Below are 53,050 nucleotides of genomic sequence, written 5' to 3'. Positions count from 1 at the left end.
ATCTCCTGGACGTTGCGCAGGGGTTGGCCTTCCGCGTCGGTCGCGTGCCGGGTCCACTCGCCGTCCGGGCCCAGGTGCCAGGAGGAGGTGGTGTCCGACATGCCGGTCTCCAGGAGCCGGCTGATCGTGGCGCGGTGGGCCGGATCGGTGACCCTGACGAGGGCCTCGATCCGACGGTCGAGGTTGCGGTGCATCATGTCGGCGCTGCCGATCCACACCTCGGGCTCGCCTCCGTTGCCGAAGCCGAAGACGCGGGAGTGTTCGAGGAAGCGGCCGAGGATGGACCGTACACGGATGTTCTCGGACAGGCCGGGGACACCGGGCCGTACCGCGCAGATGCCGCGCACCCACACGTCGACCGGGACGCCCGCCTGGGACGCGCGGTAGAGCGAGTCGATGATCGCCTCGTCCACCATCGAGTTGACCTTGATGCGGATGAACGCGGGACGCCCGGCGCGGTGGTGCTGGACCTCCTTGTTGATCCGGGCGATCAGGCCGTCGCGCAGCGACTTGGGGGCGACCAGCAGCCGGCGGTAGGTCTCGCGGCGCGAGTATCCGGACAGCCGGTTGAAGAGGTCCGAGAGGTCGGCGCCGACCTGCGGGTCCGCCGTGAGCAGGCCGAGGTCCTCGTAGAGGCGGGCCGTCTTCGGGTGGTAGTTGCCGGTGCCGACATGGCTGTAGCGGCGCAGCAGGTCGCCTTCCTGGCGGACCACGAGCGACAGCTTGCAGTGGGTCTTGAGACCGACCAGGCCGTAGACGACATGGCAGCCGGCCTCCTCCAGCTTGCGCGCCCACTTGATGTTGGCGTGCTCGTCGAAGCGGGCCTTGATCTCGACCAGGACGAGGACCTGCTTGCCGGCCTCGGCCGCCTCTATCAGCGCGTCCACGATCGGGGAGTCGCCCGAGGTGCGGTACAGGGTCTGCTTGATCGCGAGGACGTCGTCGTCGTTGGCCGCCTGCTCCAGGAACCGCTGCACGGACGTGGAGAACGAGTCGTACGGGTGGTGCAGCAGCACGTCCCGGTTGCGCAGGGCGGCGAAGATGTCGGGCGCGGACGCGGTCTCGACCTCGGCGAGGTCGCGCTGGGTGCCCGCGATGAACTTGGGGTACTTCAGCTCGGGCCGGTCCAGGCCGCCGATCCGGAACAGGCCGGTGAGGTCGAGCGGACCCGGCAGCGGGTACACCTCGGCCTCGCTGATCTTCAGCTCGCGCACCAGCAGGTCCAGCACCTCGCGGTCGATGGACTCCTCGACCTCCAGCCGCACCGGCGGCCCGAAGCGGCGCCGCATGAGCTCCTTCTCCAGCGCCTGGAGCAGGTTCTCGGCGTCGTCCTCCTCGACTTCGAGGTCCTCGTTGCGGGTCAGCCGGAACGCGTGGTGCTCCAGGATCTCCATGCCCGGGAAGAGTTCCTCCAGGTGGGCGGCGATGACGTCCTCCAGGGGGACGTACCGGCCCGGCGAGGACTCCAGGAAGCGGGAGAGCAGCGGCGGCACCTTGACGCGCGCGAAGTGGCGGTGGCCGGTGACCGGGTTGCGGACGACGACCGCGAGGTTCAGCGAGAGACCCGAGATGTACGGGAAGGGGTGCGCGGGGTCGACGGCCAGCGGGGTCAGCACGGGGAAGATCTGGTGCCGGAAGAGCGTGAAGAGGCGGGCCTGCTCCTTCTCGGTCAGCTCGTTCCAGCGGACCAGGTGGATGCCCTCCTCCGCCAGCGCGGGGGCGATGTCCTCGTGATAGCAGGCGGCGTGCCGGGCCATGAGCTCGCGCGAGCGGGCCCAGATCATCTCCAGCACCTCGCGCGGCTGCAGGCCGGACGCGGAGCGGGTGGCGACCCCGGTGGCGATACGGCGCTTGAGGCCTGCCACCCGGACCATGAAGAACTCGTCCAGGTTGCTGGCGAAGATCGCGAGGAAGTTCGCCCGCTCCAGGAGGGGCGTGTTCGGGTCCTCGGCCAGCTCCAGGACTCTCTCGTTGAACGCGAGCCAGCTCCGCTCCCGGTCCAGGAAGCGGCCCTGCGGGAGCTGCGGCCCGTCGTACGGCGACTCCTCGTACTCGTCGAGGTCGGCGTCGATGTCGGGTTCCAGATCGGAGACCGCCGCCGACACGGTGTGCGGGCGGTGGGCGGCTATGGAGCCCACGGAGGGCTGCGCGTGCTGGACCTGTGCCTGGGCGTTGGGCTGGCTGCTCATGTGCCCATTGTTCCGCGCCACCACCGATACGGGCGCGTCGGAGAGCGCCGGAAGGAGCGGGCGGACGGCCCCGTTGCTCCCGTTCACCTCGGGAGGCGGCGAAGGCTCTGGCACGGCGGGCTTCATTCGCCGAGCGTCGCAAGCCCGTCTGAACCGTTGGTTACGGCGACATGGCGTGCGGGATATCGGGGGGCGGCTCCCGGACGTCTACGGCACGGAAACGAACGTAACGGATGCCTGGAAGCCGCGGGGAGGCGGGATCCGGTCAGCCGGTGCGGCGGCGCAGCAGGGTGAAGGCGACGGTGAGGACCAGTGCGGCGACGGCCACCACGATGCCGGTCTCCACGAGCTGGAGGGGCCAGAAGTGCGAGGTGGGGTGGTAGTCGACGTAATAGCCGGTGATGTCGACGGCCTTGAGGCACTTGGTGTCGGCGAAACAGTTGTCGGTGACATGGGCGCCCGTGGCGGTGACGGCGCCCTGGTCGACGTTGAGGACGTTCGGTGGAGCGTCGTAGCCGATGCCCACGCTGGTGACGCGGGTCACCGTCGGCCACAGGTACGGGCGGGCGAAGCCGAGGGTGGTGACGGCGAGGCCCATGGAGGCGATCGCGAGACCGGCCGCGGTCAGGACGTGGCGCTGGAGGAAGCCCGCGAGGGTGCCGACGGCGAGGCCGAGGAGGGGGTAGACGATCGCGAGGGTGCCGTTGGCGGTGAAGGTCTCGTCGTTCCACCGGTTCCAGCTCAGCGGCACCTGGTGGGCGTCGAACAGCAGCCGGTGCAGCAGGACCAGCACCGTGCTGCCGGCGGTGAGCAGCGCGGCGAGCACGGCGAGGCTGGCGGCGAGCCAGCGCGTCGGGGAGACGCCCTGGGTCCAGGCGAGGCGGGTGGTGCCGCGCTCCAGTTCGCGGGCGACGAAGGTGCCCGCCCAGACGGCGGCGAGATAGGGGACCCAGCCGATCAGCAACTCGGCGACGGTGTACGCCGCGTGGTAGAGGGTGATCGCAGTGCTCCAGGAGCACGCGTCCCCGGTGCACCGGCGCTGCCAGTCGGCCCGGGCCGCGTTGCCCCCGGGGCCGTAGGCCCACAGCAGACCCCCGGAGACGGCGGCGACGAGCACCGCCCAGCCGATCAGGGCCGCCCGGTGCAGGAGCACCACGGCCCGCCACGCGCGGGCCGGTCTCGGCCGGACCGTCGTGTCCACGGCGAGGGCGGTCATACGGCGGCTCCCTTGAGGTTCGTACGGCGGCTGGGCGTCGGACCGGTCCGGCGCCCGAGGACTCGGAACGTGGCCACGGTGAGGGCGGCGGTGACGGCGAGGACGATCGCGGTCGCGGTCAACTGGAGGGGCCAGTAGTGGGATTGGGGGTGGTAGTCGCTGTAGTAGCCGACGGCGTCGAGCTTGGCGTAGGCGGTCTCGCAGGGCTGGTAGGTGGTGCTGCCGCACAGGTGGCCGGAGATGTGCCGGCCCGTGGCGGTGACCAGACCCTGGTCGACGACGATGCCGGAGCCGGCCGGGACGTTGTTCTTGAGGCTGCTGAGCCGGGTGACCGTGGGCCACAGGTGCGGGGTCGCGAGGGCCATGACGCCCCACAGGAACGCCGTGGCGCACAGTGAACCCACCAGTGAGACAAGGGAGTTGCGCCCGAGCAGCCCGAACAGGGCGCCGAGCACCAGGCCCGCCAGAGCCAGGGCGACGGTGGCCGGGCCGTTGGCGGCGTAGGTCCCGGCGTCGAACCAGTCCTTGGCCGTGTCGATGCCGGCCTGCCCCGCCGACCAGGCCCAGTGGTGCAGCGCGACCAGCAGCCCGGAGCCGACGGTGACCAGGACGGCCGGGAGGGCGAGCGTCGCGGCGAGCCAGCGGGCCGGGGAGACCGACTGGGTCCACGCCAACTGCGCGGTCCCGTGCTCCAGTTCGCGGCTGGTCAGCGTGGCGCCGGACCAGGCGGCGACCAGCGCGGGGGCGGCGAGGACGGCGTAGGTCGTGTAGGCGTACCAGTTCTTGTACCGGACGACCGCGCTCGGGTCGTACGCGCAGCCGCCCGACTCACAGGCGTGGTAGTGCTTCCAGCCCTCGACCGCCGCGTCGGTGAGCGGTCCGCCCACCCACAGCAGCAGACCGCCGAGGACGAGCACGAAGGCCGGCCAGGCCAGCAGGGCGGGCCGGTGCAGCCGGACCAGCCAGCGCAGCAGACGCGGCGACGAGCCGCCCCGGCGCAGGGCGACCGGCGATGTGGCGAGGGCGGTCATGCGGCGGTCTCCGGGGTGGTGGGGATGGGTACCTGCTGGAGGCTGGGGGTGAATCTAACCGCTGTCCTGGTGTGTGACTGGTTAGAAGAGACCCCAGCCTCCAGAGGGTGCAGGGTCGGGAGGGCGGTCACGCGAGGAGATCCGTGGTCTCGGAGGCGGCGGGTGCCTCGGGATTGCGCAGGTAGGAGAGGACCAGCTCCTCCAACGACGGCCTGCTGGTGCGCCAGTCCGTGTCGACCGGTGTCGACGGGCGGAGCAGGGCGGTGAGTTGGCGGCCGGTGGTGCGGGACTCGACGACCGTGTGCGGGGCGAGGGGCGTCTGCGCGGGTGCGGAGACGCGGACGTGTGCGGTGAGCAGGTCGTCGATCTCGCCGGCGAGGCGGACCCGGCCGTCGCCGATCAGCAGCAGGTGGTCGCAGGAGTCCTCCAGCTCGGCCACCACGTGCGAGGACATCACGATCGTGGTGCCGGACTCGGCGGCCCGCGCCATGAGGAGGCCCATCATCTGGTGCCGGGCCAGCGGGTCCAGATCGGCCATCGGCTCGTCCAGGAGCAGCAGTTCGGGCTGCTTGGCCAGCGCGAGGGCGAGCGCGACGCGGGTGCGCTGGCCGCCGGAGAGCGCGCGGACCCGGGACTTGGGGTTCAGGTCGCCGTCGGCCACGATCCGTTCGGCGACGGAGGCGTCCCAGCGGTCGGTGTTGAGGTCGGCGCCCATGCGCAGCGTCTCGGCGACCGTGAGCTGCGGGTAGAGGGGCTTGTCCTGCGCGACGTAGGCGATCCGCTCGCGGGCCGCGCCCGGCGCCGTGCCGAGGACGGATATCGCGCCCTCGGTGGGGGCGAGCAGTCCGGCGGCCAGCGCGAGGAGCGTGGACTTGCCCGCGCCGTTGGGCCCCACGACCGCGCAGACGCGCCCGGCGGGCAGCCGGAAGCCGCAGTCCCGCAGCGCCCACCCGCCCTGCCTGCCGAACCGCTTGCCGAGCGCGTCGGCCTCCATCGCGGCGGTGCCTGTCATGAGGGTTCTCCTTGGAAGTGCTTTTCGAGTACGGCGGTGAAGAGCGCGGCGATGTCGTCCCGGTCCAGTCCGGCGTCCCGGGCCCGCTCGGCCCAGTCGTCGAGCTCCAGCCGCAGCGGCGAGTCGGCGGGCGTGATGCTCAGCCCCTTGCGGACGAAGGTGCCGAGGCCGCGCCGGGCCTCGACCAGCCCCTCGCGCTCCAGCTCGCGGTAGGCCTTGAGGACGGTGTTCGGGTTGATGGCGGTGGCCTCCACGACCTCGCGAGCCGTCGGCAGTCTGTCGCCGGGCTCCAGCATTCCCAGGCGCAGCGCCTGCTTGGTCTGCTGGACGATCTGGACATAGGTGGCCACGCCGCTGTGCCGGTCGATGCGGTACTCGACCACTGGGGTTCCACCACCCTTTCACTAATTGAGTAGTGAAAGGGTGGTGCAGAAGGGCTGAGAAAGTCAAGAGAGAGAAGTCAGGAGAGAAAAGTCAGGAGAGATCTGTGCGCCGGTCCGTGAACCGATCGGCGGGGCTCGTGCGATGAGGAGACGTGAGCGATACGGGAAGCGACGGGGAGCTGCTGCGGGCCATCGCGGCGGACGGCGACCGGCGCGCGTTCGAGGAGCTGTACCGGCGGTACGCGCCGTGGCTGACCGCGCGGCTGCGCGGTCGGTGCGCCGACGCCGGGGTGGTCGACGACGTCGTACAGGAGACGTTTCTCGCGGTGTGGCGGGGCAGTGCGCGCTACCGCGAGGACGGTGCCTCGGCCGACGCTGCCGGGTGGCTGTGGCGGATCGGGTCGCGGCGGCTGATCGACGTGCTGCGCGGCGACGGGGCGCGCGGCCGGATGCGGCAGGCGCTGGCGCGGCTGCGGCACCGGGACGAGGCGTCGGCGGAGGAGCGCGTGCTCGCGGGGGTGGAGCACGGGGACCTCGCCGGCGCGCTGGTCCGGCTGTCGCCGGAGCTGCGGGCGGTGCTCCAGGCCACCGTGATCGACGGGCTGACCACCCGGGAGGCGGCCGTCCTGCTGGGCATCCCGGCCGGCACGGTCAAGACACGGGCCATGCGGGCCCGTAAGCAACTGCGGGAGGAGCTGGCATGACCTGGCATGTGGCCGAAGACGACGTACGCGCCTATGCGCGGGGCGAGTTGGCACCGCCCATGCTCTGGTCCGCCGACACGCACATCGCGCGGTGCGCCGAGTGCCGCGCGCTGCTCGCGACGGTCACCGACCCGGTGGCGCTGGACGCGGGCTGGGAGCGCCTGGACGCCGAACTCGACGCCCCCAAAAGGGGGTTGCTGGAGTCCCTGCTCGTCCGGATCGGCGTCGCCGACCACACGGCACGGCTGCTCGCGGCGACGCCGGTGCTGCGCCGCTCGTGGATCGGCGCGGTGGTCGCGCTGCTGGTGATGACGGTGCTCGTGACCAACTCCCTGAAGCACTCCGCCTCCCCGAGCCTCTTCGTCGGCCTCGCCCCCCTGCTCCCGCTCGCGGGCGTGGCCCTGTCCTACGGCCCGAGGTTCGACCCGACGTACGAGATGGCGGTCGTGGCCCCGCTGCACGGCTTCCGTCTCCTGATGATCCGCACGGTCGCCGTGCTGGTCGCCGTCCTCGGCCTCAACGGCCTGGCGTCGCTGGCCCTGCCCGAGTACGGCCTGGCCGCCCTCGGCTGGCTGCTGCCCGCACTCGCCCTGACGACGACGGGTCTGGCCCTGACCCCACGCCTGGGCCCGGTGCTGGCGCCGTCCCTGGTGGGCGGCGGCTGGGTGGTCTTCCTACTGGTCGCGAACCAGATCGACGGCGGCACACTCGCCCCCTTCACCCCGGCCGGACAGGGGGTGGCCGCGGCGGTGGCCGCACTCGCCGCCGGCCTCCTGTACGTCCTGCGGGACCGCTTCGACACCCGCCCGACCACCTTCGGCGACTTCGCGTGAGTTCCGCCCGCGCCGCCTCCTCTTCCTGAACTGCCAAGAAAACGACTGGAGTTCCGTACATGACCACCACCGTCTCCGCGGCCGGGCTCAGCCTGCGCTACGGCTCGACGCACGCCCTCGACGACGTGTCGCTGCGGCTCGGCGAGGGCGTCACCGGACTGCTCGGCCCCAACGGGGCCGGAAAGACCACCCTGTTGAGGGTTCTGGCGACGGCCCAGCCCGCCGACTCGGGCAGTTTCACCGTGCTCGGCCACGACCCGAGCACCACGGCCGGCCGGCAGGAGGTGCGGCGGGTGCTCGGCTATCTGCCGCAGACCCCCGGCTTCCACCCGGACTTCACCGCCTTCGAGTTCGTCGACTACGTCGCGATCCTCAAGGAACTCACCGACCGCACCGCACGCCACCAGGAGGTGCGGCGGGTGCTGGAGGAGGTCGACCTGTCGGACGTGCGCGGCAGGCGCATCAAGAAACTGTCGGGCGGCATGCGGCAGCGCGTGGCACTCGCGGCGGCCCTCGTGGGCGACCCGGGCTTCCTGGTCCTGGACGAGCCGACGGTCGGCCTCGACCCCGAACAGCGCATGCGCTTCCGGGAGTTGATCGCCAGGGCGGGCGAGGGCCGGACGGTCCTGCTCTCCACCCACCAGACCGAGGACGTGGCGATGCTCTGCAACCGGGTCGTCGTCATGGCCGGCGGCACCGTCCGCTTCGACGGCACCCCGGCCGAACTCACCGCACGGGCCGCCGGCCGGGTGTGGAGCGGTACGGAACGCGACCCGGCCGCGATGGCGGGCTGGCGCACCGGCCTGGGCGTCTTCCGCAACGTGGGCGACCCGCCCCCCGGCGCGGAACTCGTCGAACCAACCCTGGAGGACGGCTACTTGATCGCCCTCGACGGTGTGGTCGCGGAGGTGGCGGCATGAGCGCCGTACTGGACAAGGCACCCGCGGCCGAACGCACCGAGGACCAACGCCGTTCCTGGGCGGCGGTGTTGCAGCTGGCCCGCTTCGAGGCCCGCGAACTCCTGCTCCGGCTCCCGGTGTTGGCGATGTTCGCTCTCTGCGCCGCCTGGATCTGCTGGGACATGCGCGACGCCTGGACGAGTTACCCGACCCTCCAGGACATCGACCGCGCCACCCAGACCGGCCCGCTGCTGCCCGCCCTGGCGGTCCTGCTCTGCGCCAACCAGGCGGTCCTGCGCTCCCAACGCCAGGACACGGACCGCCACTTCGGGGTCCTGGTCCTGGAACCCTGGCGCCGCACGGCAGCACACGCACTCTCCGTCATCCCGACGGTCCTGCTCACCGCACTCCTGGTGGCACTCCAGTTCACCTGGGCGGTACTGGCCCCCGGCTCGGTGGGCCACGGCTCGGTCAACGAACTGCTGGTAGGACCCCTGACGGTCCTGCTGGCCGGAACCGCGGGCGTGTTGCTGGCCCGGGTCGTACGATCCGCCTTCGCCGCCCCGATGCTCCTGGTCCTGGCGTTCTTCTCGACCCTCGGGGCGGTCCCGGGCGACTCCGACGGCAGCGCGACCCGCTGGCTGGTGCCGGTCGTCGGCGACATGAGCAGCAAGCCCCTCCCCTCCGAACTGCTGGGCCGCCCGGCCGCGTGGCACGCCCTGTACCTGGTCGGACTGGCGCTGACCCTGGCGCTGGCGGCGGTCCTGGTCAACGGCGGCCGTACGAAGACGGTGGCGGCGGCGCTCGTGGTGGCGGTGGGCCTCGGCACGTGGGGCGCGGTGGGCCAGGCGGGCAAGGTGTCGGACGCGACCACCCAGGCCCGCGTGCTGGCCACGCTGAACCCGGCGAAGGTCCAGTCCTGCGTACGCCAAGGCCACTCCACGTACTGCGCGTTCCCCGAGTGGACGCCGCGCATCGGCACCTGGGCGAAGATCACGGACGGCGTCCAGTCCCTGGCCGGCGGCACCGCGGCCCAGGAGAAGGTGCTCGTACGGCAACGCGTCGAGGCCCGCTACGGCATGGACGCCGACGGCTCGATCGTCGAACCGTCCACCGTGCCGTACCAGGTCACCGTCGGCACGCGCTGGGGCGGCCCGCGGGTACCGGAGTTCGCCGCGGCGGTCTCCTCCGTCCTGGTCATGGGCAGCGAGAAGTCGGTCGGCTCGCTCTGCGACGGCCGCATGGTCACCATCATGTGGATGGCCCTCGGCCGACTGCCCGACCCGGTCACCCAGCTCCGCGCGGTCCGCCTCGACGACAGCGCGACCGGCTCCGCGATCGTCGTCTCCCCGACCAACCCGATGTCCATGACCGCCGAACAGACCACGGTGGTACGCGAGTTGTTCACAGCCGGCACGACGACGATCGCCCCGAAGGTGAAGGCCCACTGGGCGGAACTGACGGCACCCAAGGTGACCACGGCGAAGGTGGCGGAACTGCTGGGCGTGAAGGCACCGGCGGGGGCGGACAAGTGCGAGTGAGGGAAAGGGAGTTGGCCCCGGCGACGGCTCGGGGCTCGGCGGGGTCGTTGAATCGGCTGGGCCAGTTGGGCCAGTTGGTGCGGCCGGTCGCCCGGGCTCTGCCCTGGCGGGCGGTGGGCGGGGGCGCCGCCGCCGGACTCCTCCTGGCCGCACTCCCACGCCTGACGTCCTCCGACCCCGACCCGTGGATGACCCTGCTCCTGCTGCGCGGCGCGGCGCTGGCCTTCGCCCTGGGCCTGACCTTCCTCCTGGACGACCCGGCCCGCCACGTCACCGCCACGGTCCCGACCCGCCGCATGGTCAGGACCGCCCTGCGCACCGCACTGGTCGCCCCGCCGGCCGCCCTGTGGTGGACGGCGGCCGTGCTGCTGATCCCGGCCGAGGTACGCCCCCCGGTAGGCGACATCACCCTGGAGGCGGCCGCCGCGACAGTCGTGGCCCTGGCGGCATCGGCCCTCGCGACCCGCCTGACACCCGAACCGGAACCGGGCCAGCGCGTAGCCATCGCCCTCCTCGCCACGTCCATGGCGGCGACCCTCTTCATCCCCCAGAGTTGGGGCCTGCTCACCACACCGAAGGACAAGAACTGGGCGCCGGGCCACGACCGTTGGACCCTGATCCTGCTGAGCGCGACGCTGCTGTGGGCGGTGTGCGGCCCGGAACCGCTCAAGCGGCACAGGGGGTTGCTGCGGATACGGCGCGCACGACCCGAGCCGACCGGCGGCTGATGCCGACGTGGCCGTCCCGCACAGGCCCGCACAATCAGCCCGTCCGGCGTTTGAGGACGAGGCCCCCTCAGGGCCGATGGGGGTCTGGGGGCGCAGCCCCCAGGGACGGTCACCCCGACCAAGCGAGCCCTACGACTCCGAGCGGTACATCAGGTCCGTCTCGTACGTCGTGAATCCCAACCGCTCATACACCGACACCGCCGCCTTGTTGTCGGCATCGACGTACAACATCGCCGTAGGCAACCCCCGCGAGGCAAGGTGCCGCAGACCGACCGTCGTCAGCGCCTTGCCGAGCCCCCCACCCTGCACACCCGGCAACACCCCCACCACATACACCTCGCCCAACCCCTCCTCCGCATGGACCTTCGTCCAGTGGAAACCGACGAGTTCACCACCCCGCTCGGCCAGGAAGAACCCCTCGGGATCGAACCAGGCCTCGGCCTTACGGTCGTCGAGGTCCCGCTGCGTCAGAGACCCCTGCTCGGGATGGTGCGCGAACGCCGCCGCGTTCACGGCAAGCCACGCCGAGTCGTCGGCACCGGGCACGAAGGTCCGCACGGAAACCCCCTCCGCCAGCACCGGTTCCGGCAGCGCGAGATCCGTCAACGACCGCCGCAACTGCCGGAGTTCACGGAACATCGTGAGCCCGAGAACCTGCGCGAGATGCCGCGCGGCGGCATGCCCACCGTGCGCCCACACCCGCAACCGCTTCCCCGACGCGGCCAGCAGCGCCGCACCCAACGCCCGCCCGTGCCCGTGCCCCCGATGCGAGGGATGAACGACGAGTTCCGCGGCCGGCGCCTCCACCGGATCCGTGTCCTCCAACTGCGCGTACCCCACGAGCGCGTCGCCCAGGGTCAGCAGCAGATGCGAGACCCCGTCCCGCTCACCCATGGGGGTCCCCCCGGTCGAGCGAAGCCGAGAGTGGGGGAGGATCCGCAACCGCCCCTGCTCGGACACCGCCTGCTGCCCGTCGGTCCTGGCGGCCTCGGCGATGAGCGCGAGAACGGCCTCGCCCTGGTCCGGGGTGAGCGCGGAGTAGGTCTCGATGGATCGGGATGCGGGCGCGGGCCGTGCGGTGTCGTCGCTGGTCATGGGCATCAGGGTAAGCGGACATACCAGCAAAGTGGCGGCAAAGAAGAAACCAGGATGTAACCAAGAACCCCCTGTCACGCTACGCGCGTTGACCCTAGGCTGCGCCGGAACGTGGTGACTTCTCAGCCGACTCACAGTGCCGACACACAGGGGGGCTCATGCCAGCCACTTCCCAGCCGTACCGCCCGCGCAGACGCCGTACCGCAGGCCTGCTCGCCGCCGCCGCGAGCCTGGCCACGGTCGGTGCGCTGGCCGCCGCGCTGCCCGCCGACGCCCACGGCAACCCCAGCGGTCACGGGCACAAGCCCAGCCGCTACCAGGACGTCCAACTCCTCTCCTTCAACGACCTGCACGGCAACCTGGAGCCCCCGTCCGGTTCCTCCGGCCGGGTCACCGAGCTCCAGGCCGACGGCACGACGAAGACGATCGACGCGGGCGGTGTCGAGTACCTCGCCACGCACCTGCGCGAGGCCCGCAAGGGCAACCCGTACTCGATCACCGCGGCCGGCGGCGACATGGTCGGCGCCTCCCCGCTGATCTCGGGCCTGTTCCACGACGAGCCGACCATCGAGGCCCTCAACAAGCTCGACCTGGACGTCACTTCGGTCGGCAACCACGAATTCGACGAGGGCGCCAAGGAGTTGGCCCGCCTCCAGAACGGCGGCTGCCACCCCACCGACGGCTGCTACACGGACAAGAAGTTCAAGGGCGCCGACTTCCCCTACCTCGCGGCCAACGTCCTCGACGAGAAGACGAAGAAGCCGATCCTCAAGCCGTACTGGGTGTGGAAGAAGAACGGCGTCAAGGTCGGCTTCATCGGCGTCACGCTGGAGGGCACCCCCGGCATCGTCTCCGCCGACGGCGTCAAGGGCCTCCAGTTCAAGGACGAGGTCGAGACGATCAACAAGTACGCCAAGGAGCTCCAGAAGCAGGGCGTCAAGTCGATCGTCGCGCTGATCCACGAGGGCGGCTTCCCGGCCTCCGCCTCCTACAACTACGACTGCGACGCGTCCGGCGGCGGCTCCGGCATCTCCGGCCCGATCGTCGACATCGCGAAGAACGTCACCCCGGCGGTCGACGCCCTCGTCACGGGCCACACCCACAACGCGTACGTCTGCACGATCAACGACCCAAGTGGCAAGCCCCGTATGGTCACTTCGGCCGCCTCCTTCGGCCGTCTCTACACGGACACCACGCTGACGTACGACCGCAAGACGGGCGACATCGCCCGTACGGCGGTCAAGTCGGCGAACCACGTGGTCACCCGGACCGTGCCCAAGGCCGCCGACCTGACCTCGCTGATCGGCAAGTGGAACGCCCTGGCCGCCCCCATCGGCAACCGCGCGATCGGCTACATCTCCGGCGACGTGGGCAACGTCGGCACCGAGTCCCCGATGGGCGACCTCATCGCGGACGCCCAACTCGCGTACGGCAAGGAGCTGGACCCGGAGACCGACCTCGCGCTGATGAACCCGGGCGGGGTGCGCGCGGGCCTGACGTACAAGACCACCGGCGCGGAGGGCGACGGCGTGGTGACCTACGCCGAGGGCTTCACGGTGCAGCCGTTCGCCAACACGGTGAACCTCCAGGACTTCACCGGCGCCCAGGTGATCCAGACGCTCAAGGAACAGGTGAGCGGCACGAACGCGGCGGCGCCGAAGATCCTCCAGCCGTCGTCCGGGCTGACTTACACGCTGGACCTGACGAAGACCGGCGCGGACCGCGTGGTCACCGACTCCATCCGCCTCAACGGCGCGGCGATCGACCCGGCCGCCACCTACCGCGTCGCGACGAACAGCTTCCTCGCGGGCGGCGGCGACGGCTTCACCACGCTGGGCCAGGGCACGGGTGACGTGGTCGGCACGGACGACCTCGCCGCACTCGCGCAGTACCTGACGGCCCACTCGTCGGCGGCGGGCCCGCTCACGCCCCCGGCGGCGAACCGGATCACGATCGTGCAGTAGCAGTCAGCAGCAGTCAGCAGTCCGTCCCTGCTCAGGGGCCCGGCGCCGCAGTGCGGCGCCGGGCCCCTTTGTATTTTCCCGTTCTAAATTCTGTGTAAGCACGGGTTCAGTTCCGCGAATTCCATAAGAATCATCCATGGCAATCGCACAGGAAGGTCTAAGCGAAAATCGCTTTTCCTGCGTCAGAAGTCCAGTAGTGTTTTCCATGTCGAAAGCGAACAGCGCAAACGACAGAGGCAACACAAGACAAAGGAGAGCACGATGAGCTTCCACAAGATCGCCCCGGTCAAGAAGCACCACAAGCCCGCCCCGGCCCCCAAGAAGGCCTCGAAGAAGCCCGCTCCGAAGCGCCGCCCGATCGACCACAAGGGCTGACAAAGAATTTACAGGCGTAATTCAAATTAACTCAAAGGCAGTTGCAGCAGATCGGTAGAGGAACTGTTGCAGAACCGCAGCAGACACCGCGACAGCCGTACCAGAGAGGGAACCCGTCATGAGCTTCCACAAGATCGTCCCGGTCAAGAAGCACCGCAAGCCCGCCCCGGCCCCGAAGAAGCCCGCGCCGAAGAAGCCGGCGCCGAAGCGCCCGGTCGGGCACAAGTAAGCAGTCCCGCGAGCCGCAGAAGACCCGGAGCACCCCACACCCGGCCGCAGTGCCGGACTCCCAGGGAGGGAACCCACCATGAGCTTCCACAAGATCGTCCCCGTCAAGAAGACCCGCAAGCCGGCCCCGGCCCCCAAGAAGCCCGCGCCGAAGAAGCACACCCCGAAGCGCCCGATCGCCCACAAGGGCTGAGCCGGCACCACGTGAGGCGGGGCCACCGGTTAGTGAGCACGCTCGCGCCGGTGGCCCCGCCTCGGCCACGTCCAGGCCAACTATCAGATCCTTGAAGGGAGTTGTTGACCATGAGGGAAGCCCGTGAGGCCTTCCGCCGTTTCTGGCCGCTGACCCGCGGTGACCGCAAGTGGCTCGCGGTGATCATCACCTGCGTCATCGTGTCGGCGCTCGCCGAGACCGCCGCGATCCTGCTCTTCGCGGAACTCACCGACAACGCCCTCAAGGCCGGTTCGCTGTCCGAGTTCTGGGGCCCGGCCGCGGCCTGGCTCGGCGTCGCCGTACTCGGCGCGCTCGTCGGCTACTTCGGCAACTCCCTCGCCACCTGGACCGCCGAACGCTTCGTCCTGCGCCTGCGCGCGAACGTCTTCCGCCACGTCCAGGACCTACCGCCGCACTTCTTCCAGAAGCACCGCCAGGGCGACCTGGTCGAACGCCTCACCGGAGACGTGGAGGCCATCGAGCAGATGGTCGTGTCAGGCGTGGTCGGCACCATCTCGGCCGCGTTCTCGGCGGTCTTCTACGCCTGCGCGGCCCTGTACCTCCGCTGGGACCTGGCCCTGGCCACCTTCGTCCTCGCCCCTCTCTTCCTCCTCGCCGCCCGCCGCTTCTCGGGCCGCATCAAGCAGGCCTCGCAGGACGAGCGGGTGGCGGACGGCGCGATCACGTCGGTGGTCTCCGAGTCCCTCGGCAACGTGGTCCTCACCCAGGCGTACAACCGCCGCCGCGACGAGGAGAAGCGCCTCGACGTCGAGGCCCGCGCATGGATGAAGGCCTCGGTCCGGGGCGCCCGGCTCAGCGAGATGTACGAGCAGTTCGTGGAGGTGGTCGAGACCCTCTGCGTCCTCGCGGTCATCGGCCTCGGCGTCTGGGAGATCTCCGCCGACCGCATGACCCTCGGCGCACTCCTCGCCTTCGCCGCCTTCATCGGCTACCTCTACCCCCCGGTCCGCAACCTCGGCCAACTCGGCCTCACCCTCACCGCCGCCACCGCCGGCGCGGCCCGCATCAACGAGATCCTGGACGCCACCCCGTCCGTCGGCGACCCCCACGAACCCGTCCCCGCCTGGCCCGTCCACGGCTGGGTCAGCTTCCACGGCGTGACGTTCCGCTACCCCGGCGCGGCCCGCGACTCGGTGAACGACGTCACGTTCAGGGCCGGCCCGGGCGAACTGGTGATCGTCACGGGGGAGAGCGGAGCGGGCAAGTCCACGCTCTCCAAACTCCTCACCCGCTTCTACGACCCCTCCGGCGGCGTGATCTGCCTGGACGGCGTCCCCCTCCGTGACGTACCCCTCGAATTCCTGCGGGAGAACGTCGCGTTGCTGCCCCAGCAGACCCTGATCCTCAACGGCACGATCCGCGAGAACATCGAGTGCGGACGCCCCGGCGCGAGCGACGAGGAGATCGAGCGGGCGGCAAGGGCAGCGGCGGCCCACGACTTCATCACGGCCCTTCCCCAGTCCTACGACACGGAGATCGCCCCCGGCACGGCGGCACTCTCCGGCGGCCAGCTCCAACGGATCGCGATCGCACGGGCGATGCTCCGCGAGGCACCGGTCCTGGTCCTGGACGAACCGACGGCCGGCCTCGACTCGGTGGCCGCCCGCCAGGTGATCGGGCCGCTGCGCCGCCTGATGTCCGGCCGTACGACCATCATGATCACCCACGACCTGAGCCTCGCCCCGGACGCGGACCGCATCCTGGTGCTGGACGGCGGACGCCTGGTGGAGACGGGAACCCACGCGGAGCTGGTGTCAAGGGGCGGCGCCTACGCGCGACTTGCGGGCCCGCTCCCCGAAATGGCGATCACGGGAACGGGAACGGGACGGCACCGCGCGGAGGACACGATGACCCTGCGCCAAGTCCCGGACGAGACAATGATCTTGAGGCTCCCGAAGCCGAAGAGGTAGATCAGCCGAGGGGAGTCGAGCGGAGGCTGTACCCGAGCCCCCGCACGGTGTGGATGAGCCGCGGTTCGCCGCGGCTCTCCAGTTTCCGGCGCAGGTACATGACGTAGACGTCGAGGGTGTTGGACGCGGGCTCGAAGTCGAACCCCCAGACGTGCCGGTGTATTTGGGACCGGGTGAGGGCGGTGCCCGGATGGTGGAGCAGGTACTCCAGCAACAGGAACTCGGTCCGCGTGAGCTCGACGGACCGCCCGCCGCGCGTGACGACACGAGTGGTCAGATCCATGACGAGATCACCGAAGCCAAGCCGCTCCAGCCCGTCCGGCGGACCGGGCCGGGTCTCCTGCCGACTGCTGCGCCGTAGCAACGCCCGTACCCGCGCGAGGAGTTCCTCGATGGCGAACGGCTTGCTGAGGTAGTCGTCGGCACCGTTGTCGAGGGCGACGATCCGATCGCCCACGGCATCCCGCCCGGTGATCATCAGGATCGGCACGGTGCACCCGGAGGCCCGGATCCGCCGCGTCGCGGCGAGCCCGTCCAACTCCGGCATGGTGACGTCCATCAGCACGAGATCGGGCGAGACGCCCAGCAGCGCAAGGGCGGTACGCCCGTCCCCCGCGAGGACGGTCTCGTACCCCTCGAACCTGAGCAGCCGCCCGAGCCCTTCCCGTACGTCCACGTCGTCGTCGGCCAGCAGAATCTTCCGCGCCATTCGAACACGGTGGGGCGGGGGGCTGTGGCGGGGCTGGCAGCGGCTTATGAGTGGGCTGGGGCTCGGGGGGCGCGCAGGCGGAAGAGCGTGACGAGGAGGGTATAGGTGGCGAGCGGAGCGCAGAGGAGCAGCAGGAAGGGGTGGGGTTCGTCGCCGACGCTCACCTCCCACACCAGATACCCGACGGCGGCGAAGAAGACGAGCAGGGTCCAGATGGCCGCTCGCTCCTGAGCCTTGCGATGCCCCGCCCGCAGCCGGATCCGCGCCTCGACCTCGGGCCGCGACTCCCAGGCCATGCCGCGGTGTTGTGCGGCGACGGTACGCAGATCGTCGATCTCTGCCCGGAGAGCGGGGAGTTGCCAGTCGTCGACGTTGCGGAGGAGAAACCTGCGGCCGTCGTTGTCGTAGAGCCAGGTCAACAGGCGGGCGTCGGCGTTTTTGCTGTTATGGCGTTCGACGCGCAGATCGTAGATGTCGTGCCAGGCCCGCCTGCGCCCGCGGAAGGCTCCGCGGGTGGTTACGCCGCCGGCCCCCACGGTGGTGCGCCCCCGTCGCACGGTGAGAATCGCCCAGCCAACCAGCATCGCCATGAGCGCCACCGCGAGCAGCTTGTACCGGCCGGGGATGCTGTCGGGCCGCGCCATCTGAAGGGCGAAGTTCCCTTCGACGATGCACAGGCCGACGAACCTTCCCCGGGACGTCTTTCTGTGCCTGCCGTACTCCCGCTCGATCCCACGCCCGTCGTCGCCGTCCATCGCCCCTCCGTCACCGTTCACCGGCGCTACGCCAGGAACATGAACGCGAAGAACCCGGCCACGGCGGCCGTGAGGACCCCCGCCACCCAGATCTTGCGGTGCCGCGCCCGGACCCGTATCCGGTCCTCCACCTCGGGCCGCAACTCCCACTCCACGCCCCGGTGTTGTGCGGACACGGCACGCAGGTCGGCGAGTTCGGCATGGAAGTCGGGACGCTGCCAGTCGTCGAAGTAGGGCAACCGCGTCCGGCGCCCGTCACCGTCGTAGACATAGGTGGTCCACTCGGCGTTCGCGACCCCGCGGTCGTTCAACTCGGCCCGGATGTCGTAGATGTCGTGCCAGGTCCGGGTGACCGTCCGCACGGATTCGTGGGCGGTGATCCCGCGCGCGCTCACGACCGTGCGCCCCCGCCACCGGTAGAGCAGCGCCGAGACGCCCCTGACCGATATGAGCACCAGTATCGCGATGTTGAACCAACGCCCGGCCGGAAACGGCGGATCCACCGTCGCCGTCTGCACGGCGATGGCGCCGTAGACGAGCATGTCGATGCCGAGATGCCACCAGACGACCGACAACTGTCTTCGCCGCCGGTATTCCCGCTCGATTCCGTCCCCGCCCATCGACCCTCCCCAGAGCCCGTGTTGGGGATGATCGTAAGGTCGGAGTCTGTGTTTCGGGGGAAACGTCCGGTCACCGGATGATGTCCGTCTGCCCCACCCCGTCCAGGTGGCCGGGGGTCGCGCAGGCACATGCGAAGGGGAACCACTTCTCCGGAGGCGGGGTCACCGTTCGCGCTCCGGGATGCGTTCGCCCCGGCTGATGGCGATGCGGAGGACGTCGCCAAGGGATTCGGACGCCCTGGTGAGCGCGAAACGTACGGCGCGTTCGCCGGCCCTCGGGTCCGCGAGGACGGCCTTCGCTCCGGCCAACACCTGTTCCCCGGAGTCGAGTTGGGCTGCCGCCACATCGTCGGCGAGCCGGGAGAGGTGGCTGTCGTCGTGGTCGGCGCTGAGGTAGCAGGGCTTGCCGTCGGGGGTGGCCCAGGGCAGCAACCGCAGTTCGCCGCGCGTGGTGTTGGGAATGCCGTGCGCGAGTGTCATGAGGAGTAACTCCCGAAGTCCTGACGAGCGGTGATTACCGTTCGTGCCGTCATCGTCACGGCTCCGGCGTACGCTGCGGAAGGGGGTCCCCGTTGTCTGCGGACCCAGGCAACGGGGAGGGGTGACGTGACCGAACAGGTTGACGCCGAGGGCGAGTCGGGGCGCGTGGTGCTGGGGCGGACGCTCCGGTATCTGCGGGAGAAGGCGGGCAAGTCACTCGGGCAGCTGGCCGAGGAGACCGGCTACGACAAGAGCTACCTGAGCCGACTGGAGTCCGGGGAGCGGCTGTCCAAGGTGACGGTCATGGAAGACCTGGATGTGTATTACGAGGCCGGCGAGTTGCTGGTCAGTCACTGGAAGGCGGCGCGGCTCGACGCGTTCAAGGACCAGTACAAGCGGTTCATGGGGCTGGAGGCGACGGCACGGGTCATGTGGAAGTTCGCGCTGGGTGTACCTGGACTGGTGCAGACCGAGGATTTCGCTCGGGAGGTGTTGTCCGGGGCCCAGACAACACCTGATCGCGCAGAACTGGTCGAGGAACAGGTCGCGGTGCGGCTCGGTAGGCAGTACCTGTTGCAGCAGAAGCCGGAGCCCAACGTCCGCATCATCATGGACGAGTTCGCGTTCCGGCGCCCTGCCGCGAGTGGGAAGACCTGGGCCGATCAGTTGCTGCGCCTTGAGGCTGTTGCGATGTGGCCCAACGTGGCGCTTCAGGTCCTCCCGTTCGCTGCCGGGGTCCATCACCACATGAACGGCACCGTGACGCTGTTGTGGCAGCAGGACGGAAGTGCCGTTGCCTACACAGAGGGCAACAGCCGAGGCGAACTGATCGACGAACCGGACGATGTTCTGCGACACCGACTGTCCTACGATCGGCTCAGGGATCTTGCGCTGCCCCCGTCGGACTCGCTCGCGTTCATCAGGGACGTACTGGAGGAACACAGATCATGAAGTCCACCCCTGACCTCAGCACCGCCGCCTGGCGCAAGTCGAGCTACAGCGACGGGGGAGACAACAACTGCGTCGAGGTCGCCGACGGCTACACCGACCTGGTCCCCGTCCGCGACAGCAAGGCTCCGACCGCCCGCCCGTTGATTCTCGCGGCCGTGTCCTGGTCCGCGTTCGTGGACGGAGTCAAGGCCGAGGTGGGCGTGCACACGTTCGGGTGACGTGGGTCGGAAGGCCTGACGTTTGTCGCCGCGCCCCCCTCATGGTTGATCTTCCGGTCGAATGGACGGCCGGGTCACGATCGACTGATGGGAAAGGTATGAGCCGGTTATGGTCGTAGACACGACGCGTCGAAGGAGGACACCGGTCATGGCTGCTCACGCTGCGGAACCCGAGCCGGTCGTCCCTCCGATGCCTGAGCGGACCCCGAGGGCGCTGCGCAGGGCCATCGCGCAGAACACTCCCGCACTTCTCCCGGATTTCGACGCCCACTGGAAGTGGGCGATCGCCGATGCGTACGACGTGGGCCCCGTGCCCGCGTTCATGGCCCGCTGGTGGGGTGAGTACGCCCTCGCCCGCGATCCCAGGCTGGACGCGCACGTCCGCGACCTCGAACACCGAGCCGCGTACGAGTGCACGGACATCGCCGAAGCCAAAGCCCTCCTTGAGGAGGCGGCGACGATTCACTACCGGGTCCGCGACCTGGAGCCCGGCGAGTGACCGATGGGTTCATGGGGCCGCCCTGGCAGGCGGACTGGCGAACCGATGCCCTCGCCACCTTCGAGGCACTGCCTGACCACGCTCGTGAGATCGTCCTCGCGGCGCGAGCCGAACTGGTCACCGCGAAGGATCCGTACTTCCGTGGCATCAATGCCGACGCCGGATTACCGGAGGGCATGAGCGTCACGCCGGGCCGGTCCACCGAACCGAAGGGCCGACACCTCTGCTTCTTCGACCGTGGGAACGGCTGGCTGAAGTACACCTTCGTCCGCCGAACCGAAGATCCCCAGATCGTGGTTGAAGAGGTCTTCTGGCAAGAACCTGAGCCTGTCGCACCAAGTCCGGCGGAGGAGTAGCGATGACAGAGACCGCGACCATCCGGGTGTCCCGGCAGGCCCGGGATCATCTCGCCCAGGTCGCCAGGGATCGCGGTCTCACCTTGAGGCAGCTCGTCGAGCAACTGGCCGCCGCACGCGAGATGCTCTCGGCTAGCATTCCAACGGACAGGCCCCCCTCGCCCCAGCCGTGACCGGCGGATCCGTTCCAGCCGACGCGCCCCCGAACAGGTGTGACGCCGACCCCCGTTGGAACAGACCCGCCGATCAACTCCACTGTTCTCCTACGGCCGGTTCAGCAGCCCATCGTCCAAGTGTGGGACGCCCCCTTGTCGTTGGCGTTCGCGCTGTAGCCGACCTCCTGGCCAGGGGCCAGGCAGATGGTGACGGAGCCCAGCAACTCGCGGGCCGAGTACACCTTGACGTGGTCCTTCACGCCGGGGCCGGAGATGCCGTGGTTCGCCCAGGACGAGTCGTGCCAGGCCATGTCGCCCTCCCACCAGTGGTCGTCGCCGCTGTGCTCGATCTTCAGGCCGGTGAAGTTCGCGTCCGTCCAGACGCAGAAGTTGCCGCTGCCGCACTGCACGGCCTGCGCGGACGCCGAGGTCGTGAGGACGACGCCGGCCGCGAGGAGGGACGCGGCGAGGAGCGAGGTCACGCGCCTCGCGATGGTGCGCTTCATGGGGTGGGGGTTCCTTTCGAGGGGGAGTGGTCGTGGTCCTTGGCGAGGAGGTTCAGGGAGACCGTCAGCGCGTGGGTGCGCATCCTGCGCCAGTCCGCGAGTTCGGCGTGGTGGCGGGCCCGGATCTCGGCGAGCGGGAGGCGGGCGTGCGCGGCCTCCGGCCTGAGGTTGTTGACGATCACCGACGTACGGAACCAGCGCGCCCCGTCGCCGTAGAGCCGCTGGTTCGCGGCGGCCAGACAGCCGTCCGTGTGGGTGCGGACGACGTAACCGGTCGGGAGTCGAACGGCGAGTTGGGCCCGGCCGGTGCCGAACAGGGCGTCGGAGACGCGGAGTTGCTGGGGCTGTGGCAGTGAACTCCGGCCGGGGCGCGGTGGGGTGAGGTGCTGCCTGGTGAGGCAGTCGTCGGTGAGGAGTTGGGTCGCCGCCTTGATGACGTCGTCAGGAGCGGGACGGGGAGCGGGAGTTGGAGCGGGCGGGGCCGCGCAGGCTGTGAGGGCGAGGAGCAGTCCGCCGGTCAGAAGCGCGGCCGTACGCAGGGTGGGCATCGGTGGATCAACCGGCCTCGCAGCCCATCCTCGTGTCGCTGACCCCGTCGAACTTGCCGCCCCACTCCGCCCAGTTGTCGGAGTAGTCGTCCGGCCTGATCTCCCGGTACAGACAGCCGCCGCCACCTTGGTAACTGATCGCGTAGACGCTGACCGAGGCATGCGAGTCGAAGGAGTACGCGTGCCGCTTCACCCGGGTGTCCGCCTCGCGATATCCGGGCGGCGAGTACGCCCAGGCACCGCCCGCGCCCATCTGCCCGGCCTCCGGCCAGAAGTACACCTGCCCCGGCGGTACGGCGGCCGGGGCGGAGGCATGTGCTGGTGCGGAAACGGGTGCGGCGGCGGGCAGGATCGCGGCGAACGCGGCTGCGGCGATGGCGAGTTGACGCATGTGGTGGGTTCCCGAGGATGGTGATCGAGTGGGCGACCGAGTGGGCGACCGAGTGATCGATCGCGGGCCAGGGACACCATCCCCACGGGATGCGGAGGTATGCCCCGTTTCACCCGTACGGCGGCATTGGGGGCGAACGGGTTGGTGTGCGGGGCCGACGGAACCGGGTACCGTCTTTGTCATGACCGTGAGCAAGAACATCAACAACCCCGTGGGCATGGGCGGCGGCCAGCGCAAGAAGCTGTCCCGCGCCGAACGGCAGAACCACGGTCCGCACCGCAACCTCGACCGCCAAGGCGCGGCCGACCTGAAGGCGGAGCTGGTCCGCAAGATGCGGGAGAAGGCCGCCGCCGCAGAAGCCGCCGAGGCTCCCGAGCAGGCGGGCGACGACACCGCGCAGAGCTGACGCGCAGCCGTACGACAGACAGGGCAGGGCCCGGACCGTGAAACGCGGTCCGGGCCCTGGCCGTATTGAGGGGCGGTCCTGCTGTCGTAGCGGGTGCGACCGTCCCGCTCGGCTCGCGGCCGACCGCCCGGGGCAGCCGGGGCGGCCGGGGCGACTCAAGGACGGCGGCGGTCACCCGTCACACGTGCCTCGTGAGGGCTTCGACGTGGTCGAGCATCGTGTCCAGCGCCACCTCCAACGGCCTTACCCGGCGCTGGAGTTGGGTGAGCAACAGGCCGCCCTGGAGCGCGGCGAGCGTGGCGAGGGCGAGGTCGTCGGGGTCGGCGTCGAGTTCACCGCGGTCGTGCATCGCCTGGAGGCCGCCACGGATCGCCGACTCCCAGCGCAGGAAGCCGCTGGCCGCGGCGAGCCGCGCCTCGGGGTTGGTTTCCGCGATCTCGCTGCCGAGGGAGCCGATCGGGCAGCCGCCGCGGCACTGCATCCGGAGCTGGTACTCCACCAGCGCGTCCCGCCACTGCCGTAGGCCCGCCATGGTGTCGAGTCCGGCGAAGAGCGGCTTCTGCATGTCCAGCACCGCCTCGGTCTGGAACTCGATCACGGCCAGCAGCAGTTCCTGCTTGTCCGCGAAGTAGTGGTAGATCTGCGAGCCGCTCACCCCGGCGGCCGCCCGCACATCCTCGAGCGTCGCCTCGGTCACGCCCCGCTCGTACATGAGCTGCGCGGCGGCGGCCACGATCCGGCGCCGGGTCTCCTGCCCCTTGCGGGTCAGCTTCTTCCCGGTCGACGGGCGTACCTCGGTACTCATACCCACGACGCTACCAGATTTTGGATTAGACAACCCATTTTTTCCGCAGCATTGTGGGTCACCTAATCCATTCCGGCCGCCGCACACGGGGCCGGACTTCCGGAAGGACCCGGCATGGAACTCTCCGACAAGGTCGCCCTCGTCACCGGCTCGACGGGCGGCATCGGCGCCGAAACGGCCCGCTTGCTGGCCGCGGCCGGCGCCGAGGTCGTCGTCTCCGGCCGCCACGCCGAGCGCGGGGCCGCGACCGTACGGTCGATCACGGACACCGGCGGCCGGGCGCGCTTCGTCGCCGCCGACCTCACCGACCCGGCCGCGCTGCGCCACCTCGCCGAGCAGGCCGGCCCCGTCGACATCCTGGTCAACAACGCCGCGATCTTCCCCGGTTCACCGACCGTGGACCAGGACCCCGCCACGCTCGACGAGACCCTCGCGGCCAACGTCCGCGCCCCGTACCTCCTCACCGCGGCCCTGGTTCCCGCGATGATTGCGAAGGGCTCCGGCAGCATCGTCAACGTCAGCAGCATGGCCGCCCGGATCGGCATGCCCGGACTGTCCGTCTACGGCGCCACCAAGGCCGCGCTGGAGTCGCTGACGCGGACCTGGGCGGCCGAGTTCAGTCCGGCCGGCGTGCGGGTGAACGCCGTCGCGCCCGGTCCCACGCGGACCGACATGGTCCTGGCCACCATGGGTGAGGAGGGCGCCGAACAGGTCGCGAAGACCACCGTGCTCGGCCGGCTCGCGAGCCCGCGCGAGATCGCCGAGGTGATCCTCTTCCTCGCCTCGGACCGCGCGAGCTACCTCACCGGCACCACCCTCGCGGCCGACGGCGGACGCACCGCCGTCTGATGCCGTGACCGCGGTGTCCCCGCGAGCGGCCCGAACGGCTGCGCCCCCTACGATCCGTACGGTCCCTACGATCCCTACGGCGTCTCCGGCGGAGCCGTGGGCGCCCCCGGCATCCGTACCGTAGCCACCGTCCCGCCGCCCGGCGCGTGCGCCAGGGTCACCTCGCCGCCGGCCTGCTGGACCGTGCGGGCGACGATGGACAGGCCCAGGCCGGAGCCGGGGAGTGCGCGCGCCGAGGGGGAACGCCAGAAGCGGTCGAAGACGTGCGGGAGTTCGTCGGCGGGGATGCCGGGGCCGTGGTCGCGGACGGTGAGGACACCGCGCGTGAGCTGGACCTCGATCGTGCCGCCCTCGGGGCTGAACTTCACCGCGTTGTCCAGGATGTTGACCACCGCGCGCTCCAGCGCGGAGGGCTCCGACTGGACGTACCACGGCTGTACGTCCGCCGTGATCGTCAACTCCGGTCCGCGCAGGCGGGCTCGGCGCAGCGCGGACTCCACGGTGTCCTGCAACGACACCACCTGGACGCGCTCACCCCGCTGGCCCTCCGAGCGGGACAGTTCCTGCAAGTCGCCGATCAGGGACGCCAGTTCGGTCATCTGCGCCTTCACCGAGGCGAGCAGGGCCTTGCGGTCGGCCGGGGGGATCGGGCGGCCGGTCTCCTCGCTGCGGGTGAGGAGTTCGACGTTCGTACGGAGGGAGGTGAGGGGGGTGCGGAGTTCGTGACCGGCGTCCGCGATGAGTTGCTGTTGCAGCTCACGGGAGTTGGCGAGGGAGGTCGTCATCGAGTTGAAGGAGCGGGAGAGGCGGGCGATCTCGTCGTCGCTGTCGTCCTCGACGGGGATGCGGATGCCCAAGTCCTCGGTACGGGCTACGTGTTCGACGGCCTCGGTGAGTTTGTCGACCGGGCGGAGCCCCGCGCGGGCGACCGCCAGACCCGCGGCCCCGGCGCCGATCACTCCGATGCCGGAGACGACGAGGAGAACGAGGGCGAGTTCGTTCAGGGTGTTCTGGGTGCTCTTGAGAGGGACCGCGACGACGAGTGCGGTGTCGGGGTACAGCTGAGGGGGCGTCGGGCCCTGCCTGACGAGCAGAGGCGTGGTCAGCACGCGTACGGCATTGCCCTTCGAGTCGACGCCGTTGCGGAACACCCCCTTGAGGGTGGACGGAAGCGACGTGAGGGCACTCGCGTCCTTGATCACGCCCTTGTCGGCACCGGTGACCTTGACGACGCCCGCCGAACCGGCGGAAACACAGAACTTCCCGCTGGACTTGACCAGTTGGAGATAGGTGGTCTGTGTCCGGATCCCGTTGAAGCCGCTGGGGTCGGTGGTGTCGCTCTGCGTGCTGTCGACGGTCTGCGGGCAGGTCTGGAGGAACCCCACAACATCACCGGGCCGCTGCGGCTGCGCCATCTGCCTCAGATCAGCATCGACCTGCTCGTACAGCTTCCCCTGCACGATGAACCAACAGGTGACCGAAACCGCCGCCACCCCGAACGCCACCGCCGCCGCGACCAGCATCGCCAGCCGTGACCGGATCGGCAGTGTCCGGAACCGGTGTCCGAGCTTGCTCACTCCGCCCCACCTTGTCGCAACACGTACCCCACACCACGAACCGTGTGCACCAGCCGAGGCTCGCCCCCCGCCTCCGTCTTCCGGCGCAGGTACATCACATACACATCAAGGGAGTTGGAGGACGGCTCGAAGTCGAAGCCCCACACCGCCTTGAGGATCTGCTCGCGGGTGAGGACCTGGCGGGGATGCGCCAGGAACATCTCCAGCAGCGTGAACTCGGTGCGGGTCAGCTCGACCTGTCGCCCGTTCCGGGTCACCTCGCGGGTCGCGAGGTCCATGCGGAGGTCGGCGAAGGTGAGGGAGTCGTCCTCGGGGGCCGCCCCGGCCGCGGCTGCCGCCGCGTACGAGCTGCGGCGCAGCAACGCCCGTACCCGCGCGAAGAGTTCGTCGAGTTCGAAGGGCTTGACGAGGTAGTCGTCGGCGCCCGCGTCGAGCCCGGTCACGCGGTCGCCGACCGTGTCGCGGGCCGTCAGCATCAGGATCGGGGTCGTCGTCCCGGCACCCCGCATCCGGCGCGCGGCCGTGAGGCCGTCCATGCGCGGCATCTGGATGTCGAGGACGACCAGGTCGGGCTGGTACGCGGTCGCCTTCTCCAGCGCGTCCGCGCCGTCGACGGCGACCTCGGTGTCGTACCCCTCGAACGCGAGGCTGCGCTGGAGTGCTTCGCGTACCGCCGGCTCGTCGTCGACGATCAGGATGCGCTGGGTGTCACGGTCGCCTTCGGCGGGGCTCATGGCTGGATTCCTCGGGTGCGGTGGGACGGGGAGACAACGCTCGGCTGGTCGCAATCAGCCTCGCATGTTTCCCGGCTGGCGCGTGAAGAGGGGAGGAAGTGAGAAAAAGGGTGAGATCGGCCACCTGGATCGGATCGGCCACCCGGTTCGGCTTCCCGTGCCCCGTGCTCAGCCGCGCATCGTCTGGAGGCGCTTCAACGGCACCTTCCGGTGGTGCGGGCGGGCCGCGCTGGTCCGGAGCCCCATGAGTTCCGGGGCCACCTCCGGCGCCCGGGTCAGCGGCGCGTGCAGTTCGTACGCCACCCCGAGGGCCAGGCCGAGACCGGCCGCTCCGGTGTCGGTCACCGTGTGCGAAACCTGCTTGATCATGACGTACTCCCTACTGGTTGCTGATGGGGCACTGACCTAGCTGTCGGAGCCGCCGGCTCGCAGCGAGGCGAGGTCCGCCTTGACGGTGTTGATCGGGATGGCGAAGCCGATGCCGATGCTTCCGGCCTCGGAGGACGAGGACGAGGAGTCCGAACTGGACGAGTACATCGCGGAGTTGATGCCGATGATGTTGCCGTTCGCGTCGATCAGCGCGCCGCCGGAGTTGCCGGGGTTGAGGGACGCGTCGGTCTGGATGGCCTTGTACGTCGTCGTCGAGGAGCCGGTGTCGCCGTTGAACTGCTGGCCGCCGAACTGGAAGGGCCACTGGCCGTCGCTGCCGCCGGAACCCTGGCTCTGGCTCTCGTCGGTCGAGACGGTCACGTCACGGTTCAGGGCGGAGACGATGCCGCTGGTGACCGTGCCGGTCAGGCCCTCGGGGGAGCCGATCGCGACGACCGTGTCGCCGATCTGGACGCCGGCGGAGTTGCCGAGGGTGGCCGCCTTCAGGCCGGAGGCGTTCGACAGCTTGAGGAGCGCGAGGTCCTTCTTGCTGTCGGTGCCGACGACCGTCGCGGTGTACGACTTGCCGTCGCTCGTCTTGACCTTGACCGAGGTGGCGCCGGAGATCACGTGGTTGTTGGTGACGACCTCGCCGCCCGTGGTGATGATCACGCCGGCGCCGGTCGAAGTGCCGTTGCTGAGCGTGGCGTTGACCTCGACGACGCTCGGGCTGACGGTCGCGGCGATGGTGGCGACGTCGCCCTTCTTGCTGGAGGGCACGACGGCCGTGGTGGTGCTGGTGGTGGCGACGGTGTCCTTGCCGGTCAGCTCCTGGAAGGCGTACGCCGTGCCGCCGCCGACGGCCGCGGCGACGATCGCCACGGCGGCGAGCAGCGCGAGCGGACCCCGGTTGCGCTTCTTCGGCTTGGGCGCCTCGGCCTGGACGTGGGTGAGGAGAGCCGTGTCGCCGCCGCTGCCGTCACCGCCGGCGTACGCGGTACCGCCGTTGCCGTGCGCTCCGCCGTCACCGCCGTACGCTCCGCCGTCGGCGCCGAAGGCGGCCTGCGGGGCGGGCGAGGGGACGGGCGCCTGAGCCGGCCACACGGGCTCGGCCTGCTGCACCGGCTGGGCCTGCTGCACCGGCTGGGCGGGCTGCGGCTGGTAGGCCGGCGGGGGCGGCCACTCCGGGTTCACGGGAGAAGAAGCGTGCTGCTGCTGGGGGTACGCCTGCGGCTGGTCGCCCTGGGGGGTCTCGTACTCGCCGCTGCGGCGGAAGCTCTCGGTCATGGAAAAGAGACTGTCGCGTGATCATGAGAGGTACCTGAGCGCCCGCTGAGAAGCCCGACAGAACCTCGTATGCCCGATATAAAGACGCCGGGGCCCCGGAAACTCGGGGATTCCAGCGAACCCGGTGACCCCCGGGCCGGATGGGACGGGGGTGAGTCAGGGGTGGGGCACAGGCGGGACGGAGCCGGAGGCTAGCCCTCGCACCCGCACGACTGTCGGATGACCAGGCGGGACGGGAACACCTTCAGCCGCTCGCGTCGCGACCCCGCCACCCGCAGCCCGTCGTCGAGGACGAGGTCCACCGCCGCGCGGGCCATCGCCGGGCGGTCCGAGGCGATCGTCGTCAGCTTCGGGTCGGCCATGGTCGCTTCTTTGATGTCGTCGAAGCCGATCACGCCCAGCTCGCGCGGTACGTCTATACGCAGCTCGCGCGCCGCCCGCAGCAGGCCGATCGCCTGGTCGTCGGTGGAGCAGAAGATCGCGGGGGGACGGCGGGGCCCGGCGAGGATGCCGAGGGCGACCTGGTAGGCGTCGTAGCGGTTGTACGGGGCCTCGAAGAGGCGTCCCTCGGTCGGCAGGCCGGCCTCGGTCATCGCGCGCCGCCAGCCCTCGACGTGGTCGGAGACCGGGTCGCCGACGGCCGGGGTGTCCGCCGTACCGCCCATACAGGCGACGTATTCGTAGCCGTGCTCCAGGAGGTGGCGGACGGCCAGTTGGGCGCCGCCGAGGTCGTCCGTGACGACGGCCACGTCGTCGATGGCCTCGGGGCGTTCGTGGAGGAGGACGACCCGGGCGTCCCAGGCCTCGATCTCCGCCGCGGCGTTGTCGTTCAGCGCGTGGCTGACGAGGATCAGGCCGGAGACCCGCATCCCGAGGAACGCGCGCAGGTAATGGACCTCACGCTCGCCCACATAGTCGGAGTTGCCGACGAGCACCATTTTGCCGCGCTCGGACGCGGCCTGTTCGACCGCGTGCGCCATCTCCCCGAAGAAGGGCTGGCGCGCGTCCGGCACGATCAGGCCTATGAGGTCCGTGCGCCGCGAGGCCATGGCCTGGGCCACCCGGTCGGGCCGGTACCCCAGTTCCTTGATCGCGGCGAGGACACGCTCGCGCGTGGCCGGGGCAACCGGCCGGGGTCCATTGTTGATGACATAGCTGACTACAGCGGTCGAGGTACCCGCCAGCCGCGCCACATCATCCCGAGTCACCTTGGCCACGCGCGGAGTCTACGCGGATGGACCCGCCCTGGGCAGGGCGTATCGAAGCTTCTCTTCGCTTCCGCGCACAGTCTCCGCGCGGAAACGACATCGAAAGCCACGCCCTGCCCGATTACGGCCTCGGAAGGGTCCCGATTGCGGCCCCGGAGGGTTACGCCTCGGCCCGGATCTCGGCCGGAATCTCGGCGGCGTCCAGGGCGACCGAATCGGCCGCACCGTCCGCATCCTCCGGCTTTGCCGCGGCGAGCGCCGCGCTCGCCTTGAGCTTGGCCTCCTCGCCGCCGCGGTCGCCCCGCTCGCCCTTCTCCGGCGTGACGAATCGATAACCGACGTTCCGGACGGTCCCGATCAGCGACTCGTGCTCGACCCCGAGCTTCGCGCGCAGCCGTCGTACGTGGACGTCGACCGTCCGCGTACCGCCGAAGTAGTCGTAGCCCCAGACCTCCTGGAGCAACTGTGCGCGCGTGAAGACGCGGCCCGGGTGCTGCGCGAGGTACTTGAGGAGCTCGAACTCCTTGAAGGTCAGGTCGAGGACCCGGCCCTTGAGCTTGGCGGAGTACGTCGCCTCGTCCACGGAGAGATCGCCGTTGCGGATCTCCATGGGGGAGTCGTCGTTGACGATCTGCTGGCGGCCCATGGCGAGCCGCAGCCGCGCCTCGACCTCGGCCGGACCGGCCGTGTCGAGCAGCACGTCGTCGATTCCCCAGTCGGCGGTGACGGCCGCGAGGCCGCCCTCGGTGACGACGAGGATGAGCGGACAGCCGGGTCCGGTGGAGCGCAGGAGCTGACACAGGCTGCGGACCTGAGGCAGGTCACGGCGGCCGTCGATCAGGATGACGTCGGCACCGGGGGTGTCGACGAGGGCGGGGCCTTCCGCCGGTGCCACGCGCACGTTGTGCAGCAGCAGGCCAAGGGCCGGAAGCACCTCCGTCGACGGCTGGAGGGCATTGGTCAGGAGCAGCAGAGAACTCATATATCTGGTTCCTCCTCGGTCCCTGCGAGGACGTGTGTGGTGCGGCACAGCGTTTGTGTTCCCGAGGGCCCTGTATAACCGGCGGCCACCTGTGGTTTCCCGTGGTGTACCGCTTCGTATACAACGCTCCCGGAAGCACAAAAGGACCCGGGGGCTTCGCTGCCCGAGTCCTCTGTCCAGCAGAATAGCCCACATGAGCGCTGGTACGGCAGGTCATGTGGCACGATCCACCGTTCGTCCGAACTCTGAGACGATCAGACGCACACCATTGCGGACGTTTCTGCACACCGACGACGGGGTGACGATCGATTCCGTATACGAACCGGGGGCGGCCGTATACGACGCCTCCCGGTCACCTTCCGGTGATCCGGTGTTCGTCGTCGCGCACGGTTTCACGGGCGACGTGGACAAGCCGCACATCCGCCGGGTGGCCGAGGCGTTCGCCCAGTACGGGGCCGTGGTCACCTTCTCCTTCCGGGGCCACGGAGCCTCCGGCGGACGGTCCACCGTCGGCGACCGCGAGGTCCTCGATCTGGCCGCGGTGGTCGCCTGGGCGCGGGAGCGGGGGCACGCGCGCGTGGTCACTGTCGGTTTCTCGATGGGCGGTTCGGTGGTGCTGCGGCACGCGGCGCTCTACGGCGTGCAGGCGCACGCCGACGGTCAGGGGCGCGAGGGGCGCACAGAAGCGCACACGGACGCCGTGGTTTCCGTGAGTGCGCCGGCCCGTTGGTACTACCGAGGCACGGCACCCATGCGCAAACTCCACTGGCTGGTGACCCGCCCCGAGGGCCGGCTCGTCGGCCGCTACGGCCTCAAGACCCGTATCCAGCACAGGGGTTGGGACCCGGTCCCGCTCTCCCCGGTCGAGGCGGTCCCGCACATCGCGCCCACTCCGCTCCTGATCGTGCACGGCGACCGCGACGGCTACTTCCCCCTCGACCACCCCCGCATGCTGGCCGAAGCCGCAGGTGACCACGCCGAACTCTGGGTGGAGCCCGGCATGGGCCACGCGGAACACGCCTCCGCCGACGACCTGCTGGCCCGTATCGGTCGCTGGGGCAGTTCACAGGACAGCTAGCCTGGCGCTGTCGACACCCGATCCGTCGACACCCGATCTGTTGACACCGATCCGTTGACGCCGATCCACCGAGGAAGCAAGCACATGCCAAAGGTCACGGTGCGCTACTGGGCCGCCGCGAAGGCCGCGGCCGGCATCGCCGAGGAGCCGTACGACGCGGTCACCCTCGCCGACGCCCTCGCCGAGGTCCGCGAGCGACACCCCGGGGAACTCGCCCGCGTACTGCTGCGATGCTCGTTCCTCGTCGACGGTGACCCCGTGGGCACCCGCGGACATGAGACGGTACGGCTGGCCGAGGGCGGCACGGTCGAGGTGCTCCCGCCGTTCGCAGGAGGATGAGCGAAGCGATGAGCAACCAACCGTACGAGGGCTACGGCGAGGGCTACGACCCCTACGCCCAGCAGCAGCAACAACCGCAGCAGCAGGCGCAGGCCTGGCCCGGCCAGCAGCAGGCGTACGACGACCCGCAGGCCGCGCAGCAGTACACCCAGCAGTGGCAGGGCCAGACCTGGGACACCCAGGTCCAGCAGTCGAGACCCTCCGCGTCCGACCTGGCGTACTTCCCGCCGCAGAACTACCAAGCGCCGACGCCGAGTTACGACGCCCAGGCACCCGTGACCGCGCCCCCGGCCCCCGCCGCCACGGACGGGGCCGCCGGCTACGGCCCGCCCTCCCTCGCCGGCAACGCCCGCATCACCGACGCCCAGCGCGCCCGGCTGGAGGGCCGCTCGCCGATCATCGAGCCCGGGATGCAGCCCGCCGGACTCACCGCCCTGCTGGCGCTGCTGCTCGCGGGCACCGCGCAGATCGGGTCGTACGCCCTCGTCGTACCGCTCGTCGTGCTCCAGGCCGTGACGGCGGCGGGATGGTTCCGGCTGAACGGGATGTGGCCCGCGCGGCAGGGCATCGCGCTCGCCTTCGCGGGGGCGCTCGTCGCGGACGTGGCGCTGCTCGCGGCCGGGCGGGACAACGGTCCGGCGGCGATCCTCGGCACCCTGGGTGTCTGGGTCCTGCTCTCCCTGGTCATGCAACTGCGCTCGCACGCCGACCCGGACACCCGCATCACGAGCCTGATGGCGACGGTCGCCTCGGCGGCCCTGGCCATCGTCGCGACCGGCCATCTCGCGGCCGACCCGGACGCGGTGACGGTGGGCGCGGCGGCGGTCGCGGTCGCGATCCTGGCCCGCGCGCTGCCGCTGCCGACCATCGCGTCGGTCGTCGTCTCGCTGCTCGCCGCAGCCGGTGCGGGGATCGCCGTCGGCGGGGCGACGGGCCTGGGCGCGAAGGGCGCGCTGCTCGGCGCGGTCGCGGCGGGCTGCGCCCTGATCGGCCACCGGGTCGCGAGCTATGACTACCCGTCCCGCTTCGTCCACTTCACGGCCGGTGTGGCCCTGCCGCTCGCGGCGGCGGCCCCCGCGGTATATGTCCTGGGACGGGCGCTCGGATAGTCCTGAGGATGGGGCCGGAGGGTCAACTGCCCTGTTGTAGGCGGCAGTTAAGGAACCTGTCACAGGTGATCGACAATTTCCCGTTGCACGTATCTCGCGGGACTAGTCTCACGCAGGGCGGCTACCCGGTCGTCGTACCGCTTTCGTCGATGACCGTCAGGTGGGGGAACACCGCACATGCGTGGGCTACGGATACTTCTGATCGTCGTGGTGATTCTGGGGGGCCTGTTCGTGGTCGTGGACCGCGTCGCGGTCTACTTCGCCGAGGACGAGGCGGCGTCCAAGGTGAAGACCAACGAGAACCTGGCCACCACCCCCGACGTCTCCATCAAGGGCTTCCCCTTCCTCACCCAGGTCGCCTCCGGTGAGCTGGACGACGTGGAGCTCGGCATCAAGACCTACGAGGCGCCCACGGGCAACACGACCGGCAGCGGCGCCTCCACGATCCGGATCGACGACCTCAAGGCCGACATGAAGGACGTCAAGTTCTCCAGCGGCTACAGCTCCGCCATCGCGGCCACCGCGACCGGCTCCGCGAGCATCGCCTACGACCAGTTGCTCAAGGCCGCCAAGTCCGAACCGACGGACATCTTCACCGGGGTCACGGCCCAGGTCGTCGACCTCTCCGACGGCGGCAACGGCAAGATCAAGGTCGACGTCAAGATCTCGGTCGCGGGCCAGGAGACGACGTACCCCGTGCTCAGCACGGTCACCGTCGACGGCAACACCGTGAAGGTGCACGCCGACAACCTGCCCAAGCTGGTCGTCGACCTCGCCGACTCCCGGATCCGCTCGATCACCGACTTCCAGCAGACGATCAGCGAACTGCCCGGCGGAGTGAAGCTGGACAGTGTGCAGGCCGCGAAGAGCGGTGTGGAGATCAAGGTGAAGGGTTCGAACGTCGACCTGGCCGGGTAGGACGGGTCCGGGCGGGCGGCGCCGGTGTCCGAGAGGCGAGACGGCAGTGTCCGTACGGCAGGTGCGGTGACGGCGCCGGAGGCGGCAGCGCCCCGCCGTCACCTCTCCACCGCGCTGCTTATCTCACATGACGGACGATCGCGTCTCAAAATGTGACACACCGGTGACATGTCCGGTTGTCCGTCCCTACGATCGACCCTATGAGGCAACAGGCGGATCTCACGAAGCGGCGGGCAGTGGACCTGTGCCGCGTCGCCGCCATGCTCTGTCGCACTTTCTGAGCGGAAGCGCAGGCTTCCGTCTTCCCCGTGCCCTTGATCTCAGGGCACCCGCGCGATCGCGCACCCCTCTCTCACGCACCGCACCGCCGTAACTGCCCCGGAGGAGAACAGCATGAGCCGCAGTGACGTCCTGGTCGACGCCGACTGGGTCGAGGCCAACATCGACAACCCGGACGTGGCCATCGTCGAGGTCGACGAGGACACGGCCGCGTACGAGAAGAACCACATCAAGAACGCGATCCGGATCGACTGGACGAAGGACCTCCAGGACCCGGTACGCCGTGACTTCGTCGACCAGGAGGGCTTCGAGAAGCTCCTGTCCGGCAAGGGCATCGGCAACGACACGCTGGTGATCCTCTACGGCGGCAACAACAACTGGTTCGCCTCGTACGCGTACTGGTACTTCAAGCTCTACGGCCACGACAACGTCAAGCTCCTCGACGGTGGCCGCAAGAAGTGGGAGCTGGACGCCCGCGAGCTGGTGGAAGAGGTCCCGACGCGGGCCACCACCGACTACAAGGCGAAGCCGCAGAACACCGCGATCCGCGCGTTCCGCGACGACGTCGTGGCCGCCATCGGCGCGCAGAACCTGGTCGACGTCCGTTCGCCCGACGAGTTCAGCGGCAAGCTGCTCGCGCCGGCGCACCTTCCGCAGGAGCAGTCGCAGCGTCCGGGCCACGTCCCGTCCGCGCGCAACATCCCGTGGTCGAAGAACGCCAACGACGACGGCACGTTCCGGTCGGACGACGAGCTCAAGGAGCTCTACGCCGACGAGCAGGTCGACCTGGCCAAGGACACCATCGCGTACTGCCGTATCGGCGAGCGCTCGGCCCTGACCTGGTTCGTGCTGCACGAGCTGCTCGGTGTCGAGAACGTCAAGAACTACGACGGTTCCTGGACCGAGTACGGCTCCCTGGTCGGCGTCCCGATCGAGCTCGGCGCCAACAAGTAAGCCCCGACCAAGCCCCAAGCCTCAACCCGTAAGGACAGACCATGTGTGGAGCGAAGGCCGGCGGCCCCGACGCCTCGACGATCAAGCCCGGTGAGACCACCATCCAGGGCCAGGTGACGCGCAACGGCGAGCCCGTGACGGGTTACGTCCGGCTCCTGGACTCGACCGGTGAGTTCACCGCGGAGGTCCCGACCTCCGCGACGGGCCAGTTCCGTTTCTACGCGGCCGAGGGCACCTGGACCGTCCGCGCCCTCGTTCCCGGCGCCACCGCCGACCGCACGGTGGTCGCCCAGACGGGCGGCTTGTCGGAGGTGGCGATCGCGGTCTGATCGCCGTTTTACCGTCGAAGGGCCGCACCTCTCCTGAGGTGCGGCCCTTTCGCATGTGCGGGCCTACCCTTGAAGAATGCTGGCACGCCGCCGTCGCACGTACTTCGTCATGATGGGCATCTGCATCGGACTCTTCGTCCTGGCCTGGGGAGTCGTGCGGATCTGGTCGGTGCCCGCGGCCGTCGGGATGTGTGTGGTCGCGATGCTGATCCCTCCCGTCGCCGCGATGGTCGCCAACCGGCGCGGACCCGACGACCGCTGGTGGGACGACCCGTCCGGCGACCCGAAGTCCGACGAGTGGTGGGACGAGCTGGACGGCAAGAAGCGACGGCCGTAAGGGAGGCGGCGAGCGGGTAGGGGGCGGGCATGTCGCCTACGAGACTGTCGACCGTGGTGCTGGACACGCACGACGCGCACGAGCTGGCCGGCTTCTACCTCCGCCTGCTCGGTTGGACGACCCGGGCCGAGGAACCCGACTGGGTGCTGATCGGCCCGCCCGACGGCGGCACCGGCCTGTCCTTCCAGACCGAGCCGGAGTACGTCCCGCCCGTGTGGCCCACCCGCAATCCCGGCGACCAGCAGATGATGCTGCACCTCGACATCGAGGTCGACGACCTGGACACCGAGACGGCACGGGCGGTGACGGAGGGGGCCACACTCGCCGAGTACCAGCCCCAGCACGATGTACGGGTCCTCTACGACCCGGCGGGCCACCCGTTCTGCCTGTGGCGACAGGAGTAGCGGGGGTCGACAGGAGCGGCGGGGTCGACAGGAGTGGCGGGCTTACGTCGTGGCGATGATCGCCATCAGCAGGCCGCCGATGCATATCGCGGTGAGCGCGCCCGTCCAGAAGGCGTCTTCGCGCAGGGCCCGGGGTGCGCGGAAGCGGCGGCGGCGGGCGGGGGCCGGGGGTGGCAGTTCCGGCTGTCGTACGGCCGGCAAGGGTGGGGGCGCCGGTGTCGGGCGGGGCATGAGCGGGGGCGGTACCGCCTGGACCAGGGGTACCTGGATCAGTTGGTGAGGGCGCGGGTGGTTCATGCGGGGTGGGCCTCGCTGCGGTGTTTGCGGAGCAGTACGTTCGCGTCGGTCTCGACGCTGTAGTCAATCGCCGTGCGGGCCGTCGCCCGGAGTCCGGCCAGTTCCGCGCACCTCGCGCAGTCGGGGGCGGGCTGCGGTGCGGCCGTGACCAGGAACGGGGCGTCGGTACGCGGCCGGTAGTTCGCCGCGCGAACCCCCGCGCTCATCCGCTCCTGGTCCGTCGCCGGCCGCAGGGACTCGGCGTCGGCCTGCCACTCACGCCCACCGCCGACGGGCCGCAACAACGCGTACGGCCCTGCCTTGTCCTGGTACTCGCCGACCGTGTCCGTGGCGGGGTCGTAGAGCAGCGTTCCCGGTTCCATCGTGCGTCCTCCTCTTCGTTTTTATGCAACTTCCATACGGAATGCGACAGTTGGACTACTCTGTGCATTCCTGGGTGTTACGAGGATGACCCAGGCCGGAGGCGAATGCGGCGCCAACGGGCTCAACTTCCGCACGGGGCACGCCAAATTCCACAAATTCCACAGCAACGGGAGGTCGAGATGCCGCAACGGCTGGTGGTCACGGAGCGCAGCCATGAGCCAAGGAAGCGGTTTGCCGAGGAGTTGCGGCGGTTACGGGGTGAACGGGGCCTGAGCTTGCGGGACTTGCAGAAGGAGGTTGGGTGGGACTCGTCGCTGTTCGGGAAGATGGAGCGGGGCGGCACGCTGGGTGGGCCAGAGGTCGTGCAGGCGCTGGACCAGTACTACGGGACAGGGGCGTTCCTGCTGACCTTGTGGGAGCTGGCGTTGGGGGACCCGACCCAGTTCAAGGAGCAGTACCGCCGGTACTTCCTGCTACAGGCCGAGGCGTTGAGCCTGTGGCACTACGCCGCGACCGCGCCATCTGGTCTGCTTCAAGTGGACGGGTACGTGCGCGAAGCGCTCGCGGCTGGCGGCGCCAAGGGTGAGGAGTTGGAGCAACAGATCGAAGCACGAGTGAGCCGACGGAAGTTGCTGGAGGGGGAGAACGCGCCCCCGTTCCGCGCCATCATCTCCGAAGCGGTGTTGCGCATGGGGCTGCGCGACAAGCAGGCGTGGCGGGCGCAGTTGGAGTTCCTGGCCGAGGCCGCTGAGCGCCCGAACATCACGATCCATGTGTTGCCGTTCGGCTCCGGAATGCACGGTCTGGCGAACACCAACACCATGTTCCTGAAGCTGCTGGACGGCCGGAGCGTGGCCTACGTAGAGAACGATGTGCGCGGCGAACTCATCGAGGAAACCGAACGGGTTGAGCATCTACAGCGTGCATATGATGCGGTACGCGACCAGGCGCTGTCCCCTGCCGAGTCGCGGATGTTCATCCTGCGGATGTTGGAGGAAGTGCCGTGCGAGCCATCGACTTGAGCAACGTCTCGTGGCGCAAAAGCAGTTACAGCAACTCGGACGGCGGCAACTGCATCGAGGTCTCCGACGACTTCCTGATCGCCGCCGACTGGCGCACGAGCAGCTACAGCAACACCGACGGCGGCGACTGCGTCGAGTTCGCCCCCAACCTCCCCGCCGTAGTTCCCGTACGCGACACCAAGAACCCCACCCACGGCACCCTGGTCTTCGGCGTCGACGCGTGGTCGGAGTTCGTGAGCTCGGTCAAGGGGCGGGCTCAGTAGACCAACGCCTGCGTACCGTCGGCCATCGCCTCCTGGACGAACACCTGCGCCCCGGCGATCCGTACCCCTTCGATGACATCCTTCTCGGCGATGTCCCGACGGGCCGCGCACTGCGTGCACAACGTCATGCGGCCCGCCGCGAGGATCGAGTCGATCAGGTCCGGCAGCGGTGCGGCGTGCGGGAGTTGGAACTCGGCGGCGCGGCCCGGCAGGGCGAACCAGGCGGACTCGCCGGTGAGCCAGAGTGAGACGTCCACTCCGCTGGCGACGGCGACCGCGGCGACCGTGAACGCCTGGGAGCAGCGTTCGGGGGAGTCGGACCCTGCCGTCACCTTGATCACGAGCTTCTTCGACATGACCGAATCGTAATCAACTCCCTTACAACTCCCTGCATCAGCCATGGGTCTTCTGTGCGCGCATATGGAATGCGCATGCCATGGTCCGTGGGGGACGTTGTGGAAGTACCGGAAGTGCCAGAAGTAGCCGAAGTACCCGAAGTACCCGAAGAAACAAGCGAAAAAGAGACAGCCGAAGAGGTGCCCCGGCGGCCGCGCCGCCGTGGCCGCACCACACTCCTGATCGCCGCAGCCGCCGTACTCGGTGTCGTCGCCGGTACCTGCACGGGTTTCGTCGTCCAGGCGAACCGCGCACCCGACAAGCTGCCCTCGCTCTCGCAGGCGACGCTGACGCAGGCGAAGGGCCCCGCTCCGGAGCCCCTGTCCGCCGCCGAGGACTACAGGGTCAAGACGGACGGCGACCTGCGCAAGCTGCTGCTGAAGCGGCCGAGCGGGGCGTGGGACGCGGGCTACGGCGTCGGTGTGGACGGGTGGATGGACCTGGCCGAGTACGCGGAGACGTTCGAGAGGCCGGCCGACGCGTTCAGCGACCTCGTCGCGAGCGAGTTCCGTCGCGCGGCCGTCGCCAACTGGCGTGAGGGCAGCTCGCTGTTCGTCGAGGTCCGTCTCGTGCAGTTCCGCCAGGAGGACGAGCTGGTGACGGCTTCCGACTCGGAAGACGCCTACTCCTGGGCCGAGGAGAAGTCCGACACCGACAGCTGGCCCATCGCGGGCACGGGCGACGGGATGGCGTACGTGCACAACTCGCCGGACCGCGAGGCCGGTTACACGGACGTCTACAACGCCGAGGCGCACGCCTGGCGCGGTGACGTCGAGATGGACATCTGGGTCTCCTCCGCGAAGCCCGTCCCGAAGAAGAAGATCATGGACCTGGCCGAGCGGCAGATGGAGCGGCTGTGACCACCGAGAACCAGCCGGAGCAGGAGCCGGAGACAGAGCGGCAGACGGATGTGCTCGTCCCCGAACTCGTCGGCAGCTCCGCGGAGTTGACCGCCGAAGCGGTCGGGAAACCGGTACGGCGGGGCCGTGTCGCGGCGATCGCCGGGGCCGCGCTGCTCGCCGTCGCCGTGATCGGCGGGGTCGGGTACACCGTCGTGGCCGTGAACGGCGCGGACCGGGACGCGGGGGACGCCGTATGGACGTTCCCGAAGGTGTCGTCGGAGAAGGCGGCGAGCGGCAAGGTGAGCACGCTCGCGGCGGCGCTCGTGCCGTACGGGCCGGACGGGTGGAGCCAGGGGCCCGACATCGCGGAGTACGGGCACGACGTGGACTTCACGGGGGCGCAGGCGACGGCGCTGCGCAAGGACGCGCTGAAGGAACTGCCGCTCAAGCAGCGCAAGCCGCTGGAGAACGAGGTCGACAAGCAGCACACCAAGGGCTTGGCGATGCGCAGCTATGTCAGCACCGACGCGCAGGCGTCCGTCTACACGGACAAGGCGTCGACGGTGAGCATCGTGCTGGCGCAGATCGGGGACAAGGCGGCGGTACGGAACGCGTCCCGCTTCCAGAACGAGCTCTTCGATTCCCTGGGCGTCTTCCGGCCCGGCCCGACGATCAACGGCTACAAGAACGCCGAGTGCTTCCTCTCCCCGAAGGACGCCGACGAAAAGCTCGACACGATCTACTGCTCCGCCTACCAGGGCGAAATCCTGGTCACCCTCACCGCGAAGTCCGCCCGCCCGATGCAGACGTACGCGATCGGCCGCCTGCTCCAGGAACAACTCGACCGCATCAAGGACCCGGGGGAGGCGGTATGACCGACCAACAGCAAGAGACACCGACACCGACGAACACACCTCCGACCTCGGATCCGGCGATCGACACCGCCGAGTCCCCGACCACCGCTGGAGCCCCGGCCGCCCCGGCTGCCACGAAGACCTCGGCCGTCTCCGAGTCACCGGCGCCTGCGGCGGCCGTGGAGTCTGCCGTCGCTCCGGTTGCTCCGCAGGCACCGGCCGCTGCTGCTGAGGCCCCGGCTGCCCGCGCGGTCGCGGAACCTCCGGCTGCTCCGGTAGTCACGGAGGCTCCGGTCGTTCCGGGTGTCTCCGAGTCATCGGTGGCTGCGGCGGACGGGGAGCCTTCGGTCGCTCCGGTTGCTGCTGAGGTACCGATCGCCTTCGAAGCTCCGGTCGCTCCGGTCGCTCCGGTCGCTCCGGTCGGGCCAGTTGGGCCGGCACCCGCTGAACCTCCGCTTCCCTTGGCGCCGGTCCCAGAAGCGGCCCAGCCCACCGCGCCCCGCAAAGACCGGCGGGTCCTCCGTGCCGTGCTTCGGTGGGGGGTCGCCGTCGTGGTGTTCGCGGTGGTCGGGGCCGGGACGGCCTATGGGATCGCCGGGATGAAGCGGTCGGACGTGCCGGGGCTGGGGACGGCGTCGGACGGGCGGTGGACGTTTCCGACGGTCAGCAAGCCGCCGTTGCCCACGGGCAGCCCGGGGCCGTTCGCCACGCAGAACGCGGCGGGGGCCCACTTCGCCGACCTGCGGGCGCTGGTGCTGCCGGCGCCGAAGGGAGCCGTAGGGGACAAGGCCCTCGACGGCAGCGACGGCTGGCTGGCCACGAAGGTGTTCCTCGCCGAGTTCTCCGCCGCCGACGACCGCACCGAGATCGCCCAGAAGCTGAAGGACCAGGGCCTGCGGCACATCGCCGCACGCGGCTGGACCACCCCGGACGGCACGCACACCCGGATCTACCTGCTCCAGTTCGACACGGCGACGGTCGCCGACGCGATCTCGACGGGCCTGGCCGGATACTCGGCCCCCACCTACCCGGTCCGCGGCGCCGACGGCTACGAGTCGGACGACGAGTTCCCGGACGCGGCCAAGGTCACCAACGTCTCGCTCCTGCCGTACGTCGAGACGAAGCCGTACGGCGCCGAACAGGTCCGCCTGGGCTTCGCCACGGCCGGCGACACCCTCGCGATGATCGTGCAGTCGAGGAAGGGGCAGGCCGAGGCCGTCCCGTTCCAGCAGACGGTGACCTTGCAGAGCCAGCTGCTCGGCTAGCCGTACCTCGCAGAGAGCACCGGGCCCCGGCCGACTAAGCTGGGGCCCGGCCTACGTACACGAACCGTTCGCACCGCCCGTGCCGCCGTACCGCTCAAGGAGCACCCGTGGAGATCTTCTTCGAAACCCTGCTGGTCCTGGTCTGCGTCGGCGTCCTCGCCTTCGCCGGACTGAGCGTGAAGAAGCTGTACCAGGGCCAGCGCTGACCCCCACCGAGGAACTGCAGACGCCATGATCGAGATCCCCTCCGACCTCCACAAGGACCTGGTCCCCCTCGTCTTCCTGCTCGGCGAGTGGGCCGGCGCGGGCGTGCACGACTTCCCGGGCTCCGAGAAGTGCAACTTCGGCCAGGAAGTCTCCTTCACGCACGACGGCCGCGACTTCCTGGAGTACCGCTCCCACACCTGGGTCCTGGACGCCGACGGCAACAAGGTCCGCCCCCTGGAGACCGAGTCCGGCTTCTGGCGCATCGACGCGGACCGCAAGGTAGAGGTCACGATGACCCGCGACGACGGAGTCGTCGAGATCTGGTACGGCGAGCTCGCCAAGCAGAAGCCCCAGATCGACCTCGTCACGGACGCCGTCGCCCGCACCGCCGCCTCCGGCCCGTACACCGGCGGCAAGCGCCTCTACGGCTACGTCAAGAGCGACCTCATGTGGGTCGGCGAGAAGCAGACCCCCGAGGTCGAACTCCGCCCCTACATGTCGGCCCACCTGAAGAAGATCGTCACCCCGGACGACGTCGAACGCTGGGCGAAGGCCCTCCCGGACGACATGCCGGACGACGGAATCGCATTCTTCAAGTAGACCTACACTTCCAGTGTGGTGAGCATCGACTGGAAGAGCGACCTCAGGCAGCGCGGCTACCGGCTGACGCCGCAGCGGCAACTCGTGCTCGAAGCCGTGGACACCCTTGAGCACGCGACCCCCGACGACATCCTCATCGAGGTGAGGAAGACGGCGTCGGGGGTCAATATCTCCACGGTGTACCGGACCCTGGAGCTCCTGGAGGAGCTGGGCCTGGTCAGCCACGCCCACCTCGGGCACGGGGCGCCGACGTACCACCTCGCCGACCGGCACCACCACATCCACCTGGTCTGCCGTGACTGCACGAACGTCATCGAGGCCGATGTCGAGGTCGCCGCGGAGTTCCGGGCCAAGCTGCGGGACACCTTCGGCTTCGAGACCGACATGAAGCACTTCGCGATCTTCGGCAGCTGCCGGGACTGTTCCATGAAGACCTCGACGACGGCTTCGACGACGGCTTCGTCGAAGACTTCAACTGAGTCTTCAATTACCGAGTCGTAGGCTTACCTGTATGAAGAGCCCCCTGCTGTCCCTGCCCGGCGCCGTCTCCGCCGAAGGAGTGGACGAAGGCGTCGCCGCCCACTACGGCGACCTGTTCCGCGAGCAGCGCACTCTCGCCGACGGCACCGGTTTCGTGGACCTCTCGCACCGCGCGGTGGTCGCCGTCACCGGCGACGACCGGCTGAGCTGGCTGCACCTCCTGCTCACCCAGCACGTCAGCGACCTCCCCACCGGCGTCGCCACCGAAGCGCTAATCCTCTCCGCGCACGGTCACATCGAGCACGCCCTGTATCTCGTCGACGACGGCACCACGGTGTGGATGCACACCGAACCCGACACCCAGGACGCGCTGATCGCCTACCTGGAGTCGATGAAGTTCTTCTACCGCGTCGAAGTGGCCGACCGCACAAGCGAGTTCGCGGTCGTCCACGTCCCCGCCGGTTCCATCGCCGAGGTCCCGGCCGGCGTCGTCGTACGCGAAACCCCGTACGGCCGCGACCTGTTCCTCCCGCGTGAGGACCTGGAGTCGTACGCCGAGAAGGCGGGCCCCCCGGCCGGCATCCTCGCCTACGAGGCGCTCCGCGTCGAACACCACCGCCCCCGCCTCGGCTTCGAGACCGACCACCGCACCATCCCGCACGAACTGGGCTGGATCGGCACGGCAGTTCACCTCCAGAAGGGCTGCTACCGAGGCCAGGAGACGGTCGCCCGCGTCCAGAACCTGGGCAAGCCCCCGCGCCGCCTCGTCTTCCTCCACCTCGACGGCAGCGAGGTCCATCTCCCGGGCCACGGCACGGAGTTGAGGCTCGCGGAGGAGGGCCCGGAGGGCCGCAAGATCGGCTTCATCACGACGTCCGTACGCCACCACGAACTGGGCCCGATCGCCCTCGCGCTGGTGAAGCGGAACGTGCCCCTGGACGCGCCCCTGCTGGCCGACAGTACGGCGGCCGCTCAGGAAGTCGTCGTAGAGCCCTAAGCCCTAGAGGTCTTGGGGTCTTGGGGTCTTGGGGCATTCAGAGGTCCACGACCACCGTGAACGGGCCGTCGTTCGTGAGCGAGACGCGCATCTGGGCGCCGAAGCGGCCCGTCGCCACCGTCGCGCCCAGGGCGCGGAGTTGGGCGACGACCTCGTCGACGAGGGGCTCGGCGATGTCGCCGGGGGCGGCGGCGTTCCAGGTGGGGCGGCGGCCCTTGCGGGCGTCGCCGTAGAGCGTGAACTGGCTGATGACGAGGAGCGGGGCGTCGATGTCACTGCACGACTTCTCGTCGTGCAGCATGCGGATCGACCATAGTTTGCGGGCCAGTTGGGCCGCCTTCTCCTTGGTGTCCTCGTGGGTGACGCCGACGAGGACGCACAGCCCTTCACCGTCGACGGCCCCGACCGTCTCGCCGTCGACGACGACACTCGCGCTGTCCACGCGCTGCACCACTGCTCGCATGGGTCCCATGATGCCGTGCCGAAGGGAATCCCTTCGGGCGGGCCTATTTTTGATGCTTAACCCCCCATCTGGGGCCGTTCGGGGGCACTCGGTCACATAGCGGCCACCGGGGGTGGCACGATGCAGTCCACACGCCGGTCGAGGGGACGGGTAGAGGCACATGAGCACACCGAGTACCGGGCAGCCCCCTGGGTCTGTCTCGCTGATCCGCGCGGGAGGACCGGCCGGCCGCCGTCCGCCCGCGCAGCGCGTCGACAGCCCGCTGCTGGCCGCCGAACCGCCCGCACCCGACCTTCCCGCGCTACGGCTCCCGGAACTGCGCGCGCTGCGCCGCGACGCCCAGCGGGACGAGGCCGACCTGAGTTACGTACGACGGCTCCTCCAGGGCCGGATCGACATCCTGCGCGCGGAACTGGCCCGCCGTTCCCCGGCGGGCGCGGCCTCGGTGGTGGACCGTCTCTCGGAGATCCTGACCGACGCCCCCGCCCGGCACCGCTCCTCGGCCCGGCACGTCACGCTGGGCACCCCGCACAGCGAGGAGTACCGGCTGCTGGCCGCCGAGATGCTCGCCGAGGTCGAACTCTCCGACCTGGAGGCCCGCACCGACCTGGAACTGACCACCGCGATGGGCCGCCTCGTGCGGTACGAACAGCAGGTGTCCCGGCGCCGTCAGGTGCTCCAGCACACGGCCGACGGCTGTAGCGCGGAGATCGCCCGCAGGTACCGTGAGGGTGAGGCACAGGTGGACGACTTGCTGATGTGAGGAGCCCGGAGTGACGTCTGAGGATGCAGAGGGCGCAGAGGGCGCGGAGGTTTCCGACACTCCCCGTACGTCCCCTCCGGTGATCGCCCCTCCGGTGATCGCTCCGCCGGTGCTCGCGGAGGTCGTCCGCTCCGGCTTCGTCGAGAGCCGGCACCGGGGCAGCCTGGTGATCCTGGCGGCGGACGGTTCCGTGGAACTCGCCCTGGGCGACGTGACCACCCCGATCTTCCCCCGCTCCTCCAACAAGCCCATGCAGGCGGCCGGAGTCCTCCACGCGGGCCTCGACCTCACCGGCGAACGCCTCGCCCTCGCCGCCGCGAGCCACTCCGGCGAACTCTTCCACCGCGATCTCGTACGCCGACTCCTCGCCGAACACGGCCTGGACGCGGGCCAGTTGCAGTGCCCGTCGGACCTCCCGCTGGACCCGGTCGAACAGGAGACGTACCTGGCGTCGGGCGCCGTACGCGACCGGATCACCATGAACTGCTCCGGCAAACACACGGCCATGCTGGCGGCGAGCGCGCTGCGCGGCTGGCCGCTGGAGTCGTACCTGGACCCTGAGCACCCGCTCCAAAAACTTATCCACAGGGTTGTGGAAGAAACTTCGGGCGAGCGCGTCACGGCAGTCGGCACGGACGGCTGCGGCGCCCCGCTGATGGCCATCACCCTCACCGGCCTGGCCCGCGCCTTCCGCACCTTCGTCCTGGCCACCCCGGGTTCCCCGGAACGCCGGGTCGCGGACGCCATGCGCGCCCACCCCGAGTACGTGGCCGGCACCCGCCGCCCCGACACCCACCTGATGCGCGCGGTACCGGGCCTCCTGTCGAAGATGGGCGCGGAGGCGGTCCAGGCGGTCGCCCTCCCGGACGGGCGGGCCTTGGCGTTCAAGGTGGAGGACGGGGCGGGACGGGCGTTGGGACCGGTGCTGGGGCGGGCGCTTGAGCTGATGGGGGTGCCGCCGGTACGGGAACTGGGCAGGGCCGTGGTGCTGGGCGGGGGGCTTGAGGTGGGGGAGATTCGGGCGGTGTTCTAGGGCGTGGTTCCGCGTGGGAGCACCTCACCGACAGATGATCACGGTCAGGCGCTGTCCGGTGCTGCGGACACCAGTCGTGCCGCCGGTGGCAGCGGTGCGTGCTGAGGGCAGGCTTCGAGGGCCTGGATCGCCAGCCCCGCGAAGCGTCGGGAGGCCGTTACCTGGGCGTCGGTCGATCTGGTGTGGATCCCCTTGTTGGCCATGAAGACGAGAATGAGGTCGTCCAGGACGAAGTCGGGCCGCAGGTGCCCTGCGTCCTTGGCCCGCTGGGCCAGTCCGGCGACCGCTTTCAGCGTGTACTCACGGCCGGCGACATCCGGCGCCCCTGGGAAGGTCGACATGAAGGCCTCGCTGAAACCCCGGTCGCGCGCGTGCAGTTCACAGATCTTCTCGATCACCAGGCAAAGGCCACGCCACGGATCGGGATCGGCGCACCCGTCGTCGACGATGGTGCGACATGCGCGCAACTGGTCCGCGAAGGCTTCGGTGGCCAGCACCTGCTTGGTCGGAAAGTGACGGTACAAGGTGGCGGGTCCGACCCCCGCGCCCCGCGCGATCTCCCGCATCGGCACATCCAGGCCGTCGGCGGAAAACAGTGCTCGGGCCGCGTCGAGGATGCGCTCGCGGTTGTCCAGCGCGTCGGAACGCAGGGTGTGAGGCAAACGGTCGATCATGCTCTCACTTTACCTAAACGGACGGGGGCGTCCGTTAACGTTCGAGACGTAGCAGCTCACCGAGATCATCGGGGCGCACGGCGCCGGAACAGGGGAGACGACACTGAAGGCGATCGCGATCCAGACGTACGGAGGTCCTGAGGGTCTGGCTGTTGTCGACCTGCCGACTCCCGCACCCGCTGCCGGACAGGTGGTGATCGCCACCGAGGCCGTGGGCGTCGGCGGGGTCGACACCGTGATCCGAAGCGGGGCACTGGCCTCCTACGGCTTCAAGGAGGGCCACATCCCGGGCAGCGAGGTGGCGGGCACCGTGACCGCGGTCGGTGACGGCGTCGACGCCTCGTGGATCGGCGGGCGGGTGTGGGCCTTCACCGGCACCGGCGGAGGCTACGTCGAACAGGCCCTCGCACCGGTCGAAGAGATCGTTCCGCTGCCCGTGAACCTCTCCGCGGTCGATGCGGTGACACTCGGCAGTTCCGGCGTGGTGGCCCACTTCGGGCTCCGCCACGCCCACTTCGCTCCCGGGGAGACGGTCCTGGTGCGTGGTGCGGCCGGCAGCATCGGGATCATGACCGTGCAACTCGCCGCTCGCGGCGGCGCCGCCGCGGTGGCGGTCACCACCTCTTCGGCCGAGCGCGGGGAGCGGTTGCGACGCCTCGGCGCGACCCACGTGCTGGACCGCTCCGGCGACGGAGGGGAACCAGCTCCCGCGGGGTATGACGTCATCATCGACGTGGTGGCCGGCAAGGACATGCCGTCGTTCTTCGACCGGCTCAACCCGAACGGCCGGATGGTGGCCGTGGGCACGGTCGCGGGCCGGCCACCGGCGGACTTCGGCACGAAGATCATGGCGGCGTTCCAGAAGTCGATGTCCTTCGCCACGTTCAGTGCGAACACCGTCACCGGAACCGACCGGCGTGCCGTGCGGAGCGAACAGTTCGCCGCGGCGAGCCGGGGCGAGATCGAGACAGTGGTGCACGAGGTGCTGCCACTGGACGCGGCCGTGCTGGCGCACCAGAAAATGGACGCGGGCGAGGTCTTCGGCAGGATCGTGCTGACGCCGTAGGCGAAGGTGTCAACGCCGGGATCGCCACGATCCCCTGCGGCAGGTCATCAAGGGCCCTCCCAGCCCGTCCGGCGTTTGAGGACGAGGCCGTTCGGGCCGAAGGGTCCGGGCCGAAGGGGGGCTGGGGCGCAGCCCCAGTGGGGTCCGGGGCGGAGCCCCTGGAGGATGGGACGGGTAGGGGCGGCGGGGGCGAAAAAATCCGCGCGACCCCCCACCCCACCGACCTACCGTGACCCCCATGACCCCGCGCGCAAACGACCTCGCCGTACGCCCCATCACCACCCCCGACATCCCCGACTGGATCCGCGCCCTCAACACCGGTTTCCTGCGCACCCCGGACGTCTCCGACGCCGAACTCGCCGACCGCAGCAGCTACATCGACCCGTCCCGCACCCTCGGCGCCTTCGACGCGGGCCGCTGCGTAGCGACCTTCCGCTCCTTCCCGCAGGAGCTCACAGCCGTGGGCGGCACCCCCGTCCCCGCCGACGCGATCACGAACGTGTCCGTCACGGCCACCCACCGCCGCCGAGGCCTGCTGACCCGCATGATGGAGCGGGACCTGGCGGCGGCGAAGGAACGGGGCGATGTCGTCGCCACGCTGATCGCCGCCGAGTACCGGATCTACGGCCGCTACGGCTTCGGCCCCGCCACCTCCGCGACCCAGTGGGAGATCGACGTCACGCGCGCCGGCCTGGACCCCCGCTGGTCCGCGCCGGAGGACGGCGGCCGTATCGACCTGGTGGACGGCGAGGACGTACGCAAACTCGGTCCCGAACTGCACGAGCGGCTGCGTCACGCCCAGCCCGGCGCGATCAACCGCGACGACCGGTACTGGCAGGTCGCCACGGGGGCGGTCCGCCTGACGCGCGCGGCGCCGTGGGCCGAACCGTTCTACGCCGTCTACCGCGCGGCGGACGGCGAGGTGCGGGGCCTGGCCAAGTACGTCTGCGACGACACCTGGAACGACGCCAAGCAGCCGCACGACACGGCCACGGTGAAGAGCCTGATCGCCACCACCCCGGCCGCCGAGCGTGCGTTGTGGCACCACCTCTGCTCGATCGACTGGGTGGCGAAGGTGAAGTCGGGCCGGCGTTCCCCGGACGACCTGCTGCCCCTCCTCCTGCCGGACCCGCGCGCGGCCACCATCACGACCCAGGCGGACTGGCTGTGGGTGCGGATCCTGGATGTCGTACGGGCCATGGAGGCGCGGTCGTACGAGGGGGAGGGCACGTTGGTGTTCGAGGTGGTCGACGCGGCCGGACTGGCGGGCGGGCGCTACCGGTTGGTGGCCTCGGAGCGGGGCGCGTCCTGCGCGCCTACCACGGAGAGTGCCGAACTCGCGCTGGATGTGCGGGAGTTGGCGACGCTGTGGCTGGGGGACGAGTCGGCCGTACGGCTCGCGGCGCTGGGCCGGGTACGGGAAGAACGAGCGGGCGCCGCCCGTGTGGCCGACGCCCTGCTGCGTACGTCCAGGCGACCTTGGTGCCCGGACATCTTCTGAACGACCTTTCGCCTGGTGCCTGTTGACGGCCTCTTGGCGGGACCGACCGGACTCTTGCTGGACTCATCCGTAGCTGTTCAGTTGTGGTTGTGGTGGTGCCGGCCGCCGGGCTCTCGGCTCCCCTCCAGGAGAGAGACCCGGTCGGCCAAGTTAGCCAAGTTGGTGACCAACTCTCTTCTAGTTATCTCCTCTTGGGTACGTCTCATAACCACCTTTCCTTGAACTGCCGAAAGATGGCGGGAAGTTGTAGTGTTTGGTCGTGGACCCGGAACACGCCACCGTCAATGGACGGACGAGGTCACCACGGCCACAGTGGTCACACCACGAGCTGGCTGACGAGCTGCGCACCCGGATCAGGTCCGGTGTACTGCGGCCCGGCCAGCGCATGCCCACCCAGGCCAAGCTGGCGGACGAGTTCGGCGTCGAGCGAGGTGCCGTACGACAGGCACTGCGCATCCTGCAGTCCGAGCGGCTGCTCACCAACGTCTCCAAGGGCAGCCCGGCGACCGTGGCCCCCGACCTCACCCTGGCGCTGACCGGCCCGGGAGCGCCGCCGCAGCCGACGATGGTGGGTCTGGGACCGCGGATCGCGGCGGCCTTCGCGCAGCCGCACGTCGAGATAGAGGCCCTCTGTCTGACTGCGGTCTCGCTCACGCTGGCCATCGGGGAGCCGCTGCGTCAGATCCATACCGGACGTCTGAAACCGGCCAAGGTCGACGTCCGGGTGCTGCTGCCGAGCAGCGACATCGACCTCGCCTTCCCCTCCCGGGTGGACCGGGTGGACCGGGCGGACGCACCGGTCGACGGCCGGCTGCAACGCCGCTGGCTCGCCCAACGCAACGCCCAGGGGCAGGTGTTGAAGCACAACCTGCTCGCGTTACGCGCGACGCACGGTATCGACGTGCGCGTCACGTTCCGCGCCCTCCCCTTCACCCCGCCGGTGAAGCTGTACCTGCTCAACGGCGCGGAGGCGCTCTTCGCCTACTACACGCTGAGCCAGCGCGAGGCGGAGATCGGGCACGAGCAGGTGGAGATGTACGACGCGGAGGGCACCCAGTCGATGCTGTTCGCCTTCGAGCAGGGCGCGGGACTGCGGGACACGACGTTCGTGGAACAGTCGCACCTGTGGTTCAACGCGCTGTGGGAGACGATCAGTTCGGAGCTCACGCTGACACCCACGAGCTGATCACCTCCCGCGGCGGCTGACCCGACAGAGGCCTGTCGTACGGGTCACAGGGCCGGTCCGGTGACCAACAAGGCCAGGACGACGGCCCCGATGGAGCTGAGGGCCGGGCTCTTGGCCTTGATGCCGATGGAGAGCAACAGCAGACCGACGATGCCGGTGGCGCCGTACTTCCACTGGACGATCTGCTCGAAGCCGACGACGAAGACGGCGGAGAGGAGGGCGATGGCAGGCACGGTGGTTCCCCCTTCGGGCTGTGGAAGCAAAACTTCCACCAACTTGAAGCAACTCTATGAAGTTGGCAGCCAACTCTGCTTAAGTTGTTCCCGATTGGCACCTACTCACACCTACTTACAATCAGGTTCCAAACAACTCCCCTTAGATGGGGCAGAGTTATACCGTTTGGTCGTGACCCAGGAGAACGTGGCAGTGAACGGCAGCAGAAGCTTCTCGCCCCAGGAGATCGCCGACGCCCTACGGGACCGCATCCGCACCGGAGACCTCAGGGCGGGGGACCGCCTGCCCACCCAGGCCGACCTGGCCGAGGAGTTCGGCGTCGAACGCGGCGCCGTACGCCAGGCACTGCGCCTGCTCCAGGAGGCGGGACTGCTGACCAACGTGAGCAAGGGGAGTCCGCCGCGGATCGCGGAACCCTCTCCCGTGCCGGGCGAGCCCCAGCCGACCATGGTGGCCCTGGCCCCCCGCCTGTCCGAGGCCTTCACCAAGCCGAACGTACGGCTCGACGCGGCCTGCCTGACCGCCGAGAGCCTGATGCTCGCGGTGGGCGAGTCGGTCCGCCTGATCCACGAGGGCCGCGCCCGCCCGACCTCGGTCGACGTCCGCGTGCTGCTCCCCTCCCGGGAGATCGCCCTCGCCTTCCCGGTCTCGGTGGAGGACCGCGGCGACGACGATCCGGTCCACCAGCGCTGGCTGACCATGCGCAACGCCCAGGCCCAGGTGCTCCAGCACAACCTGCTGGCCCTCCGCGCCACCCACGGCATCGACGTCCACGTCACGTTCCGCGCCCTGCCGTTCACCCCACCGATCAAGCTGTACCTCCTGAACGAGGAAGAGGCCCTGCTCGGGTACTACGTGCTCGACGAGCGCGAGGAGGAGTACAACAGCGAGACCCTGGAGATGTACGACGCCCTCGGCTCCCAGTCCGTCCTCTTCTCCTTCCTGCGGCAGGCCGGCCAACGGGACGCCGCGTTCGTGGAGCAGTCGCAGAAGTGGTTCGACGCCCTCTGGGAAACCATCACCACGGACCTGACACTCTCCTAGTGACTCCTGATACAGCGCAGACTGAACCGGTGACAGCAGAGACAGCGGAAGAGACCCAAAACCTGCGGGAACTGATCACGCGTGCGCGAGTGGTGCTGTGGGACTTCGACGGGCCGATCTGCCGGCTCTTCGCGGGACACAAGGCGGAGCGGGTGGCCCGCGAACTGGCCGAGTGGTTGGAGGGGCGAGGCCTCCACGGCCTGCTCACGGAGACCGAACGGAAATCCCTGGACCCGCACATAGTGCTGCGCGCCGTGGACCGTCGGCATCCCGGCAGCGACCTGGTGGCGGAGCTGGAGGAACGTCTCACCCAGGAGGAGATGAGAGCCGCCGCCTCCGCGATGCCCACCGCCTACGCCGACATCCTGATCCGCACCTGGACCGCGGTGGGCTCCCGGCTGGCGATCGCCACGAACAACTCCCCCCAGGTGGCCCGCGAATACCTGGAGAGCCGCGGCCTCCTCACCTGCTTCGCCCCGCACATCTACGGCCGCACCCAGAACCTCCACCGGCTGAAGCCCGACCCGCACTCTCTCAACCGGGCCCTGAGCGCCATGGGGGCCGCGCCGGCCGCCGCCCTGATGATCGGCGACTCCCCCTCGGACTTCGACGCCGCGAGTGAGGCCCGGGTCCCGTTCCTCGGCTACGCGCGTAACGAATACAAAGCGAAGCTTTTGCGGGAGGGCGGAGCAGCGCACGTGGTCGACTCCCTCGAGCCCTTGCTGATGATGCTCCGCGGTTAGCGCGGGCGGTACGACTGTTCTGCTTGCCTGAGCGCTTGCCGCGTCTGCGGAGCCAGGCCGCCAGGGAGGTGAGCAACCCTAGGGTCCAGAGCGCCAGTTGGGCCAGATCGTCGAACTGCACGGTGACCCCGAGTACTTGGATGCCCATGGCACCCACCCCCTAGCGGCCCCTCCGGGCAATCGGTCAAGTTGTCGTCTGTTTCGGCAAGTTGACTGCTTGTAGCGAAATGCCCGGTCAACTTGATCCAGTAACCTGCCAGTT

Annotated in this window: 64 protein-coding genes (1 of these 64 only partly in view); 38 read left to right on the top strand and 26 right to left on the bottom strand. The window is 69.7% G+C overall.

Annotated features, from left to right (window positions below):
* The 5 genes from ACIRRY_RS22640 to ACIRRY_RS22620 form a co-directional block, all read right to left on the bottom strand.
* Positions 1–2,315, bottom strand: partial view of an RNA degradosome polyphosphate kinase gene (locus tag ACIRRY_RS22640; RefSeq protein ID WP_403975492.1) — the 5' portion only. Its footprint begins 46 nt before the window's first position; the window shows 2,315 of its 2,361 coding nt (coding positions 1–2,315); it begins with the start codon at positions 2,313–2,315; its stop codon lies off the left edge, out of view.
* A gap of 139 nt (positions 2,316–2,454) precedes the next feature.
* Positions 2,455–3,405: a hypothetical protein gene (locus tag ACIRRY_RS22635; RefSeq protein ID WP_403975490.1), complete on the bottom strand. Its 951-nt coding sequence runs from the start codon at positions 3,403–3,405 to the stop codon at positions 2,455–2,457.
* The gene (locus tag ACIRRY_RS22630) at positions 3,402–4,436 is read right to left on the bottom strand and encodes an ABC transporter permease (RefSeq protein WP_403975488.1); all 1,035 of its coding nucleotides are present in this window, start codon (positions 4,434–4,436) and stop codon (positions 3,402–3,404) included. Before ACIRRY_RS22630 ends, ACIRRY_RS22635 begins: the two co-directional genes overlap by 4 nt.
* Positions 4,437–4,563: 127 nt before the next feature.
* The gene (locus tag ACIRRY_RS22625; RefSeq protein ID WP_403975486.1) at positions 4,564–5,448 is read right to left on the bottom strand and encodes an ABC transporter ATP-binding protein; all 885 of its coding nucleotides are present in this window, start codon (positions 5,446–5,448) and stop codon (positions 4,564–4,566) included.
* On the bottom strand, positions 5,445–5,831 hold the full coding sequence (locus ACIRRY_RS22620; RefSeq protein ID WP_403975484.1) for a GntR family transcriptional regulator: 387 nt from the start codon (positions 5,829–5,831) through the stop codon (positions 5,445–5,447). Before ACIRRY_RS22620 ends, ACIRRY_RS22625 begins: the two co-directional genes overlap by 4 nt.
* 152 nt (positions 5,832–5,983) lie before the next feature.
* On the opposite strand from ACIRRY_RS22620, the gene ACIRRY_RS22615 reads away from it, so the two are divergent.
* The 5 genes from ACIRRY_RS22615 to ACIRRY_RS22595 are packed head-to-tail and all read left to right on the top strand — an operon-like array spanning position 5,984 to position 10,536.
* Positions 5,984–6,535: an RNA polymerase sigma factor gene (locus ACIRRY_RS22615; RefSeq protein ID WP_403975481.1), complete on the top strand. Its 552-nt coding sequence runs from the start codon at positions 5,984–5,986 to the stop codon at positions 6,533–6,535.
* Positions 6,532–7,368: a zf-HC2 domain-containing protein gene (locus ACIRRY_RS22610; protein ID WP_403975479.1), complete on the top strand. Its 837-nt coding sequence runs from the start codon at positions 6,532–6,534 to the stop codon at positions 7,366–7,368. Before ACIRRY_RS22615 ends, ACIRRY_RS22610 begins: the two co-directional genes overlap by 4 nt.
* Before the next feature lie 59 nt (positions 7,369–7,427).
* Positions 7,428–8,288 (top strand): ABC transporter ATP-binding protein, encoded by an 861-nt coding sequence (locus ACIRRY_RS22605; RefSeq protein WP_403975476.1) that lies wholly within the window; start codon positions 7,428–7,430, stop codon positions 8,286–8,288.
* On the top strand, positions 8,285–9,808 hold the full coding sequence (locus ACIRRY_RS22600; protein ID WP_403975474.1) for an ABC transporter permease: 1,524 nt from the start codon (positions 8,285–8,287) through the stop codon (positions 9,806–9,808). The genes ACIRRY_RS22605 and ACIRRY_RS22600 overlap by 4 nt, the downstream gene beginning before the upstream one ends.
* Positions 9,809–9,819: 11 nt before the next feature.
* Positions 9,820–10,536: an ABC transporter gene (locus tag ACIRRY_RS22595; protein WP_403975471.1), complete on the top strand. Its 717-nt coding sequence runs from the start codon at positions 9,820–9,822 to the stop codon at positions 10,534–10,536.
* Positions 10,537–10,665: 129 nt separating this feature from the next.
* Here the strand turns inward: ACIRRY_RS22595 and mshD are convergent, their stop codons facing one another.
* Positions 10,666–11,631, bottom strand: coding sequence for a mycothiol synthase (gene mshD / locus ACIRRY_RS22590; protein ID WP_403975468.1), 966 nt, complete (start codon positions 11,629–11,631; stop codon positions 10,666–10,668).
* A gap of 158 nt (positions 11,632–11,789) precedes the next feature.
* Between mshD and ACIRRY_RS22585 the strand changes: the two genes are divergently transcribed.
* Positions 11,790–13,595 (top strand): bifunctional metallophosphatase/5'-nucleotidase, encoded by a 1,806-nt coding sequence (locus ACIRRY_RS22585; RefSeq protein ID WP_403975466.1) that lies wholly within the window; start codon positions 11,790–11,792, stop codon positions 13,593–13,595.
* 906 nt (positions 13,596–14,501) lie between these two features.
* Complete coding sequence (locus ACIRRY_RS22580; protein WP_403975464.1) at positions 14,502–16,343, top strand: ABC transporter ATP-binding protein; 1,842 nt, start codon at positions 14,502–14,504, stop codon at positions 16,341–16,343.
* 1 nt (position 16,344) lies between these two features.
* Here the strand turns inward: ACIRRY_RS22580 and ACIRRY_RS22575 are convergent, their stop codons facing one another.
* The 4 genes from ACIRRY_RS22575 to ACIRRY_RS22560 form a co-directional block, all read right to left on the bottom strand.
* Positions 16,345–17,052 carry a response regulator transcription factor gene (locus tag ACIRRY_RS22575; protein ID WP_403975461.1) on the bottom strand — a complete coding sequence of 236 codons (708 nt, stop codon included), beginning with the start codon at positions 17,050–17,052 and terminating at the stop codon, positions 16,345–16,347.
* A 44-nt stretch (positions 17,053–17,096) separates the two neighbouring features.
* Complete coding sequence (locus ACIRRY_RS22570) at positions 17,097–17,807, bottom strand: PH domain-containing protein (RefSeq protein WP_403975459.1); 711 nt, start codon at positions 17,805–17,807, stop codon at positions 17,097–17,099.
* A 26-nt stretch (positions 17,808–17,833) separates the two neighbouring features.
* On the bottom strand, positions 17,834–18,427 hold the full coding sequence (locus ACIRRY_RS22565; RefSeq protein ID WP_403975456.1) for a PH domain-containing protein: 594 nt from the start codon (positions 18,425–18,427) through the stop codon (positions 17,834–17,836).
* Positions 18,428–18,589: 162 nt separating this feature from the next.
* Positions 18,590–18,907 (bottom strand): hypothetical protein, encoded by a 318-nt coding sequence (locus tag ACIRRY_RS22560; protein WP_403975453.1) that lies wholly within the window; start codon positions 18,905–18,907, stop codon positions 18,590–18,592.
* A gap of 126 nt (positions 18,908–19,033) precedes the next feature.
* Between ACIRRY_RS22560 and ACIRRY_RS22555 the strand changes: the two genes are divergently transcribed.
* From ACIRRY_RS22555 to ACIRRY_RS22535, 5 genes are all read left to right on the top strand, one after another.
* The gene (locus ACIRRY_RS22555) at positions 19,034–19,858 is read left to right on the top strand and encodes a helix-turn-helix domain-containing protein (RefSeq protein ID WP_403975451.1); all 825 of its coding nucleotides are present in this window, start codon (positions 19,034–19,036) and stop codon (positions 19,856–19,858) included.
* Positions 19,855–20,076, top strand: a complete 222-nt coding sequence (locus tag ACIRRY_RS22550; protein ID WP_403975448.1) for a DUF397 domain-containing protein — start codon at positions 19,855–19,857, stop codon at positions 20,074–20,076. The genes ACIRRY_RS22555 and ACIRRY_RS22550 overlap by 4 nt, the downstream gene beginning before the upstream one ends.
* 148 nt (positions 20,077–20,224) lie before the next feature.
* Positions 20,225–20,575 carry a hypothetical protein gene (locus tag ACIRRY_RS22545; protein WP_403975445.1) on the top strand — a complete coding sequence of 117 codons (351 nt, stop codon included), beginning with the start codon at positions 20,225–20,227 and terminating at the stop codon, positions 20,573–20,575.
* Complete coding sequence (locus tag ACIRRY_RS22540; RefSeq protein WP_403975442.1) at positions 20,572–20,931, top strand: hypothetical protein; 360 nt, start codon at positions 20,572–20,574, stop codon at positions 20,929–20,931. The genes ACIRRY_RS22545 and ACIRRY_RS22540 overlap by 4 nt, the downstream gene beginning before the upstream one ends.
* Positions 20,932–20,933: 2 nt before the next feature.
* A complete protein-coding gene (locus tag ACIRRY_RS22535; RefSeq protein ID WP_403975439.1) occupies positions 20,934–21,104 on the top strand; it encodes a hypothetical protein in 171 nt (56 codons plus the stop codon).
* 101 nt (positions 21,105–21,205) lie between these two features.
* Here the strand turns inward: ACIRRY_RS22535 and ACIRRY_RS22530 are convergent, their stop codons facing one another.
* From ACIRRY_RS22530 to ACIRRY_RS22520, 3 genes are read right to left on the bottom strand one after another with little or no spacing between them, the layout of a single operon-like run.
* The gene (locus ACIRRY_RS22530) at positions 21,206–21,592 is read right to left on the bottom strand and encodes a peptidase inhibitor family I36 protein (protein ID WP_403975436.1); all 387 of its coding nucleotides are present in this window, start codon (positions 21,590–21,592) and stop codon (positions 21,206–21,208) included.
* The gene (locus tag ACIRRY_RS22525) at positions 21,589–22,140 is read right to left on the bottom strand and encodes a hypothetical protein (protein WP_403975434.1); all 552 of its coding nucleotides are present in this window, start codon (positions 22,138–22,140) and stop codon (positions 21,589–21,591) included. The genes ACIRRY_RS22530 and ACIRRY_RS22525 overlap by 4 nt, the downstream gene beginning before the upstream one ends.
* A 7-nt stretch (positions 22,141–22,147) precedes the next feature.
* Positions 22,148–22,531, bottom strand: a complete 384-nt coding sequence (locus tag ACIRRY_RS22520) for a hypothetical protein (RefSeq protein WP_403975432.1) — start codon at positions 22,529–22,531, stop codon at positions 22,148–22,150.
* Between the two features lie 181 nt (positions 22,532–22,712).
* Between ACIRRY_RS22520 and ACIRRY_RS22515 the strand changes: the two genes are divergently transcribed.
* Positions 22,713–22,937, top strand: a complete 225-nt coding sequence (locus tag ACIRRY_RS22515) for a DUF6243 family protein (RefSeq protein WP_403975430.1) — start codon at positions 22,713–22,715, stop codon at positions 22,935–22,937.
* A gap of 178 nt (positions 22,938–23,115) precedes the next feature.
* Here the strand turns inward: ACIRRY_RS22515 and ACIRRY_RS22510 are convergent, their stop codons facing one another.
* Positions 23,116–23,742 (bottom strand): TetR/AcrR family transcriptional regulator, encoded by a 627-nt coding sequence (locus ACIRRY_RS22510; RefSeq protein WP_403975428.1) that lies wholly within the window; start codon positions 23,740–23,742, stop codon positions 23,116–23,118.
* A gap of 114 nt (positions 23,743–23,856) precedes the next feature.
* Here ACIRRY_RS22510 and ACIRRY_RS22505 point away from each other — a divergent pair, with 114 nt between their 5' ends.
* Positions 23,857–24,591: an SDR family NAD(P)-dependent oxidoreductase gene (locus ACIRRY_RS22505; RefSeq protein WP_403975425.1), complete on the top strand. Its 735-nt coding sequence runs from the start codon at positions 23,857–23,859 to the stop codon at positions 24,589–24,591.
* Positions 24,592–24,665: 74 nt separating this feature from the next.
* Here the strand turns inward: ACIRRY_RS22505 and ACIRRY_RS22500 are convergent, their stop codons facing one another.
* The 6 genes from ACIRRY_RS22500 to ACIRRY_RS22475 form a co-directional block, all read right to left on the bottom strand.
* A complete protein-coding gene (locus ACIRRY_RS22500) occupies positions 24,666–26,114 on the bottom strand; it encodes a sensor histidine kinase (RefSeq protein WP_403975586.1) in 1,449 nt (482 codons plus the stop codon).
* 50 nt (positions 26,115–26,164) lie between these two features.
* Positions 26,165–26,902: a response regulator transcription factor gene (locus ACIRRY_RS22495; protein WP_200686993.1), complete on the bottom strand. Its 738-nt coding sequence runs from the start codon at positions 26,900–26,902 to the stop codon at positions 26,165–26,167.
* Between the two features lie 168 nt (positions 26,903–27,070).
* On the bottom strand, positions 27,071–27,271 hold the full coding sequence (locus tag ACIRRY_RS22490; RefSeq protein ID WP_403975422.1) for a hypothetical protein: 201 nt from the start codon (positions 27,269–27,271) through the stop codon (positions 27,071–27,073).
* Positions 27,272–27,307: 36 nt separating this feature from the next.
* Positions 27,308–28,558, bottom strand: coding sequence for a S1C family serine protease (locus ACIRRY_RS22485; protein WP_403975419.1), 1,251 nt, complete (start codon positions 28,556–28,558; stop codon positions 27,308–27,310).
* Between the two features lie 191 nt (positions 28,559–28,749).
* Positions 28,750–29,775: a LacI family DNA-binding transcriptional regulator gene (locus ACIRRY_RS22480; protein WP_403975416.1), complete on the bottom strand. Its 1,026-nt coding sequence runs from the start codon at positions 29,773–29,775 to the stop codon at positions 28,750–28,752.
* A gap of 151 nt (positions 29,776–29,926) precedes the next feature.
* A complete protein-coding gene (locus ACIRRY_RS22475) occupies positions 29,927–30,748 on the bottom strand; it encodes a response regulator transcription factor (RefSeq protein WP_403975414.1) in 822 nt (273 codons plus the stop codon).
* Between the two features lie 193 nt (positions 30,749–30,941).
* Between ACIRRY_RS22475 and ACIRRY_RS22470 the strand changes: the two genes are divergently transcribed.
* The 9 genes from ACIRRY_RS22470 to ACIRRY_RS22430 all read left to right on the top strand — a co-directional run bounded on the left by ACIRRY_RS22470 (position 30,942) and on the right by ACIRRY_RS22430 (position 36,495).
* Positions 30,942–31,826, top strand: coding sequence for an alpha/beta hydrolase (locus tag ACIRRY_RS22470; protein ID WP_403975413.1), 885 nt, complete (start codon positions 30,942–30,944; stop codon positions 31,824–31,826).
* A gap of 84 nt (positions 31,827–31,910) precedes the next feature.
* A complete protein-coding gene (locus tag ACIRRY_RS22465) occupies positions 31,911–32,165 on the top strand; it encodes a MoaD/ThiS family protein (protein ID WP_403975410.1) in 255 nt (84 codons plus the stop codon).
* 8 nt (positions 32,166–32,173) lie between these two features.
* Positions 32,174–33,274, top strand: coding sequence for a hypothetical protein (locus tag ACIRRY_RS22460; protein WP_403975408.1), 1,101 nt, complete (start codon positions 32,174–32,176; stop codon positions 33,272–33,274).
* 177 nt (positions 33,275–33,451) lie between these two features.
* Positions 33,452–34,192, top strand: a complete 741-nt coding sequence (locus ACIRRY_RS22455) for a DUF2993 domain-containing protein (RefSeq protein ID WP_403975405.1) — start codon at positions 33,452–33,454, stop codon at positions 34,190–34,192.
* Positions 34,193–34,392: 200 nt separating this feature from the next.
* The gene (locus ACIRRY_RS22450; protein ID WP_353963781.1) at positions 34,393–34,473 is read left to right on the top strand and encodes a putative leader peptide; all 81 of its coding nucleotides are present in this window, start codon (positions 34,393–34,395) and stop codon (positions 34,471–34,473) included.
* 112 nt (positions 34,474–34,585) lie between these two features.
* Positions 34,586–35,425 carry a sulfurtransferase gene (locus tag ACIRRY_RS22445; protein WP_403975402.1) on the top strand — a complete coding sequence of 280 codons (840 nt, stop codon included), beginning with the start codon at positions 34,586–34,588 and terminating at the stop codon, positions 35,423–35,425.
* A 41-nt stretch (positions 35,426–35,466) separates the two neighbouring features.
* Positions 35,467–35,754, top strand: a complete 288-nt coding sequence (locus ACIRRY_RS22440) for a DUF1416 domain-containing protein (RefSeq protein ID WP_365994273.1) — start codon at positions 35,467–35,469, stop codon at positions 35,752–35,754.
* A 76-nt stretch (positions 35,755–35,830) separates the two neighbouring features.
* Positions 35,831–36,091, top strand: a complete 261-nt coding sequence (locus ACIRRY_RS22435) for a DUF3099 domain-containing protein (protein ID WP_043673068.1) — start codon at positions 35,831–35,833, stop codon at positions 36,089–36,091.
* A 29-nt stretch (positions 36,092–36,120) separates the two neighbouring features.
* Positions 36,121–36,495 carry a VOC family protein gene (locus ACIRRY_RS22430; protein WP_403975398.1) on the top strand — a complete coding sequence of 125 codons (375 nt, stop codon included), beginning with the start codon at positions 36,121–36,123 and terminating at the stop codon, positions 36,493–36,495.
* A gap of 42 nt (positions 36,496–36,537) precedes the next feature.
* Here the strand turns inward: ACIRRY_RS22430 and ACIRRY_RS22425 are convergent, their stop codons facing one another.
* Positions 36,538–36,792, bottom strand: a complete 255-nt coding sequence (locus ACIRRY_RS22425; RefSeq protein ID WP_403975396.1) for a hypothetical protein — start codon at positions 36,790–36,792, stop codon at positions 36,538–36,540.
* Complete coding sequence (locus ACIRRY_RS22420) at positions 36,789–37,154, bottom strand: hypothetical protein (protein WP_403975393.1); 366 nt, start codon at positions 37,152–37,154, stop codon at positions 36,789–36,791. The genes ACIRRY_RS22425 and ACIRRY_RS22420 overlap by 4 nt, the downstream gene beginning before the upstream one ends.
* A gap of 180 nt (positions 37,155–37,334) precedes the next feature.
* Between ACIRRY_RS22420 and ACIRRY_RS22415 the strand changes: the two genes are divergently transcribed.
* Together ACIRRY_RS22415 and ACIRRY_RS22410 are read left to right on the top strand one after the other, a co-directional pair.
* Positions 37,335–38,177, top strand: a complete 843-nt coding sequence (locus ACIRRY_RS22415; protein ID WP_403975391.1) for a helix-turn-helix domain-containing protein — start codon at positions 37,335–37,337, stop codon at positions 38,175–38,177.
* The gene (locus ACIRRY_RS22410) at positions 38,159–38,440 is read left to right on the top strand and encodes a DUF397 domain-containing protein (protein ID WP_403975389.1); all 282 of its coding nucleotides are present in this window, start codon (positions 38,159–38,161) and stop codon (positions 38,438–38,440) included. The genes ACIRRY_RS22415 and ACIRRY_RS22410 overlap by 19 nt, the downstream gene beginning before the upstream one ends.
* Here the strand turns inward: ACIRRY_RS22410 and ACIRRY_RS22405 are convergent.
* Positions 38,434–38,796 (bottom strand): DsrE family protein, encoded by a 363-nt coding sequence (locus tag ACIRRY_RS22405; protein ID WP_403975386.1) that lies wholly within the window; start codon positions 38,794–38,796, stop codon positions 38,434–38,436. The genes ACIRRY_RS22410 and ACIRRY_RS22405 overlap by 7 nt on opposite strands.
* Before the next feature lie 180 nt (positions 38,797–38,976).
* Between ACIRRY_RS22405 and ACIRRY_RS22400 the strand changes: the two genes are divergently transcribed.
* The 6 genes from ACIRRY_RS22400 (at position 38,977) to ACIRRY_RS22375 (ending at position 44,081) form a co-directional block, all read left to right on the top strand.
* Entirely contained in the window at positions 38,977–39,696 is a 720-nt protein-coding gene (locus ACIRRY_RS22400) for a hypothetical protein (protein ID WP_403975384.1), read from the top strand.
* Positions 39,693–40,553, top strand: a complete 861-nt coding sequence (locus ACIRRY_RS22395) for a hypothetical protein (RefSeq protein WP_403975382.1) — start codon at positions 39,693–39,695, stop codon at positions 40,551–40,553. The genes ACIRRY_RS22400 and ACIRRY_RS22395 overlap by 4 nt, the downstream gene beginning before the upstream one ends.
* 506 nt (positions 40,554–41,059) lie before the next feature.
* Positions 41,060–41,797: a hypothetical protein gene (locus ACIRRY_RS22390; RefSeq protein ID WP_403975380.1), complete on the top strand. Its 738-nt coding sequence runs from the start codon at positions 41,060–41,062 to the stop codon at positions 41,795–41,797.
* A 231-nt stretch (positions 41,798–42,028) separates the two neighbouring features.
* The gene (locus ACIRRY_RS22385) at positions 42,029–42,604 is read left to right on the top strand and encodes an FABP family protein (RefSeq protein ID WP_403975377.1); all 576 of its coding nucleotides are present in this window, start codon (positions 42,029–42,031) and stop codon (positions 42,602–42,604) included.
* A gap of 15 nt (positions 42,605–42,619) precedes the next feature.
* Entirely contained in the window at positions 42,620–43,105 is a 486-nt protein-coding gene (locus ACIRRY_RS22380; protein ID WP_403975375.1) for a Fur family transcriptional regulator, read from the top strand.
* A gap of 10 nt (positions 43,106–43,115) precedes the next feature.
* Complete coding sequence (locus tag ACIRRY_RS22375) at positions 43,116–44,081, top strand: YgfZ/GcvT domain-containing protein (RefSeq protein ID WP_403975372.1); 966 nt, start codon at positions 43,116–43,118, stop codon at positions 44,079–44,081.
* Between the two features lie 37 nt (positions 44,082–44,118).
* Here the strand turns inward: ACIRRY_RS22375 and dtd are convergent, their stop codons facing one another.
* Entirely contained in the window at positions 44,119–44,544 is a 426-nt protein-coding gene (gene dtd, locus ACIRRY_RS22370; RefSeq protein ID WP_403975369.1) for a D-aminoacyl-tRNA deacylase, read from the bottom strand.
* 160 nt (positions 44,545–44,704) lie between these two features.
* Between dtd and ACIRRY_RS22365 the strand changes: the two genes are divergently transcribed.
* Both ACIRRY_RS22365 and ACIRRY_RS22360 read left to right on the top strand, forming a co-directional pair.
* On the top strand, positions 44,705–45,307 hold the full coding sequence (locus tag ACIRRY_RS22365) for an aerial mycelium formation protein (RefSeq protein WP_403975367.1): 603 nt from the start codon (positions 44,705–44,707) through the stop codon (positions 45,305–45,307).
* Between the two features lie 79 nt (positions 45,308–45,386).
* On the top strand, positions 45,387–46,340 hold the full coding sequence (locus tag ACIRRY_RS22360; RefSeq protein WP_403975364.1) for an asparaginase: 954 nt from the start codon (positions 45,387–45,389) through the stop codon (positions 46,338–46,340).
* 44 nt (positions 46,341–46,384) lie between these two features.
* Here the strand turns inward: ACIRRY_RS22360 and ACIRRY_RS22355 are convergent, their stop codons facing one another.
* The gene (locus ACIRRY_RS22355; protein WP_403975362.1) at positions 46,385–47,014 is read right to left on the bottom strand and encodes a TetR/AcrR family transcriptional regulator; all 630 of its coding nucleotides are present in this window, start codon (positions 47,012–47,014) and stop codon (positions 46,385–46,387) included.
* Between the two features lie 103 nt (positions 47,015–47,117).
* Here ACIRRY_RS22355 and ACIRRY_RS22350 point away from each other — a divergent pair, with 103 nt between their 5' ends.
* The 3 genes from ACIRRY_RS22350 (at position 47,118) to ACIRRY_RS22340 (ending at position 50,767) form a co-directional block, all read left to right on the top strand.
* Positions 47,118–48,080, top strand: a complete 963-nt coding sequence (locus ACIRRY_RS22350; protein WP_403975583.1) for a zinc-binding dehydrogenase — start codon at positions 47,118–47,120, stop codon at positions 48,078–48,080.
* A gap of 238 nt (positions 48,081–48,318) precedes the next feature.
* Positions 48,319–49,581: a GNAT family N-acetyltransferase gene (locus tag ACIRRY_RS22345; RefSeq protein WP_403975360.1), complete on the top strand. Its 1,263-nt coding sequence runs from the start codon at positions 48,319–48,321 to the stop codon at positions 49,579–49,581.
* 253 nt (positions 49,582–49,834) lie between these two features.
* Entirely contained in the window at positions 49,835–50,767 is a 933-nt protein-coding gene (locus ACIRRY_RS22340; RefSeq protein ID WP_403975357.1) for a GntR family transcriptional regulator, read from the top strand.
* Between the two features lie 44 nt (positions 50,768–50,811).
* On the opposite strand, the gene ACIRRY_RS22335 is transcribed toward ACIRRY_RS22340, so the two are convergent.
* Positions 50,812–51,000: a hypothetical protein gene (locus ACIRRY_RS22335; protein WP_403975354.1), complete on the bottom strand. Its 189-nt coding sequence runs from the start codon at positions 50,998–51,000 to the stop codon at positions 50,812–50,814.
* 166 nt (positions 51,001–51,166) lie between these two features.
* Here ACIRRY_RS22335 and ACIRRY_RS22330 point away from each other — a divergent pair, with 166 nt between their 5' ends.
* Together ACIRRY_RS22330 and ACIRRY_RS22325 are read left to right on the top strand one after the other, a co-directional pair.
* Positions 51,167–52,045: a GntR family transcriptional regulator gene (locus ACIRRY_RS22330; RefSeq protein WP_403975352.1), complete on the top strand. Its 879-nt coding sequence runs from the start codon at positions 51,167–51,169 to the stop codon at positions 52,043–52,045.
* A gap of 29 nt (positions 52,046–52,074) precedes the next feature.
* Positions 52,075–52,788 carry an HAD family hydrolase gene (locus tag ACIRRY_RS22325; protein WP_403975349.1) on the top strand — a complete coding sequence of 238 codons (714 nt, stop codon included), beginning with the start codon at positions 52,075–52,077 and terminating at the stop codon, positions 52,786–52,788.
* Positions 52,789–53,050 lie beyond the last annotated feature (262 nt).

Origin of the sequence: Streptomyces sp. NPDC101776 (assembly GCF_044766845.1) — a bacterium.
In the GTDB taxonomy this organism is placed as follows: Bacteria; Actinomycetota; Actinomycetes; order Streptomycetales; family Streptomycetaceae; genus Streptomyces.
The sequence above is the reverse complement of the archived record's forward strand: the minus strand, read 5'-3'. Positions and strand labels throughout refer to the sequence as shown.

Bases quoted from the DNA above. Each gene is read 5' to 3' on its own strand.
- ACIRRY_RS22635 (WP_403975490.1), bottom strand. From the start codon at position 3,405: ATGACCGCCCTCGCCGTGGACACGACGGTCCGGCCGAGACCGGCCCGC.
- ACIRRY_RS22630 (WP_403975488.1), bottom strand. From the start codon at position 4,436: ATGACCGCCCTCGCCACATCGCCGGTCGCCCTGCGCCGGGGCGGCTCG.
- ACIRRY_RS22625 (WP_403975486.1), bottom strand. From the start codon at position 5,448: ATGACAGGCACCGCCGCGATGGAGGCCGACGCGCTCGGCAAGCGGTTC.
- ACIRRY_RS22610 (WP_403975479.1), top strand. From the start codon at position 6,532: ATGACCTGGCATGTGGCCGAAGACGACGTACGCGCCTATGCGCGGGGC.
- ACIRRY_RS22605 (WP_403975476.1), top strand. From the start codon at position 7,428: ATGACCACCACCGTCTCCGCGGCCGGGCTCAGCCTGCGCTACGGCTCG.
- ACIRRY_RS22600 (WP_403975474.1), top strand. From the start codon at position 8,285: ATGAGCGCCGTACTGGACAAGGCACCCGCGGCCGAACGCACCGAGGAC.
- mshD (WP_403975468.1), bottom strand. From the start codon at position 11,631: ATGACCAGCGACGACACCGCACGGCCCGCGCCCGCATCCCGATCCATC.
- ACIRRY_RS22585 (WP_403975466.1), top strand. From the start codon at position 11,790: ATGCCAGCCACTTCCCAGCCGTACCGCCCGCGCAGACGCCGTACCGCA.
- ACIRRY_RS22580 (WP_403975464.1), top strand. From the start codon at position 14,502: ATGAGGGAAGCCCGTGAGGCCTTCCGCCGTTTCTGGCCGCTGACCCGC.
- ACIRRY_RS22575 (WP_403975461.1), bottom strand. From the start codon at position 17,052: ATGGCGCGGAAGATTCTGCTGGCCGACGACGACGTGGACGTACGGGAA.
- ACIRRY_RS22570 (WP_403975459.1), bottom strand. From the start codon at position 17,807: ATGGACGGCGACGACGGGCGTGGGATCGAGCGGGAGTACGGCAGGCAC.
- ACIRRY_RS22565 (WP_403975456.1), bottom strand. From the start codon at position 18,427: ATGGGCGGGGACGGAATCGAGCGGGAATACCGGCGGCGAAGACAGTTG.
- ACIRRY_RS22560 (WP_403975453.1), bottom strand. From the start codon at position 18,907: ATGACACTCGCGCACGGCATTCCCAACACCACGCGCGGCGAACTGCGG.
- ACIRRY_RS22550 (WP_403975448.1), top strand. From the start codon at position 19,855: ATGAAGTCCACCCCTGACCTCAGCACCGCCGCCTGGCGCAAGTCGAGC.
- ACIRRY_RS22545 (WP_403975445.1), top strand. From the start codon at position 20,225: ATGGCTGCTCACGCTGCGGAACCCGAGCCGGTCGTCCCTCCGATGCCT.
- ACIRRY_RS22535 (WP_403975439.1), top strand. From the start codon at position 20,934: ATGACAGAGACCGCGACCATCCGGGTGTCCCGGCAGGCCCGGGATCAT.
- ACIRRY_RS22530 (WP_403975436.1), bottom strand. From the start codon at position 21,592: ATGAAGCGCACCATCGCGAGGCGCGTGACCTCGCTCCTCGCCGCGTCC.
- ACIRRY_RS22525 (WP_403975434.1), bottom strand. From the start codon at position 22,140: ATGCCCACCCTGCGTACGGCCGCGCTTCTGACCGGCGGACTGCTCCTC.
- ACIRRY_RS22520 (WP_403975432.1), bottom strand. From the start codon at position 22,531: ATGCGTCAACTCGCCATCGCCGCAGCCGCGTTCGCCGCGATCCTGCCC.
- ACIRRY_RS22515 (WP_403975430.1), top strand. From the start codon at position 22,713: ATGACCGTGAGCAAGAACATCAACAACCCCGTGGGCATGGGCGGCGGC.
- ACIRRY_RS22510 (WP_403975428.1), bottom strand. From the start codon at position 23,742: ATGAGTACCGAGGTACGCCCGTCGACCGGGAAGAAGCTGACCCGCAAG.
- ACIRRY_RS22505 (WP_403975425.1), top strand. From the start codon at position 23,857: ATGGAACTCTCCGACAAGGTCGCCCTCGTCACCGGCTCGACGGGCGGC.
- ACIRRY_RS22500 (WP_403975586.1), bottom strand. From the start codon at position 26,114: ATGCTGGTCGCGGCGGCGGTGGCGTTCGGGGTGGCGGCGGTTTCGGTC.
- ACIRRY_RS22495 (WP_200686993.1), bottom strand. From the start codon at position 26,902: ATGAGCCCCGCCGAAGGCGACCGTGACACCCAGCGCATCCTGATCGTC.
- ACIRRY_RS22490 (WP_403975422.1), bottom strand. From the start codon at position 27,271: ATGATCAAGCAGGTTTCGCACACGGTGACCGACACCGGAGCGGCCGGT.
- ACIRRY_RS22485 (WP_403975419.1), bottom strand. From the start codon at position 28,558: ATGACCGAGAGCTTCCGCCGCAGCGGCGAGTACGAGACCCCCCAGGGC.
- ACIRRY_RS22475 (WP_403975414.1), bottom strand. From the start codon at position 30,748: ATGAGTTCTCTGCTGCTCCTGACCAATGCCCTCCAGCCGTCGACGGAG.
- ACIRRY_RS22470 (WP_403975413.1), top strand. From the start codon at position 30,942: ATGAGCGCTGGTACGGCAGGTCATGTGGCACGATCCACCGTTCGTCCG.
- ACIRRY_RS22465 (WP_403975410.1), top strand. From the start codon at position 31,911: ATGCCAAAGGTCACGGTGCGCTACTGGGCCGCCGCGAAGGCCGCGGCC.
- ACIRRY_RS22460 (WP_403975408.1), top strand. From the start codon at position 32,174: ATGAGCAACCAACCGTACGAGGGCTACGGCGAGGGCTACGACCCCTAC.
- ACIRRY_RS22455 (WP_403975405.1), top strand. From the start codon at position 33,452: ATGCGTGGGCTACGGATACTTCTGATCGTCGTGGTGATTCTGGGGGGC.
- ACIRRY_RS22450 (WP_353963781.1), top strand. From the start codon at position 34,393: ATGAGGCAACAGGCGGATCTCACGAAGCGGCGGGCAGTGGACCTGTGC.
- ACIRRY_RS22445 (WP_403975402.1), top strand. From the start codon at position 34,586: ATGAGCCGCAGTGACGTCCTGGTCGACGCCGACTGGGTCGAGGCCAAC.
- ACIRRY_RS22440 (WP_365994273.1), top strand. From the start codon at position 35,467: ATGTGTGGAGCGAAGGCCGGCGGCCCCGACGCCTCGACGATCAAGCCC.
- ACIRRY_RS22435 (WP_043673068.1), top strand. From the start codon at position 35,831: ATGCTGGCACGCCGCCGTCGCACGTACTTCGTCATGATGGGCATCTGC.
- ACIRRY_RS22430 (WP_403975398.1), top strand. From the start codon at position 36,121: ATGTCGCCTACGAGACTGTCGACCGTGGTGCTGGACACGCACGACGCG.
- ACIRRY_RS22425 (WP_403975396.1), bottom strand. From the start codon at position 36,792: ATGAACCACCCGCGCCCTCACCAACTGATCCAGGTACCCCTGGTCCAG.
- ACIRRY_RS22420 (WP_403975393.1), bottom strand. From the start codon at position 37,154: ATGGAACCGGGAACGCTGCTCTACGACCCCGCCACGGACACGGTCGGC.
- ACIRRY_RS22415 (WP_403975391.1), top strand. From the start codon at position 37,335: ATGCCGCAACGGCTGGTGGTCACGGAGCGCAGCCATGAGCCAAGGAAG.
- ACIRRY_RS22405 (WP_403975386.1), bottom strand. From the start codon at position 38,796: ATGTCGAAGAAGCTCGTGATCAAGGTGACGGCAGGGTCCGACTCCCCC.
- ACIRRY_RS22385 (WP_403975377.1), top strand. From the start codon at position 42,029: ATGATCGAGATCCCCTCCGACCTCCACAAGGACCTGGTCCCCCTCGTC.
- ACIRRY_RS22375 (WP_403975372.1), top strand. From the start codon at position 43,116: ATGAAGAGCCCCCTGCTGTCCCTGCCCGGCGCCGTCTCCGCCGAAGGA.
- dtd (WP_403975369.1), bottom strand. From the start codon at position 44,544: ATGCGAGCAGTGGTGCAGCGCGTGGACAGCGCGAGTGTCGTCGTCGAC.
- ACIRRY_RS22365 (WP_403975367.1), top strand. From the start codon at position 44,705: ATGAGCACACCGAGTACCGGGCAGCCCCCTGGGTCTGTCTCGCTGATC.
- ACIRRY_RS22355 (WP_403975362.1), bottom strand. From the start codon at position 47,014: ATGATCGACCGTTTGCCTCACACCCTGCGTTCCGACGCGCTGGACAAC.
- ACIRRY_RS22345 (WP_403975360.1), top strand. From the start codon at position 48,319: ATGACCCCGCGCGCAAACGACCTCGCCGTACGCCCCATCACCACCCCC.